Raw genomic sequence first — 44,905 nt, 5'->3', positions numbered from 1 at the left:
GTGGGGGTTGCTGCGGTAACTCTTTTTTTATTGTGCTAACGTAGCCGTTTAGTTTAACACTCTTTCAACTTACAATAATTGGTGTCAAAGGGGGATATGGAAGAATATGATTGAAGGTAACAACGTAAGAAAGAAGGGTAGAAAAAAATCTTAAAACAAAGGAGAGGTAAACATGAAAGAAAAACAACCAGAAACAAAAGAAATGAATTTAACATCGCTCATGAAAGACTATGCGAACTACAACCTCTGGGCAAATGCCCAATTGATAGATTGGCTGAAAACAAAGCCATCTGAAATAATAGAACAGAAAATACTTTCGAGTTTTCCGAGTATCAAATGGACACTCAAGCATGTTTCTGTTGGTGAGAAATTTTGGTTGGAAGTGTTAAAGCAGGAGTCAACACCGGATATAGGGGTTTTCAGTGAACGATCAAATAAGACTGTCGAAGAAGTGTTTAAAATGATTGTGGACAATTCCAAAGAACTGGCCCTATATGTGAATTCACTTACCGAAAGTTCAATAACAAAAGATTGCCATGTGGAAACTCCATGGTTTAATGAAACCCGTCCAAGATTTGAATATATTCTCCATGTAATGAATCATAGTACCTATCATCGAGGGCAAATTATAACTATTGGACGAAATGTTGGTTTAACCGATGCTCCTATGACAGATTTTAATATTTACAATTTTTTTTGGAAAGTCCGCCACATGAATGCTTCTTAACATATTTAACTATTAACCTGCGGATAACTTATTTTTAAGCTAATGGTGGAGTTAGTTTAACTAAACAAATTAAGGAAGTCGATACTTTAACGTACACTAATCGGCTTTTTTAGGTTGAAAACTTGCTTTCATTGAAGATCCGGCTGCCCTCTGGCCGCTTTTTTTGTTTATGCAACTACCTGAAAATAAACTTTTTAAAAAGGAAAACTCTAAAGAATATAAGTGATTTAATGTAATGTACTTTTTTTAATTCGAAAGAGTATTATGATTGAAAATAGATTGACATTCATTGGTAATGTGTTAATATTTATAAAAATGGAACCGGTACCAAAATTCGCGAATGGATGAATGAAATGGTTAAACGAGAAAATTCAAAAGTTACAATTTACGACGTCGCTAGAGAAGCGGGTGTCTCAAAAACCTCGGTTTCCCGCTATTTAGGGGGGAGATATGATGAGCTCTCTGACAAAACCCGCAAGAAAATCGAGCTGGCAATCAACAAAATGGAGTACCGCCCCAGTACCATGGCCAGGGGGCTTAAAAGCAATAAGAGTTATTTGATTGGAATTATCGTTGCAGACATTAACAATCCATACACGACGGCTATCCTTCGTGGGGCTGAAGATATATGCAGCCAGAACGGTTATAATCTGATGATTTGCAACTCGGATAATAATCCGGTTAAGGAAAGAGGATATTTTGAAATGCTTCTATCCCATCGTATTGATGGGCTCATTATTCATACAACCGGCGGAAATCACGACATGTTAAAACAGATGCAAGACCAGAAGACGCCGATTATCTTGCTGGATCGGAAAGTACCTGATCTTGAAATTGATACTGTAGGATTGGATAATTTTCAGGCCACTTCGCAAGCGGTCAATTATTTGGTCAACCAAAACTATGAACGAATAGCGTTTTTCAGCGAACCAGCAAGCAAAGTAAGTACCCGGTATGAACGGCGGCTATCCTTTCAGCAAACGTTATTGAGCCACGGTCATCCGAGTTCAAAAGATGTTTATGAGGTAAATGTCGACGATTTAAATGATGTAGATTCCAAGCTTCAGCACTTTTTAGATGACTCGGAAGGCAAGGCACGAGTTATATTAACCGCAAATAGTGTGGTGCTATTAAAATTAATTTTGCTTTTACAAGAAAAGAAACTGTCGGTTCCAAAAGATTTAGCAATGATTGGCTTTGATAATCCAGAGTGGAGTACGATTGTTTATTCAGGAATTACAACAATTGAACAGCCTACGTATCAAATCGGGGTGGCTGCTATGGAAATGATATTGCGTCGTATTGACGGGAACGAGTCTCCAGCCCAAACAATGGCGTATCAAGCGAAACTGAACATAAGACAAACAACGCCATATATCCAGAAATAAGTCTTCTAAGAAAGGAAGTCTTATTTCATCACAAAATGGTACCGATACCATTTTGGTGAAAACGCATTCATTAGGAGGAGTAATATGAAAGTCTTTGTATGCATGAATTCAATACCATTAGAAATACTTCAAACACTCGGGCATCTTGAAATCATAAAATCAATCTCAGCCGCTGGAGCAGATGGAATCGAAATCAGAAGAGAGCTATTGGGCCAAGATGATTCATTGAAAGAATTAGGTGCCTTATGCAGAGAGCTTAACTTAGACATTTATTATTCTGCTCCTGAATGTCTGATCGGCCCTCACTATCAAATGGATGAGCAACGTTTTAAGCAACTGGCTAGGGAAGCGGATGAACTGGGAGCTGAATTGCTAAAGCTGCCTCTAGGACACTATCATTTCACGGAAACTGATATGACTCAAGTAAATAAGGTTTTAGTAGAAGAGATGCAAAGCCACAGTGGATTAAAGATTACCATCGAAAACGACCAAACGCTTGAAGGTGGAAATTTAAATCGAATCGCTCATTTTCTGAATCGTTCTGAGAAGTTGGGCATTCCGATTCGATTGACTTTTGATATGGGCAACTGGCTGTACACAGATGAGGTTCCAATGAAGGCTGCACAAGAGTTAGGGAGATATGTTGTCTATGTTCATTTGAAACAGGTGAAGAGGGAGAAAGAGGAATGGATAACTGAGCCGATTTCATTGCCACTGCTGTCTGATGTGAATGAGTTATTAGAAAGGTTTAGTGGTACCTATCCGAGAGCGATTGAATTCCCGGTAACCCTGGAAAATGTAGCAACCTATATTTCACATATGAAAATGGAACAGGGGGTTAACCAATGAGCGAGCTTAAAGTATTAACGATGGGAGAGGCAATGGCGATGTTCATAGCGGATGAGCCGGGGAGCCTTGAAGACTGCTTAAGTTATAAACGTTCTGTGGCGGGGGCGGAAACCAATGTAGCCATTGGCTTGTCAAGGTTAGGAATCAGGACTGCATGGATGAGCAAGGTCGGAAATGACTCATTCGGGCGAATGATTATGAAAACGCTCACAACTGAAGGAGTAGATGTCTCGAATATTTTAGTAGATGAGCTAAATCCAACAGGGTTCCAGCTGAAATCGAAAGTCGAAAAAGGAGATCCGGTCGTTGAATACTTTAGGAAGAATTCAAGCGCCAGTAAGATTTCCCTAGAGGATTTTCCATTAGAACAGCTCCCTTTAACTCAGCACCTGCATTTAACAGGGATACCGCCTGCCATTTCAGGTAGTTTCAGAGATTTGTCGTGGCAAGTGTTGAATCATCTGAAACTAAAGGATGTAACCATATCATTCGATCCAAATCTTCGTCCTACCCTCTGGTCGAATGAGAGGGAGATGATTAACGTCGTCAATCAGTTTGCAGAAAAGGCGGATTGGCTTCTTCCCGGAATTCAGGAGGGGGAAATTCTAACAGGATATAGCAACAAAGAGGATATCGCCAGTTATTATCTAGAACGAGGGGTTAAGCTTGTGGTGATTAAACTGGGGGAAGAAGGAGCCTATCTTGCTACAGAAAATGAAAGGAAACAGGTGCCCGGTTTTACTGTCACGAAAGTGGTTGATACAGTTGGGGCGGGAGACGGGTTTGCTGTTGGGGTAATCAGCGCATTATTGGAAGGGTTGTCATATGAAGAAGCTGTTGTACGAGGAAATGCGATAGGAGCAAAAGCCGTGATGTCTTCTGGAGATCATGAGGGGTTTCCTAATATGGTAGAGCTAGAACACTTTATGAAAAAAGGAGTGCTTCAATCATGAAATCTGCTCAATTACAGGTAGCTTCGAGGAAAAGGTGGATGAGATTAATCCCTTTGGTGTTCATCACATACAGTCTCGCCTATCTCGACCGTGCCAACTATGGATTTGGTGTAGCAGGAGGGATGGGGGAAGACCTCAATATTACAGCAGGAGTATCTTCCTTTCTGGCCGCCTTATTTTTCCTTGGTTATTTCTTTTTCCAAGTTCCTGGCGCACATTACGCGGAAAAGAAAAGTGCAAAGAAACTTATTTTCTGGAGTTTGATTCTCTGGGGAGGACTAGCCACATTAACGGGAATGGCGACAAGTGTGGAGTGGTTATATCCCATTCGCTTCATGCTGGGAGTAGTTGAAAGCGCTGTTATGCCTGCGATGCTCGTTTTCTTAAGCCACTGGTTTTTAAAAGAAGAACGCTCTCGTGCCAATACCTTTTTGATTTTAGGAAATCCAGTTACTGTATTATGGATGTCGATACTTTCCGGTTATTTATTGAAGGCATTTGACTGGAGATGGCTGTTCATAATTGAAGGACTTCCGGCCGTCCTGTGGGCGTTTATCTGGTATAAGCTTGTTAATGACCGCCCAAAAGATGCTAAATGGCTTACGGATCAAGAAAAGAAAAATATGGAGTCTGTCCTTCAAGAAGAACAGGCTGCATTAAAGCCTGTAAAAGATTATCGTGAAGCTTTTAAATCAAAACAGGTCATCGTACTCAGCATCCAATACTTTACGTGGAGCATTGGAGTATATGGGTTTGTTATGTGGCTGCCATCTATTATTAAAAAGGCCTCCCATATGGATATTGTAGCAACGGGCTGGTTATCATCTGGGCCTTACTTGTTAGCTGTTATTTCGATGCTGACATTATCCTATTTTTCAGATAAAACATTAAATCGAAAAACGTTTGTTTGGACATCTCTGCTTGTAGGGGCGGTCGCATTTTTCGGATCCTTCATGATCGGTACATCGAATTTCTGGCTTTCATATGCTCTGTTGGTCATTGCTGGCGGTGCTATGTATGCCCCTTATGGCCCTTTCTTTGCCATCATTCCTGAAATTCTTCCGCGGAATGTGGCTGGAGGAGCAATGGCCCTAATTAATAGTATGGGGGCGCTTGGTTCATTTGTAGGTGCCTATTTTGTTGGATATTTGAACGGCTTAACTGGAGGGCCAGGAGCATCCTATATTTTTATGGCCGGTTCCTTATTGATTTCAGCTCTGCTCACATTGACGGTTAAAAAGCCAGTGGTTGCATCAGTCGAGCAAAGGGAGGTAGTTTCGTCATGATCATTCAGCTAGCACTGGACCGCATGAACATGAAGGAAGCCATTGAAATGGCTCGAACCGTGGAATCCTCTATTGATTGGATAGAAGTAGGAACTTCTCTTATTAAAGAGTTTGGAGCGACTAGTATTAAAAAAATGAAAAATCAATTTCCGGATAAAAAAATCGTTGCAGACATGAAGACGATGGACAATGCGGCTTACGAAATGGATTTATGTTTTCAGGAGGGTGCAGATGTTGCTACGGTGATGGGAGCTRCACCCGATGTAACCATACAAAAATGCCTGGAAAAAGCGAGTGAATACAAAGGGCAGATCATGATTGATTTATTGAATGTATCTGATTCCCGGTTTGAACAATTACAGATATACAATCAGGCAGTGTTTTGTGAGCATGTAAGTAAGGATAGCCAGGAGATCGCTGATCATGCCGTCGCCAAAATGAGGAAGCAGGATGGATTAATAAGAGCAGTAGCAGGGGGGATTACACTTGCATCCTTGCCAGAAATGATCAGGCAGGGTCCAGATGTTATTATTATTGGCTCGGCGATTACAAAAGCAAAAGATCCTGCAGAAGCTGCCCGTCTGTTTAAGGAAACGATAAATATGGTGAAAGGTGTGAATGAAGTTTGAAAAAGGAAATCTCGATTATTTTAGAAGAAGTGAACGGTGTTTTTAACAAAATGGATGTAGGAGCAACGGAATTGCTCCTACAGCAGCTACAGCCTGCTACTAGAGTTTTTATTGTAGGTGAAGGACGATCGGGCTTTATGGCTAAAGCCTTTGCGATGCGACTGATGCATCTTGGCTTAAACGTTTTTGTAGTCGGGGAAACGATTACACCTTCTCTTGCGAAAGGAGATCTAATCATAGCCATTAGCGGGAGTGGTTCTACGAATAGTGTGATTTCCGTTGCTGCAAAAGGCAGAGACATCGGATGCAAGGTGTTTTCCATTACTACGAATAATCAATCGGATTTAGCGAATGTTTCTAATGAGGTTCTGGTGATTCCGGCTGCAACGAAAAATCGTTTAAACCATGAAACGAAAAGTGTCCAGCCTTTAAGTTCATTATTTGATCAGTGCGTACATGTTTTGTGTGATGCAGTATGTCTAAATTATTCATTAAGCCAGTCTATAAGCCATGAACTAACTTATTCCAAGCATAGTAATGTAGAGTAGAGTGTAATTTCAAGGCTGGCCCCTTCATTAGAAGGCCAGCCATCATACATAATTCTTCCATGTTTAGACATCCTATACATTGGAGGTGAAAAACTTGGATAATTCAGATTCTAAAAAAGTCGAACAGAATAATAAAAATAAGCAAAGTAGTAAAGTCGGAAGTCTTGAATATACCACAGAACAACTAATGAACGGGATGAATGGAATTCAAGAAGCATATCTCACTAATATGGATGATGATGATGAAAAAGAAACACCTAATAAATAATGATTGTAAGTAAGCATAGCTATATAGTTATGCTTACTTAATTTTGTTCTTCTTTGTATGGAATCCTCCGAAATCCAAAGCGAATACGTACACTAGCTTATTGGAAATAAGCTGATACTACCAAGCTAATAAAAAATTATTATGACTCGTTAATGAGAGGTTCCGATTAGATTCGGAACCTTTTTTTAGCTTTAAGGGGAACCTTCTAATTAAGAAGGATAAAACTTCGCCAATAGAGAATGTATTAGTAACAAAAATCACAGGGGAAATGTGCCAAAAAGGGAGTGGAGAATAGTGAGTTTTTCTTTAAATGAGGAAGATAAAATAATGGAATTCCTTGTGCAAAACAAAAGTGAGGTTGAGGATCAGCTTTTGTCGGAAGCAGTCAATGTCAGAGAGAAAATTGAAGAAATCTTGTTGATTGGAAATGTCGACCTTTTGAATAATGCACATAGGCTGATCCGTTATATCGTGGAGCAGAATGAGGATGATATGATTGCCTTTGCCGAAAAAGAAGGAGTAGTCTGGGCAACTTATTCCTTAACTCTCTCATTCAAATTGGAATGGATCCAAGCTATCCGAAGAACACTGTGGAATTTTCTTTATGAATTTGAGAAATTAAAAGATGTGTTTAACGATTCGAAAGTCTTTTTCGATTTAGAGAAAAAAGTGAACGAAAAGGTTGATATTTTCCTTAAATCTTTTTTTATCAGTTATTCTGATTATAAAGACAAATTGATTCTAGCTCAGCAAAACTTGGTAGAAAATCTATCTGTTCCTATCATCCCAATCACTCCCTCTACCTGCGTTCTTCCGTTAATTGGATCGATCGATGAATCGCGTATGCGTATAATCGAGGAAAAGGTATTGATGGAAATAGGTAAACTGAAGATTCAAATCTTGATCCTGGATTTATCTGGTATTATTGAAATGGAGGTTGAGATCATTAATCAATTAATGAAGATTCTCGATGGGACCTCAATGATGGGGTGTAAAGCTGTGATTACTGGATTACGCCCAGAAATTGTTACAAAAATGATTCGTGCAGGGCTTTGTTTCGATAATAAAGCAGAGATAAAGGGAACGCTACAGCAGGCCTTAAGGGATTATATGGTTGTGAGTTAAATCGTAACAGTTAAAGGTCGCCATGTAGTGGTGACTTTTTTTTGTGGGTAATATGGAATATAAAGGGAGGTTCTTTATTGCTTTTGTCGAACTGAAGTAAGTAGAAATAAATAGGAAGGAGGTATAACACATAATGTATTGCAATGTGTACTGCAAGGAAGGGAACAGTTTGGGTACTGAGCAAATCCAAGCTGTGAAAATTAACTATTGTTCAGTTGGCAGCTTTAGTTTATAAAGGAGAAACTACATCCGTTAACCTAATTCAAGAGTATATAATGAGAATTGTTAAATACAATAAAAATGGGCCAACGCTTAATTCTATTTTAGAATTAAGCCCCAGATATAATATACATAACCGAATGACTGGATTTAGAACAAAAAGCCTCGGCACTTTGTAGGAAATTATTGATAGAACCCGCCTAGGCTAAATAATTAATGAAAGGTATGGAAGATGATATTGTGACAGTCTTGCCGCGCAATAACCTGGATAGATTAGTAATTCTAGAACAAATGTGGGCCAATATTGTCACGCACGATGGCATGCCTGAGAAAGATAGCATGACCAGCTTACTATTGAAATGAAGAAAGGAAAATTAACAATGAATAGAAATGCATTATTCCAACTCTCTTTGGCCATGACCATATTTGGAACTGTCGGTTTTTTCTCTGAACTCACAGGCCTTCCGGCAATGGAACTGGTTTTTGTTCGTTGCATTTGTGCTGCAGTATTCTTATGTACTGCTTGGGTATTGACAGGGAATTATAAGAAAGAGATATGGAATTTCAAAGAGACACCTTTGATCATCCTCTGCGGGGGAACCAACTTATTAAACTGGATATTCCTCTTTAAATCGTTTGAATTGATATCCGTGACGATTGCTATTTCACTTTATCATTTAGCTCCTATGATTGTTCTTATTATAGGGAGCTTCATCTTTAGAGAGAAATTGACATTGTTCTCTATCGTAGCAATCTTTCTATGTTTCATAGGAACATTATTTATTATGGGAACAGATGGGTTCCGGTCATCATCTCCTGAATGGGAAGGAATTATATATGGAGTGCTTGCGGCGCTTTTCTATGCAGCTACAATGATTTTAGGAAAGAGCATTACAAAGACAAGTGTGTATGCCACCACTTCTCTTCAAATGTTTATAGGTATTCTATTACTAGTTCCGTTTATTGATTTTTCAACCTACACAGTCCTACATTCAGCGGAGTGGTTTTATGCCATTTTCACTGGTATCGTTCATACAGGAGTTGTGTACCTTTTGTTTTTTAATAGTATTCGTCACTTGCCTACAAACATAGTCTCTTTTATGATTTTTGTAGACCCGTTTGTTGCTATACTTTTAGATATCTTGATTACTGGATTTCATCCAGATTTGCTTCAATGCCTTGGAATTTTATTAATCTTCAGCGGATTGTTTTATGTACTTAAGGCTCCTAAAACCCTTACAGAATCCGAAAACAAGGTTATGTAGAAGAGTAGGGCAGACACTGTATGATTAGAGTGCAATTGAAGATAGTCACCACACAGTCATTATAGTGAGTTGCAAAAGCAGGTATTATTTAACGTAATTTCAAAAAATAAACAAATTATTCAATTGAATACAATAGGTGGTAAAAAATGTTTTACAAGAAATTGTTCTTAATTAGTTTGGCTGTGACTACTGTTGCAGCATTCGTGTTACCACAAATTGGCGATGGATACGGGATACCTTTGAATTGGATAAACTATAAAGGTGATGGAGAGGTCACAAATATTCTACAAATATTTCAGTATAAGATTTTTAAACACACACAGATTAAATTAGGTTTACTTGTACTAAATACTCTCATGCTATTTGCAGTTTTAAGTATAATATTTAAAATATATACGAAAATGGACAAAGCAAGGTAGGAAGTGTATAACATCGAATGCCGAAACTAATTTTAAAAGTCTAAATTGGAAACTTCCTTTAATAGAAAGGGGTTTTATAAGATGAAAGTAAAGTAGCAATATCACTTTTTCATACCATTTTTTGTGTACTGGATATTCTTCTTATTAAGGTTATACCTGCAATATTTATTCTATTTACTATGTAGTAAAACTTCACAGAAATGATAGTACTATAAAAGGTTAATCAAATCGTAAAATTAGTTTAATTAACCTTTTCATTTATAAAAAATCATGTAATTATATATACTTGATGATTAATCTTAGTATAAACACCAACTCAAAGTTCTAATTTCCAATCGACCTATCCTCACTTCTACAGCTGTGCTTAGTATGCTTCTTACGGTTAAGCACACATTCCCAATAAGGTACAAGTACTCTAATTTCGGTACTTTCTTATTGGGAATGAAGTTTTGGTTGGCGGTATGTAAAGTATGGATAGTTGATTAAGGAAAAGTCATCAATGTAAATAATTTATTAAAATTTAATCATTATCTAATCGTTAGGTATGATGATTGGTACTAAAGTAACTTATCTTAAATCTTGGAGGGGGAGTATGGTTAAATTTAGAATGGCCACAGCAAAAGACCTAAATGAAATTGTACAAATGCTTGCGGACGATGAATTGGGGAGGACGAGAGAACGTTACGAAAATCCCCTTCCAGAAAGCTATCTAAAAGCATTTGAATCAATTGATTCAGACCTGAATAATGAATTGATTGTTGCGTGCCTTGGTGAAGAAATTGTTGGTGTTCAACAGATTACTTTTACTCCATATATTACACATCAAGGTGGTTGGAGAGCTACTATCGAAGGGGTTCGAACGGCATCTACAGAACGGGGAAAAGGGATAGGAACCAAATTAATCCTATGGGCAATCGAGCGTGCAAAAGAGCGTGACTGTCATATTATTCAGCTAACAACTGATAAAAAGCGCGAAGAAGCGCTGCATTTTTATGAACGTTTAGGATTTAAAGCGACTCATGAGGGTCTAAAAATGAAGCTTTAATTTAACTAATGGGACAATTTTTCAATAAAGAAGGTACGAACGTTTACTCTTTGTTAAGATCAATTTAGTAGAGGACGCAAATAAAGTTATCGCAGCCTACGGCAACTAGTAGAACCTTTTATTTGAGGGAGATTTATGAAAAAATCATATTGTTCTTGAACTAACGGGTGCTTTACTTTAAAATCGGAGCTGTCATTGCGATAGCTTTTTTTGTTGTTTGAAGTGTTTTTTGAAGTTCCATTTGGATATGGAAGTCTCAAGTGAGTTTCTAAACCGTTCGTAAAAGTACATCTTAGCGAATTTTGGAAAAGAATTTTTACTCTAGAACAGATGAAGAATCTGATGGATCCGGATGATGTGGCAGATATCAATTGTAGAAAGGTCACAGCCTAGAAAATATTTAATTGTAGAAGAAGTAGTAATTAAAACTATATGGGTGAGGATATTCGTATAGACAGTTATCTGTCGATTACTAATTATATGGAGAGAATAATAAGTGTGGTAGAAAAGAACATTTGCTAATGTTATCTGCAATAGACTTGGCAAATCACAGCTTGGAAGGCATACAGAGGATTATCAAAGAAGCTTTTAAATAAAGCGGAATAGAAACAAGTTTTTCTAATGATACGTAATAATTTTGGAGGAAATACAAATGAAGACGATTTTTATTAACGGTACCTTTTTTACCATGGACAAGGAAAATCAAATCTTTGAAAACGGCATGATGATTGTGCAAGATCAACTCATATCCTACATCGGACCGCATTCTGAAGAGCAATTGGCAGATGCAGATCAAGTGGTCAACCTTGGCGGAAAATGGATTATGCCAGGCCTTGTGAATACTCATTCGCATATTGTGATGACCCTTTTACGAGGGATCGGAGACGACATGTTGCTGAAGCCCTGGTTGGAAACGAAAATATGGCCGATTGAGAGCCAGTTTACAACAGAAATCGCCTCTGTAAGTACTCAGCTTGGCATTTTGGAAATGTTAAAATCAGGAACAACTACATTTTCGGATATGTTTAATCCTAATGGAATAGATGCGGGTGCTGTTATGGAGACGATAGGCGAAACAGGAATGCGCGGAGCCTTTTCCTACACGATTTTTAGCTTAGGTACGGAAAAAGAACAAAAAGCGAATCTCGTGGGGGCTGAGCAGTTTTCTAAAAACTATAAAACGTTTGCCGATGGCCGCCTGACTACCATGGTCGCGCCACATAGCCCGTATGCTTGTACGCCTGAGGCGATTGTTGAGAGTGCACGGATTGCTAAAGAGAATGATTTGATGGTGCACATTCACGTTTCGGAAACGGATTTTGAGATTCTGGACATTGAAAAGCGATACGGATTTCGTCCTGTCGAGCACCTTCGCCGTTTAGGTCTCTTCGATCAACCAACCGTGATGGCCCATGGAGTGGTTCTCAACGATGAAGAGCGAGCGATATTAAAACAGCATGATGTAAGGGTTGCCCATAATCCAATTAGTAATTTGAAGCTGGGATCTGGGATTGCAGATATTGTCAGTCTTTTGGACGCCGGGATTAAAGTAGGGGTTGCAACAGATGGCGTAGCTTCCAATAACAACTTCGATATGTTCGAGGAAATGAGAACGGCTGCATTGCTTCAAAAAGGCATTTATAAAGATGCCACCAAATTCCCTGCTCAAACGGCACTGGCTATGGCAACAAGAATGGGAGCCGAAGCGATTGGCATGGGCCATACGGGTTCTTTGGAAGTAGATAAAAAAGCAGATTTCATTTCTATTTATCCTTATAATAAAGAGCATCTACAACCGCTTAGTGAAGCGTATTCGCATTTGCTTTATGCGGCACGCGGAAATGATGTATGTGATGTATACATTGATGGCAAGATGGTTGTGAAAGACGGCTGCAGCTTAACGATTGATGAAGAAAAAGTAATTGCCGAAGTGAATCGATTGCAGGGTACCCTTTCACGATAAACTAAAAAAAACCTGTAATTACCATGATGTTCAGTTTATTAAAAGTTTTATTTACCGGATATCTGATACCATATTGGAAGGGAAGTAAGATTTTAACGAACTTAAACTGATCAAAATGAACAAACGGTTGCTTTATTTCGGTAAAGGAGGTTGCTGAGGCAGCCTCTTTTCAAATGCAACTAAAGGGGTTCGCTTTAAAAAAACTATACCTCGAATAGATTGGTTGTTAGAATTTAACTAATGTTAAAGGAGGTAATGACTTGAATACCGAGCAAAAATTATTTGATGCAGTTACTAACTTAATAGAAAAAAGATACCCCGAAGGTTGGGGTGGAGCAGCAGCAATGGCTTTAGAAGACGGTTCAATACTTACAAGTGTCGCTCCTGATATAATAAACGATTCGACAAATCTGTGTATGGAAACAGGAGCTATTTTAGAGGCTCATAAATTGAATAAAAAGATTACGCATTCGATATGTGTAGTTCGTGATGATGAGAAGTCAGAGTTTAAAGTGCTTTCTCCTTGTGGAATTTGCCAAGAAAGACTATTTAATTGGGGTCCAACAGTTAAAGTAGCTGTTACTTTACCCGGACGAGACCTAACTTTTAAAACATTATCAGAAGTACAACCGTATCACTGGACAGCAGCTTATGAAGAATACAAAGAAAAATGGAATGGCAAATAAACACATATTCCCTCTAATGGAGCAATGGTTCTTTAAAGATCGTATGAAACAAAGGTAAGTTCAACGAGGATAATAAAATAACCTCAGTGTTAATAGACTAGTACTGCAGTGGTTATATACAATGCAATATGGTTAGAAATTCGTATCCAGATAGATCTGAAAAAGAGTGGCTTTCCGGCAGAATTCTTTGATACCTCGTTGTATATGCATTAAAATAGTTTAAAGTAGAGGAGAGGTGAAAGAAATGACCGAAAAGGTTTCAAGTATAATGTGGTTCAGTCTTGCATTACAAGCTCTACTTGTTCTTGCAGATCATGAGGGATTATGTAACAGTAGTAAGTTGGCAACAAAGCTTAACTCGGAGTCTGGTTTTCTTAGAAAAATATTAAGTAATTTAGTAAAAGCAGGGCTGATTCAAGCTAAGGAAGGTAGGGATGGTGGATATTCACTTGCCAAAGATCCTGATCAAATCATACTTGCCGATATTTACTCTGCAATAAAATCTGAACCTTTTGCAAAAGGCTTCCTTGATGTGAATGATAAAAAATGCTTTCAACCATCTTCTCGTGATGCTTTATGCGGCTTGAAAAATGAGATGGAGAGCTGGATTATACAAGGTCTTGAACAAAAGACGATTGCTGACTTACTATCAAAATCATAATGTAAAAAACGAAACTAATAGGGTTTCGTCTTTTATAAACTGTATTTGACATAAGAACAGTATTTGGTATATACTGTTCTTGTAATAAACGCAGTTAAATGGAGGTCATTATATATGACAAAAAATACAATGAGCAAAGAAGAGTACCTAACTAAATCAAATGAAATAAATACATCACTTGAAAAGCCAAAGGTACTTACTGATACAGACTTTATTACGATAGCGAAAGAACGGAGATCAGTTCGCCAATATGATGCAGAATACGTGATGACTGAAGAAGAAATTCGTGAAATCCTGGATATTGCGATTCAAGCACCGTCTTCTTCTAATTTACAACCATGGAGATTCCTTGTAATACAAGATAAGCAAACCCAACAAGAATTGCTACCCATCGCACATAACCAACAACAAATTGTTGATGCCTCTGCTGTCATTGCAGTTTTAGCTGATATTGAAGGTTACAAAAATGCTGAACGAATTTATGGTGAATTAGTTAATAAAGGAATTATGAAGAATGAAATCAAAGAGCCATATGTAGCTTCAATTATGCATAATTATGGTAACTTTTCTGCTGAAAAAGCTTTAAGTGTAGCAATGATTGACGGTGGCTTAGTTTCCATGCAGATCATGTTAGCTGCAAAAGCAAAAGGATACGATACAGTCCCTATGGGAGGGTTCGATGAAAACAAATTTGTGGATGCATTCAATGTACCGGAAAACTTCAAACCTGTCATGTTAATCTCCATTGGAAAAGGAATGAAAGCAGGATTTGAAAAAGTACGTTTACCACTTGATACTTTAATAACTTGGAATAAATACTAAGGTTTAATAATATACGGGTTCTGGAGCACAGATTGCATTCATTGTAATTTTTGCTTCAGAGCCCTTTTTGCGATGAACATCCAATTGGTTGCATGTTCATTATTTAATAGACTGATCAATTAAAATAAAATTTGAACGTTTGTAAATGAATTTTATTTTTCTTAGTTATTCTGGAGACTTTATTTAAAGCTGCTAACCATATTTCGTTTGAAATGTGGCTGAATGGTTTTTAAAAACAGATTTGAAAATACTATAAAACTTATTGTATAAAAAGGCAGGACTAAAATATTTCAGTTCTTAGTAAAATACTTCATTTTCTATCTCCATCTTGAAACATTCGTGAGATCGATTTAATCGCACCAAAATGCATTCCCTCATGGTATAAGCAAAAGGTTAGTAATTCTTCTACTGATGATAAAGTAAGACCTGTAGATGTTGTGTATGGTTGTTCTAACGTTGTGTTCAACCGAAATTCCAATGCTTGCTCAACCCGGTTGACTTGATTATCGAGCAATTGGATTAAGTCATAGATCGCGGGTGATTTTTGTTCTCCCCATTCACTTGGTTTAGTACCAGTAGAGAATAATTCCGTAAAGTGATTCGGCATTGTCATTTTTTCTCCAATAATATCAAAGGCGAACCTTTCTTGTACAACATATATATGTCCTAGGTTCCATTTGATATTATTATTGAATCCTACTGGAATGAAAAGTGATGTCTCATCATTCATATTTGCCACGTACCTAATAGTGTTTTCCCGAACAAACTTTAATTGTTTGAAGATGTAGTTTTTCATACTTTTTCCTCCCCAATAATAAAAGTCAAATCCAAAACGTTGGATATTCCCGGTTGCTGCGCAAATTATTGATGATTAGTGCAAAGAAAACGATCACGATAGAGCCAATTAAAACAGGCGTAATTAAATAACTCCAACTGTATGCGCCCAGCATAACAACGAGAGGGTCGGCTCCTGCTGGTGGATGCGTTGTTTTTGTTAGCATCATCACCGCAATTGCTAAGCCTACAGCTAAGCCAATTGCCCAAGGTTCATCACCAAAAAGATGATATATAGCTAAACCCACAAATGTAGAAACAAAATGGCCACCAATAATATTTCGTGGCTGTGATAATGGCGCGTTCCAAACACCAAATGCCAGTACACAGCTTGCACCAAATGGAGCCATTAACCACATGGCAGATGTCATATTTGTTAAATAAACTAGAACGAAAATGGTTAAAAATCCACCAATCAAACCTGTTACTGAGTCCTTTGCATTAACCTGTAATGGACTTCTCCCTTTTCCTTTCATTTTAGATAAATATCGTACATTAAATAAATGTTTTTCTTCTCGGCTTGCTATTTTTGTACTGTCCATCATTCACGCTCCTTTTATTCATATTTCACTTTACACGAAATAAACTAACCCGTCAAAGTATTTTTTAATGGTTAGTTAAAGTGTGTGAAAAAAAGAACCAACTCTGAAATAAGTTGGCTCTTCATTCATCATCAGACTTCCGGTGTTGAAAGCGGGCTACCTTTTTTCTGTTGCCACATATTTTCATTGAACACCATTTACGTCTTCCACTTTCATCAATATATAAAAGTACGCAGTCCGGATTAGAGCATCTCTTGAGGGAGGGAAGTTTGTTTGTTTCAATTAACGTTAAAGCGTCAAAGGCAATTAGAGACAAAAGAACATCCTCTATCTCTCCAATAGGTGAGGGTATCAGTTTTTGATTTATTAATTTATAGATGAATGGCGCTTTTTCAATCTTATTTTCTAAAAAAGAGATAAATTCATCTGGAATTGATTGTCCATCTGCTATTAATTCAAATCGCTCTCTTAAAACAGCACGCATTTCTAGAATACATAAAAATACTTGTCCGATTCTTTCTTCAATCTTTAAGAATAACCGATCATCCCAAAATGCGTTTTCCACTTTTATTACATGAAGCCACTCCAGCACATCTCTTTCCAAGAGCAATAAATCGTGCCGCTGTCCACGTTTTACTAGTTCTGTGTTCACTAAATCAAGAGAAAGATTTCCTGATATAAGTGGAAATTTATTTGTTTTAGTCATTACGTTTATCTCTCATTTCACCTTTTATTCTAACCATAAAAAAACTCATTAATAGGTTATATAATTATTATAACCTAATTTAACACAATAAAAGGTATGGTTTTCTTAAACTAAAGGATGTTTTACTTAAATAATGAGGGCTGTTGCAGCAGCCTTTTTTTGTTGTGTTCCATTAACTAGGAATGAAAGTTTTTAAAGGTAAAAATAACCTTTTGTGATAAAATAAGTATAATTAGATTTTTGGGAAAATAGAAAGGGATGAATAAATGAAAAAAAAATTAGGTATTTTAACTTCAATATTTATACTATTTGTCGGATATTTTTTATTCATAAAGCCCTATAAAAATAAAACGAAGCCTATAGAAGATTTTATTCAAGTGAATCCAACAGTGAAGGTAATTACGGATGAAATGATATTTATAATGGACAATAAGCAAGATAATTTACATGATATTGATTTAAATAATGAAGAAGAAATAAGTAAATTAGCAAGAAAAGAATACGAGCAAAATAATAATGAAGAAATAATTTTTAATATGGAAGAACATTAGAAAAATATGGAGTAGATTAGATAACAAATATTTATGGTCTATTAGATCGTTCAAATCGAAGGTATTTCCTTTTTTTTGAAATGTTCATTTTGCAGGTATTTTTGCGGGCTTTCGGACAAGCTATCATTAGCCTTTCCACAATAGGTTAAATATAAGTCGCAGAAGTTCAACCCAAATAATAAAGGGGAGATTAATGATGGGTAAAAAAAACCGTAACCGCGTCAATGCACCGAAAAAAAATAATCATATTCCTGAAGAAGCCATTATAGCCGAACAAGAAGCACATGGTGAAGAATTTTCTCCGAAAAAACGAAAAAATGGTCCTGGTTCCAATACTGAATGATAGAGGAGAGTTTCTCTCTATCCTTTCTTACATTTTCCAACAACCGTTATGCCTTTAGGGCATAGCGGTATTTTTTGTAATGATTAAAAAGGTACCATGTGGTTAGTCTAGTAAAAGAACTAATTGAAAAGTTCTCTTTCAAGGTAGTGACTTTCTTGCTATCAGAGGCTTCATTCGATATCGTAAAGAAGGAACAACGTTTGAAGGGAGAAATGAAAATGAAGGCACTTGTCTTTGATAATTTTGGTGGACCAGAAGTCCTATCTATAAGAGAAATTGAGGAACCTAAACATTCAAAATCAGAAGTAATTGTTCGAATGAAAGCAATCGGCTTGAATTTTGCTGATGTATATAGAAGGAAAGGGAATTATCACTTAGTGGGTAATCCGCCATTTATTCTAGGTTATGAAGGTGCAGGAGTCATTGAATATGTTGGAGAAGATGTTCATTGTGTGAAAGTTGGCGATCGTGTCGGGTTTGCTGATGTTCCCCATGCCAACGCTGAACTAGTTTCTGTTTCTGCTGATAAGCTGTTACCGCTTCCTGATGGCATTTCTTTTGAAACTGCCGCTTCAGTTTTACTTCAAGGATTAACTGCCCAATATTTGACTCAAGACAGTTATTCAGTTAAAGAAGGAGAGACCGTCCTTGTTCATGCTGCTGCAGGTGGAGTCGGGCAATTACTGACACAAATAATCAAGATGAAGGGTGGTCAAGTTATTGGCTTAACCTCATCAAATGACAAAGCAACTGTAGCAAAACAAGCTGGTGCGGATCATGTTTTTCTTTATGAGTCAGAATGGGTAAAATCCATTAAGGATGTAACGAATGGACAAGGTGTTGATCTTGTTTATGAATCAGTTGGGAAAACTTTGCTAGACAGTTTCGAAGCAACTAAGATTAGAGGGACTGTCGTATTCTTTGGAATGGCAGGTGGGGATCCAGAGAAAATCGATCCTAGAATGTTAATGGATACTTCAAAAGCATTAATAGGAGGAGATCTCTGGAATGTATTAACTTCTCATGATGAACGGAAAAAAAGAGCAGCAGAGTTGTTTGAATGGATCATGTCTAAGAAGATCCTAATCGAAGAACCGACTCTCTTTTCCTTAGAAGACGGGGCAGACGCACATAGACTTCTAGAAAGCCGTAAAAGTACTGGGAAAATATTATTAATACCATAAAGTATTCGAGGGCTAGCTTATTTATAGGTAGTCCTCGAATACTTCTTTTTAGGCTGCTTCCATTCATTCTTTATTAATTCGTAAAGGGTTCGGCGATTCATCTCCTTATTAATAATGATATTCAGAATCTTTTTCAGTTCCTTTTTACAGACCATTTCTTTAGACCCTTAGATAAATTATTAATGGAAACCCTTACTATCACAGGGCTGGGCCCCTACTTTAAAAACAAACTGCCGACTATAACCGCTATTAACAAGGCGAACTTGCAACCTACATATTGAAAGGTAAAACCCACAGTAAGTTATTCACAATCTACAAATGGAAATCTGCAATTCACAGACTGCATTTATTATCCACAGAACCCGATGAGGGCAAAAAAAAGAGAACTGGTCAGCTCTCATGATGATTTTAAAAAAGTGATAGAACCATTAATAAAAAAGGGCAGGGGAAAACACACTGAACGAATACATTCAGTGTGAATGTTAGGAAGATGATATAGAGAGTACGTCGAGACGCTCCTTTTGAATAGCAAAGTAGGATTGAATGGTTGCCTTTTTCATTGTGAGGGAAGAATTTTGACTGGATGGAGGAACCGCATGATTGCCGAACTTGCGGATTAGTGTCATCAGCTTGTCCAACTTATCATATGTATCGTTTCTAAGGTCCGTTATAAATTCGGATGCGGTACGTTTATTATCTCTGGTCTTTTTCCTTATCCCTTCTTCGCCTTCTTCTGTCACTGTCTTCACGCGGGAGATGAGCCACTCCTCGCACCAGTTGTTCAGCACATTGTGGATGAAATCGGCTTGCTTGAGCTTGACGCGAATGGGTTCGATATGTTGATCTACTTCCAGATAATTCACTTCCCGGCCTAGAGCCTTCTCGGAGATGCTTTTATGAAAGTGGTCACGGTCAAGAAGGCTTTTGATCGATTCTGCTTGGTGAGAATACTTTGCCATCTGTTCTAACGTTTCATGGTAAATAATTGTACTTAAATAAGCGGATGCCTGTTTAGGAGCCGCAAGTAGGTGTTTATTGGCAGGAAGAGCCAGACCGAGTTTTTTAAGAGAATAGGTATAGACGAACCGTGCTAGCTTCAGCAGTTCATGTTGTATATCCATAGAAATGCCTGATTTTTTCACATCTTGAAGAAACGAACGGAAAATGTATCTGCCGACTCGTTCCAATTCCATACATACAGAATCACTGATATGTCCAAGAAAGCCCGTGTTAAAAATCGTTCTGCGTAAAAATGCTCGTTCTGCCCGATTTTCCATATACTGCTCCAGCATTCCTTCATTGAAGGTAAACACAACAGCCTCTTTTTTTGAAAAAGCCTTGCTTGCGAAAGAAATTGTCACTAAATTACCTAAAGTCTTATGGACTGTATCTATTGCATCTAATAAACGCTGCCTCGTGAAAAGTGAGCTGGAATCGGGAACGATTTCACTATAATCAAATAATACTTCTTCGGACTTCGTAACCGACATTCGAAAAGCACCCATCAGCAACAGCCGCTTTGCATGTATTGTTAAGTTTTTGAAAGCCTCACTGTAAAAGAAACGGTATTTCTTGCAATAACGGTCGGTCTTACTGTTAAAGCCAAGATTACTTGTAGGTCCAAGATTGAACTTATATAAAACATCTCCGTCTTGACCAACAGGTACGAAAACTTTTTGGAGACATCCTTGAGGTGACGTGAATTTCTTGATGATCTGCTTTAAGTATTTTTCTGTCGTACCCACACCGCTCGCCATCATATGAAGCGGGCTCTGAATAACACCATCCCAATCACTATGAAGTAAGGAGTACAAACACGTATCAAATTCAGTAGAAGATACATTTCTCAATAAATAGTGGTAGGTTTCTTCATAAATCATACGGTTTCGTCTCCTTTATTATCCGCCTTTTTCTATGAGGCAGGGGGCATTTTATTCTTAGTAATCAAGCAAAAATCCGTCTGGGTCTTCACGCATGTCGATGTACTTTTCATAACAGATGCTGTACCATTTCGTTTTGTCCATTTTCGAATTGTTATAGTTGCAGGAAACCATAAAGCCTTCCTTTTCGAGACTAAGGATTATCCGCTTGATGGTCCCTTTTGACCAAAACGGCAGCTGCGTGTGCAATTGATCATATGTAGAGTAAATCCAGTCCCTTCCGTCTCTTTCCATTCCATACGCTTCTATTGTTGAGTGAAGATGTGCCAGCATCAGCGCCTTTGGTATGCCGATTGTTTCTGCTAAATAAGGGTTGAACCCCAAGCTGTAATCCTGATCCAATAACGTTTCCAATTCCATTTCTATTCCTCCTAAATGGTCTGGATTGAACCTTCCGAGTGTCTGGGATAGCTGTATCGAAAGGAACAATCTTCACTGTCTATATAAACTTTACATATGAAAAAGTAGCATCGTAGAAAAAAAAATTTAGGAATCTTATATTTTAGGAGAAAATGCTATATCGATATATTTAGACGAGATGAAGAAGATAGTAAATTAGTTGGTCAAAAAATGATAAAATTAGTAAATAAATAGAAACATATACTACAAGGGGAGATTTTTAAAACCATGATACTTTCACTAATAGCTTTTATCTTAAAAGGGGTTTTAACGAAAATACCATTTGCTGTATTGGGACTTTCCCTAATTCCACAAAGATGGACTAACGCAATCAAGGAAAAGGATATACTCTTTTTCATTGAGCAAGTGCTGAGACTTTTACTTTCTGCTATCGTATTATTTTTTGTTATTGATATTATGTTACTAGATCTTACTGCGACTGCATTCTTTTCGAATTTTGCCGTTATTTTTGGACTTATTCTTATTTTTGATTCAAGAATGTACATGTACAGTGCAAAAGAGTCTTCAATACCCCGCCGCAATCGGAAAAATGAGGGGTCAAAACATTCAACAAGAACACCTTGGAATGTACATTTCAACAGTTTGCTGGGAATCGCTTTGATCGCAGCTTGGGTTATCATGTTGTTTTATCCACTAACATTTGCCGAGAAACTTCATGATTTAGCAAAAGTTGAAAAGAAAAATAAGCTAGAAGAAGTTCAAGACATAAAAACAATGCCGCTTGTAACAGTAAAAATGGCAGACGCAAAAGGCGATGCAGCTATTAATAAAATAGCAAACGCATCGTATTTCACTGAAGGCGAGTACCGTCTAACCAATATAAACGGTGAATTAACATATACTTCACCAATTGAAATGGACGGATTTTTGAAAGCTGGGAAAGCTGAATACACGCCCGGTTATAATCTTATTTCTGCCGTTTCGACAGATAAAGGCGCAAGCACTGTAAAAGGAAAATTGTTGTATGCTCCATCACAATATCTTGATTATGATTTAGAAAGAACGATTCGTAAGGCATATCCGAATAAAATCATACATGATTCATACCTAGAACCAAACGAAGATGGAAAGCCCTTCTTTGTAGCTTCAGTGGGGCATTACCTGAAATACCGCAGTGGGTCCGTTGTGGACGGAGTGGTATTAGTGAATCCGGAAACGGGCGACACAAAATACTATCTGTTAGGAAAAGAACCTAAATGGGTTGATAGAACATTTACATTAGAAACAGCCTTGGAATATTGGACCTACTGGGGGAAATATGTTCACGGGTGGAAAAATCAGTCCTTAATTGGAGCGAAGAAAGATGTTTTGATTCCTAATGAGGATAATATGCAAGTTACTTTTAACGAAAAAGGCGAATTAATATATGTAGTTGATTTTACAAGAGCAAAATCAAAAGGAAACTCCAAAACTCTAGTAGGTTACGGTGTTTTCAATGCTAAAACCGGTGAAATGACGTACTACAAAGGCGTCACCTCCGTTCTAACTGGAAAAGAAGCAAAATCCAACGCAAATGCGAGTGAGTTCTTGTCTAAATATCCAGGGTGGAAAGCCACTAATGGAATTTTCTATACGATATACGGTGCACCCACTTATGTAATTCCCGTTACAAAGGGCAGTAAGTTTCAAGGGGTAGCGATCGTGTATGCCAATAGCGATAATCCCCAAGTAGTTTTTGGAAAAACAAAAGATGAAGCATTCCGGAACTATAAAAAGCTAATTGCTTCTTTAGGGAAAGTCAGCGGTGTAACGCCTCAAAAAGGATTTGAACTGAAAGAAATCAAAGGGAAAGTAACAAGGATCAACGATGCTAATCTCTCAAATGGCTACGTGTTCTATTTAATTGTAGAAGGCAATGCCAAAAGATTCTCAGTTGACCCTGGAGTCAGCGCACTCTCTGATATTGTATTGACGAATGTAGGAGACCGGGTTGTGCTGAAAGTGATGGATATGGACGAGGACATCGTCCCGGTCGATCAATTCACTAACCTGGACTTACCAAAGCAATAAAAGCATGAAAAAAAGCATTGCTATCCGCAATGCTTTTTTTCATGAAATCGAATCATTGTTCATTACAGGTCCGATAGGTTGATTGAAAGGGTGGATTCCATATAATATCCCTTTTGAACAACAGCTTTTATTGCGAAATGGCCATTTACCCGTTTTCGTACCCGGTACAGAAGTGAAGCGATTTCTTCCGCCGACACAATTTGCTGGGGATCCCCAATTCTCTCGGGCCATACATGTCGGACAATCTCTTCCTTTGAAATAAGGTTCTCCAAATTCTCATAAAGCAACTTAAAGCAAGTAAATTCCTTTAAAGGCATTTTAATGGGAGCTTTTTCATTGATGATCACAGTCTGAAGATGCTCTTTAATAACCACGTTTTGGTGAAAAGTGATGTTCAACGGAGTGAAATCCTGTGTTAAATCGTTGTCGATGGAAATCATGAATTCAATCATTCCATTAATCAAAGTAATGGTATCCCCCGGTTCAATTAGGCAAGGCTGCCCCGGCACAAGTGGCATCTGGTTCACTGAGGTGCCATGTTTGCTCGACAAATCCTCAATAAGAAGCTTTCCTTCCTTCATATAAATCTGGCAATGTTCCCTGGAAACGAAATCATTGTAAAGCTTGAAATCAGCTTTGGAATGTTGGCTGGCACGGCCAATCAGTAGGCTTTTTCCTTCAAAGACATAGGCGAATTCTTCAGGTTGGCCTTTGTTCATGGTTCTCAATACAACCTTAAAAGTTTTGATGCTCATTCACTTCTTATCTCCTTAATAGTCTAAATATTTAGATTATTTTCATGGATTTATCATTTTCATTACATGGCTGTTTAGTAGATTCAATCTTATAATTATAAATTATCTGACGCTGACATACTAACGAAAAATGAAAAAAATACAAATTAGGTACAAAACCATTTTTGAATATGAATATACAAAAAGAGTTTCTGAATCTTTAAATAGAAAAGCAATAGAAAAGGAGTTGACCAAAGATGAGTATGTGGAGAGATAAGATAAATGCCTTTAGCATCCTGATGGTGATTGTAAGCATGATTGTATACATTATTATTCCTCAGCCCCTTACCCTCGGCCTGTACTGCATATTTGGCATTGCCTTTATCAGCCTGACTATACTGAATTGAGCATAGCTTAGATTTGAGAGAGGACGTGGGAGATAAAGTAGGAGGACTGTAAAAAGGGTGGAGGCGGCATGGCTGAAAACATGAAGCCTCCACTCGAGTTGCATGTCTTTCTTTGGGAAGATAATAGAGAATATAAAAATCCATTCAAGGCCTGCCAAATCATAGGTAGGTTTTTTTGTTTAGAATGAAACGTATCACATGTGATGGTAAAAAGGAAGATGGAAATTACCATTAGTACAAATGAATTGAAAAAAAAATCAGAGTTTATAATATGGGGGGCGATGTATACTGTTGTGATAAAGCGTTGTAATTAAGATAGTAAAAGATCAACAAAGATAGACTTTAGAGAAGAAGCAGGAACCCATTAAGGGTACCTGCTTCAATTCAATTCTAGGAGCAGTGTGACGAGATAATGGTGGGAGTATGCCGATGTTTTCGTAAAATCCTAATCAGCGACAGGCAATCTCCCATACTTAAAGAGAGCCATTTTTATGTGGAAACGGTATAATAAATTGGCAGAAGTAGACATTAAAATGGACTGCACTTGATTTTAATGGCGTGTATATAACTGAATGATGAGAGAAGGAACCATTATACAAAAAGACAAAAGAAGAAAAGGAGAAACTATGACAAAAAGTAATGAAACAGGATGGAATTTAGACAATAGTTATTCCCGTCTTCCGGAAAAATTTTTCACCAGTACCAACCCGACTCCAGTAAGTTCACCGGAGTTGATCATTCTCAATGAACAGTTGGCAGCATCCCTTGGTTTGGACGTTCAGGCATTGCAAAGTGAAGATGGCGTAGCGGTGTTTGCTGGAAACCGAATTCCAGAAGGTGCTTCGCCTCTTGCTCAAGCATACGCGGGACATCAATTCGGGCATTTTAACATGTTAGGGGACGGTCGGGCGGTGCTGCTGGGCGAGCATGTCTTGCCCCAAGGTGTGAGGGTCGATATTCAGCTGAAGGGTCCAGGAAGAACTCCATACTCCCGCGGGGGTGATGGCCGGGCTGCACTTGGACCGATGCTACGTGAATACATCATCAGCGAAGCGATGCATGGACTAGGCATTCCTACCACCCGAAGTCTGGCAGTGGTGACAACAGGTGAATCGATAATCCGCGAAACCAGGCTGCCTGGGGCCATCATGACCCGTGTGGCTGCCAGTCATCTGCGCGTCGGAACCTTTCAATTCGCTGCAAAATGGGGCACGGTCGAAGAACTCAGGACCCTTACCGACTATACAATACAGCGCCATTATCCAGACGTTGAAGCAGATGAGAACCGCTATCTTTCGCTATTTCAGGAAGTGATCAAGCGCCAGGCTGAGCTTATTGCACAATGGCAGCTGGTCGGCTTCATTCATGGGGTAATGAATACTGATAACATGACGATTAGCGGAGAAACCATCGACTATGGTCCTTGCGCCTTCATGGATGCGTATGATCCGACAACGGTTTTCAGTTCCATTGATACCCAAGGCCGCTATGCTTATGGCAATCAGCCCTATATTGCCGGGTGGAATCTTGCACGATTTGCTGAAGCATTATTGCCGCTGTTGCATGATGATCAGGAGCAGGCTGTTAAACTGGCCCAGGATAAGATTTCTGTTTTTAATGAGTTGTATCAATCTAATTGGCTAGCGGGAATGAGAGCAAAACTGGGGCTATTTAACGAAGAGTCACAGGATGAAGCGCTTATTGATGACCTCCTCAATATGATGAAGAAGCATGGTGCCGACTATACCAATACCTTCCGTACATTAACTTTTGATACACCGAAGGACACTGTCCTATTTGGGACACCGGAATTCGCTCAGTGGCATGAGCTCTGGCAGGCGAGACTAGGCAGGCAGAAGGAATCGAAAGCATCCTCGAATCAGTTGATGCAAAACAGCAATCCTGCGGTTATCCCACGAAACCACCGGGTAGAAGAGGCACTGGAAGCAGCAGTGGAAAAAGGAGACTACAGCGTGATGGAACGGCTTTTAGATGTTCTTTCAAACCCTTACGCGCACTCCGCCGAACAGGCTGAATACTCCACACTGCCTGAGTCAACAACACCTTACCGGACCTTTTGCGGTACTTGATTATAGGATTAGAGAAGTCAATTTGTGAGGCTGAAAGACAAAAGAAGGATCCTAGAACATTCTCCTCATTAAGCGTGAATAAGGATGAAATGGATTTTGGATTAAAAACCCGCTAGTGTTTGGAGATAATAAAGGAGCTCCCTTGATTGAAAGATGATCAGTTGTAAACGATTATCTTTCAATCGAGGGAGCCATTTTTCTGTACTACATGTCCATTAGTAAAATAGTTTTGTTTGAAGAATATCCATGGCACGCTCAATATCCTCTAAATCTTCTTTCGAAGCATTTTGCATTCGACTTTGGAAACGAGATTCTACGACTGCAAAGGCTTCGTTCATCATGGTTTCCCCCTCTTTCGAGAGACGAATATATTGTTTTCGTCGATCTTCAGTATCACTTAATTTTTCGATTAAATTCTTTTCGCTTAATTTTTTCAGCTCACGACTCGTGTTTGGCATTGATATATGCTGACAGTCACTGATTTCACTTGGAGTGACAGGCTGACTGACAGTTATATATTCAAGAATGTTATATTGAACTGGCGTGATGGAATCAGATTTAGCATTTTGTGTTAATTCGTGTGTCACCTGATGAACAGAAGTTGTAAATGACACCCATTTATCAAAAAGAGCTTTTTTGTCCATAACTTTCACCTCTTACTGAGAAGATAACAAAAATATTATCATAATACAATTATCATTTGACAATAAAAATCTAAGAGTGTTATAGTTTTGTTATCAAATGATAAGTAAGTAGGGGGTACGTCATGAACATGCTAGTCATTTACACATATCCTAATCACAAAAGTTTAAGTTATGCGTTTTTACAAAAAATCATCAAAGGTAGTAATGAGAACCCTAACATAAAGGAGTTGCAGGTTTTAGATTTATATGAAGAGGGCTTTAATCCCCTCCTAGTGTTCAATGAGCATAAACGAAGGCGTGATATGCACCGTGATCCTCACCTTGAAAAATATAGAAATCAAATTACTTGGGCTGACAAGATTGTCTTTGTCTATCCAATCTGGTGGGGGAGACCTCCCGCAATGCTTATGGGATATATTGATCAATTATTTGCTGCAAATTTTGCCTACAGGGATAAGAAGGGACTTCTACCAGAAGGACTTTTAAAAGGAAAGTCAGTTGTATGTGTTTCCACTATGAAGGGACCTACAAAATATCCACTTCTCTGGTTGAATAATGCGCATAAAATATTGATGAAAAAAGCCTTATTTAATTTTGTGGGTATCAAAAAAGTGAAGTTTTTTGAATTTGGTAATATGGAAAGTTCAAATGGAAAACAAACAAAAAAACTAGATAAGGTATATCGGTATTTCAAAAAGGTGGAAAGCTAAGATAATCGTTTTCTTTACTTTTTACGAGATTAATAGAGAAACCCCATTCATGTACGGAACAGCGTAATGTACATGAATGGGGTTGGTAGTATTTAGACGTTCTTTAAATATTGCACCGAATCCGATAAATCTTACTTCGTAATTAGTTCAGTTTAGTTTTAAAAAATCTCCATTTAGTCTTAATGAACGTAAGAATCGTACAAATCACTATAATGGTAAATGAAGCTAACCCACTAAACCAAATGCTTTGAAAATCACTTACGTAAGGTTGAATAATGTATGAGGTAACTATAGCTAAGACGGCGCTTATTGGAATGAAATTCGCAACTTTCCCTTTACTAAATACTATTGCTAGAAATGGTGCTAGCAATGCTGAATATATATTTCCAGAATAAAATAAAAGCTCTAATAAGGTTGGAGAATTGAAGAGTGTAGCAACAAAAACCATTCCTCCAATCAAGATTGATAGAAGGTAGGCCATTCTTATTTTTTGCTGATCACTTTTTTTAGTTTGGAAAGGTTCTAAAATATTGGCTACAATTAAGCTTATTAATGAATGTAGACAGGCACCAAATGTGGAGGTGATTGCACTAAATGCACATAATATGAAAAGAATAAAAATGAAAGGTGTCGTAATCTTGTTAGCTAATCCAACTAAAATAGAATGTATATCAGTGAACCCACCTGTAAAGATAACCATAATAAAAAGAGATGAAAAGGATAATGGGAATGTAATCCATATAAGACCAGATAAGGAAAATGTTAAGGGGACTTTTTTTATTTCTATCATAAATAGACGATGCCATGATGTGAGGTCAAAGAAAAACTGACCGAATCCTACTAGAAGCCCTGCAAAAATAAAATTCCATAAATCATACTTATTGATTACTAGCATATATGGGTGATATAGACGGATCCCATCATAAACAGGTTGAATCCCTTCCTTGACGAAAAAGTATAATGGAATTAAGATAGCGGCGGCAAACATAGAAATGACTTGAAAAGATGCGACTCCGTGAATAAATTTTAACCCACCGAATCCAGCAAAAAGAACACAAAAACAGAAAAAGAAGAACAACCCTACATAAAGTGGCGTATCAAAAAGAAATTGACAAAGGGTAGACGCTGCCATTCCCTGAATGAATAAAGTGTGTAAACTAGTTAATACCAGAATCACTATCAATATCCAATATCCAAGGGGATGAAGTCTGGTTTTTAAATAGTCTCCCATAGTCAATCCCACAGGGAAATCCTGTCGAACTCTCCTCCCGATAAAACTGAACATAAATAGAGCAATCGCTCCCATTAAAGCATAGCCAATTCCTCCGAAAACTCCATACTTTACCATGGACTCAGGAGAGGATAATATCGTGGTTCCTGTCACCCAACGTGCCAGGAGGGAGATAATTCCTAAGCCCATCCCAATTTGAATTGGGCCTTGTACGTATTCTTGAAATGAACGAGGACGCAATGTTTATTTTCCTTTCTCACGGAACTCTTTTGGCGTTATTCCTTCTGTCTTACGGAATATAGTGCTGAAATAATGTTGACTATTAAAACCTGAGTTTTCAGCAACGTCTGATATGTTCCAACTCGTGTTATTGGTTAAAAATCGTTTAGCGGCTTGTATTCTATAATGTATTAAATATTCTGTAAAAGAAGCGCCGACTTCTTCGTGAAATTTCCTACTCAAATAGGTCGGGTTTGTATGTACTTCACGAGCAATGTCGGAAAGAGAGATTTTTTCAGCAAAATTGTCATGAATAAATGAAAGCGAATGATGAATTAGGCTTGAATAATCATGAGATGAGTCTTGTTTTTTATACTTAGATAGAACTTTATGCAAATCACTTTCAATTACAGGTTTCGTTAAATAATCAACCACTCCTATTCTTATGGATTGTTGGGCATAATCGAAACTTTGATGTGCTGTAACCATTATTATTTCTACTTCTTTGTTTACCGCCCTCAGGTCTTCACCAAATTCAAGACYGGATCGCCCAGGTAGATTAATATCTAAAAAAGCGAGGTTTATTTTGAAATTTTGGTTGATGGTAAGTGCTTGACAGGCATCAGCGGCTTTGTGAAACTTCCAAAAAGGGTATATAGACTGAATCATATATTCCATTTGTTCAAGTTCTAATGGTTCGTCATCAACTAATAAAACATTCATTCCGAAGCTCCCTCCTCAACTCTCTTATCATAAACCAGTGGCCAAACTACCTTTACCTTTGTTCCTGACTCATTAGAAGAAATAATTATTTGTGCACGGTTACTAAAGTACAAATCTAAACGTTTTTGGATATTGTCTAAGCCATGACCGACTTTCTCTGTAAAGGAAGTGGTTTTTACCATTAAACCATTATCTATTACTTCTAAATATATCGTCTGGGAATCCTGATAGAATCGGATACTAAGAAGTGCTTCTCCCACTTTTTTTTCTAAACCGTGTTTAAACGAATTCTCAACTAAAGTCTGCAGAATAAAGGGTGGAACTAGTGCTATTAATAATTGGTCGGGGCACTCCATATCTATCTTAAGCCGATCACCAAAGCGAAGACTTTGTATATCTAGATAATGCTGAGTATACTGAATTTCTTGAGCTAGGGGAATTAATGGTTCAGATGCTTTATACTTGAATTTTAAGAATTGCGAAAATGCCTCTAAGGCACGTATCAATTCTGTCGTTCTGTTTAAACGTGCCAAGCTTAAAATGACATTTAGTGTATTAAACAAAAAGTGAGGCTGAATTTGCTGGTTTAATTTATTATATTGGGCTTCTTGGAGTGCTTGTTCCAGCCGTATCTCTTTGTTTTTATTTTCAAGAAGATCAATTCTCTTCTCAAATACAAACAGAAATAAAAGAGCAATAGCTCCCATGATAGGAGCTAAAATAAAAAGCATGATTAGTAATGTAAATCCCTCGTAACTAAGCATTATGAACCTCTAATGATAATATTTTTATATAACTTTAATAATTCTGCTTATTAGTATCTTACTAAAGACTCCTTCGGAAATCTATTACAATTTATGACACGATGTGACAAGCGACTTGATGGTTTTGGGCAGAAATCTTTAATTCAGGTAACTGTGTTTTGCAGATATCTATAGCAAAAGGACACCGTGTATGAAAGCGGCAGCCGCTTGGAGGATCAATAGGTGAGGGGACATCACCCGTTAATAGAATTCGTTCTCTTTCTTGCACTGGATTTGGAACTGGGATAGCAGATAGTAATGCCCGTGTATATGGGTGCTGCGGCTGTTCAAAAATGGACTTTTTGTCAGCAATTTCGACTATCTTTCCTAGGTACATGACCATTACACGATCCGAGATATGTCTAACCACACCTAAATCATGTGAAATAAAAAGAAAGGTAAGATCGAATTGTCGTTGTAATGATTTTAATAAATTTAGTACTTGCGCTTGAATAGAGACATCAAGTGCAGATACAGCTTCGTCACAAATGATCAATTTTGGATCTACTGCAAGCGCCCGTGCAATACCGATTCTCTGCCGCTGGCCCCCGCTAAATTCGTGTGGGTATCTTTCCATGGATTCTGGTCTCAAGCCGACATGGCCTAATAATTCTTCAATTCTGCTCTTTCGGTTTTCTTTAGGCACTACATTTTGTATGGATAAGGCTTCTCCGAGAATTTGTCCTATAGTCTGTCTAGGATTAAGGGAGGCAAATGGATCCTGAAAAATAACTTGCAAATCCTTCCTTGTACTCCTCATTTCTTTTTTTCCTAAACTTAGTAAATCCTTATCCTGAAAGTGTATACTCCCACTTGTAGGTTCATCTAATCGAAGAATGGCCCGTCCAGTTGTGGATTTACCACAGCCAGATTCACCAACTATACTCAAGGTTTCTCCCTGATAGATATTAAAGCTAATGTCGTCAACAGCTTTTACATGATTAATAGTTCTCCCGAAAAACCCACCCTTAATTGGGAAATATTGTTTCAATTGATTTACTTTTAGAAGAACCTTTTTCTCTACAACTGGTAATACCATTATTAAACCCCTACTTTCTCTTGAGCGTCATATTCTTTCTCCCATTGGGGGGTAAACATCCAACAGCTGACCTGGGTACTTGGGCCGGTTGTTTGAAGATCCGGTACAGCCTGTTCACAAATTTTCTTCGCATGTGCACAACGGGGTGCAAAGCTGCAGCCTTTGGGCATATTGTATGGACTTGGAACAGTCCCGGGTATGGTAGTTAATTCTTCCTGGTCCATGTCGAGACGTGGTAGGGAGTTCAATAAACCAATCGTGTATGGATGTTTAGGATTTGTGAATATCTCTTTTGCCAGTGTGTATTCAACAATTTTCCCTGCGTACATGACAGCTACTCGGTCACATGTTTCATATACGACCCCTAAATCATGAGTAATCAAAATGACAGCCGTACCGAAATCCTTTTGCAGGGTTTTTATTAGCTCTAAAATTTGGGCTTGAATCGTCACATCAAGGGCTGTTGTAGGTTCATCCGCTATTAGTACCTCAGGGTGGCATGCAAGTGCCATTGCAATCATGACCCTTTGTCTCATTCCGCCGCTTAGTTCATGCGGCTCCTGTTTTGCCCTTTTTTCAGGAGAGGGGATTCCGACAAGCCGAAGCATGTCAACTGCTTTGTTCCAAGCTTCTTTTTTTCCTAGCTTTTGATGAAGTCTTATAGCTTCTGCAATTTGCTCACCCGCTGAATAAACGGGATTTAATGATGTCATTGGTTCCTGAAAAATCATAGAAATCTCATTACCACGTATGGATCTCATCTGTTTTTCGGTCTTTGTAAGTAGATCCTCACCTTTAAAAAGGATGCTGCCCCCGGTAATTTTTCCGGGAGGGGATTGGATTAACCTTAATAGTGATAAGGAAGTAATACTTTTACCACTCCCAGATTCCCCTACAATTCCAAGCGTTTCCCCTTTGTTTAGGGTGAAACTAATTCCATTAACTGCTTTACTCGTTCCTTCATCAGTAAAAAAGTAGGTCTGCAGATTTTTAACTTCCAGTATTTTTTCTTCAAACTGTTTCATCTTAGTACCTCCCTAATTTAAGTCTATTCGCTTGTTAAAGTATCGATAGAGGACATCTACAGCTAGATTCATAAATACAAAGATAACAGATGCAATAAGGACCCCGCCTTGTACCATTGGTAAATCTCTCGTTCTAATGGCATCAACTATTAACCTACCAAGTCCATTGATGGCAAATACGGACTCTGTTAATACGGTACCGCCAAGGAGCGCACCGAACTGAAGACCAACGACTGTAATAACAGGGATAAGCGCATTTTTTAGACCGTGCTTATATATAATGACATGCTCTTTTAATCCCTTGGCTTTTGCTGTACGAATATAGTCTTGACGAACAACTTCGAGCATACTTGACCTGGTCATTCTGGCTACAATTGCAGCTCCTCCCGCCCCGAGGGTAATAGCTGGGAGAATCATGTGATTAATAGTTCCCCAACCTGAAACAGGAAACCACTGAAGATTAACGGAAAAAAAGTAGATAAGCATCAGACCTAACCAAAAACTAGGTAAAGAGATTCCTAATAAAGCAACGATCATGATAGAAATGTCAGCTGCTGAGTATTGCTTAGTTGCTGAGATAATTCCCGCCACCATTCCAAGGACAACGGTTATAAAAATACTTGCAAGGGCAAGTTCTAGGGTGATTGGCAAGCGGACCAAAATCTCGTCCAAAACAGGGCGGCTACTACGAAGTGATTCTCCAAAATCACCTTGTACAGCATGGATTACATAGTCGAAGTACTGATAGAGGATTGGACGATCCAAGCCAAGCTGATGTCGAATCATTTCTATCGTTTCTTTAGTTGCTCCTTCACCTGCAAGCAGGGTTGCCGGGTCTCCGGGAACCATCTGCATGATGAGAAAAACCACAAGACTTACTCCTAGTAATACCGGTATGGTTTGCAAAATTCGCCGGACAATAAATACAAACATTTTCTCTCCTCCTTATTTTTTCATTCTTGGGTCTAGGGCATCTCTTAGTCCATCACCGAATACGTTGAATCCGAGTACAAGTGTCGATATGGCGATTCCTGGAAACAAAGCGATGTGAGGGGCACTGAACAAATAATCTCGTCCGCTGCTTAACATGGCTCCCCATTCTGGAGAAGGAGGCTGAGCTCCTAGCCCTAAAAATGACAAGCCGGCTGCTGATAGAATGGCTGTAGCTAAACGTAATGTAGCTTGAACGATGACAGGTGAAAGAATATTAGGGAAAATGTGTTTGAAAATAATCGTGAAGTCAGTGGCACCTAATGCACGAATGGCATCAATATATTCAAGCTTCCTGACTGAAAGTGTGGAACCCCGTACAATACGTGCAAACATAGGAATTGAAAAGACCCCAACTGCTACCATTACGTTAATTAAACTTGGCCCTAGAGCACTTATAATTGCAAGGGCAAGCAATATTCCTGGGAAAGCAAGTAGAACATCAACAATCCTCATAATGACGGTATCAATCCATTTTCCATAATAGCCTGCTGTTAATCCTAAGAGTATGCCAATAAACGCCCCGAAGAACACAGAGACAAATCCAACAGCTAATGAAAGACGGGTTCCATATAATAATCTGCTTAAAATATCTCTTCCCTTATCATCTGTTCCCATCCAATGATCTGTTGTGGGGGGCTGGAGTTTGTTGACTAAATCAATTTCATAGGGATCCTGTGGTGAAATTAAAGGTGCAAAAATGGCCAATAAAATATAAAAAAGTACGATGTAACCGCCTATCAATGCCAATTTATTTCTCTTAAACTTTTTATAAAAGGCTTTCCAGTGTTGTAGTTTTGAAGATTTTTTTTTGTTTACATTCAATTCGGTATTATTCATAACGACCTCTGGCTTCATGGCACTTCCTCCTTTTCTTTTATTAAATTTATTCAAAATAGGTATTGAAGTAAATATGATGCAGAAAAGCAGTAAAGATAATAAAAAAATGAGTAAAGATTCTGAAAATATAAAATTTTGTTTTTTTTTATAATTTGATTATRCCCAATGTACTATAGTTAAAAGTTACTTGGAAAACAAAGGGAAGTATGAAAGGGAGGAAAAATAATGAGAAAAGGCATGGTTGGATTACTATTTGCATCGTTATTAGGTATCTCATCGGTTTTATCTGGATGTACATCAGATCAAACAAGCAGCAAGAAACCAGAAAGAGAAGCGAAAGAAGGGGGAACACTAGTCGTCGCCCGGCTATCTGACGCGACTACCCTAGACCCTCATTTCATTACAGATATTCCTTCAGCAAATGTTGTATATGAAAAGGTTTATGAAACATTGGTCGTTCCCGACAAAAACATGGAACCACAACCTCTGCTCGCAAAAGAATGGAAACAGCTCGATGATGTAACGTGGGAGTTTAAACTGCGTGAAGGAGTGAAATTCCATGATGGAGCACCATTCAATGCTGAAGCGGTAAAAACTAATTTTGACAGATTACTAGATCCAAAAACATCCTCTCCTCAGGCGGGTAAATTGGAAATGATCAAAGAAATCAAAGTAGTTGATGAAACGACTGTACAATTTAAACTGAAATACCCTTATGCTCCCCTATTATCCATATTAGTAAGTAATGAAGGTAGCATTTTAAGTCCAAAAGCCATTACAGAAAATAGTGACAAGCTAGGCCAAAATCCTGTTGGAACAGGACCATTTGTTTTTAAATCTTGGAAGTCAGGAGAAGAGATTGCACTATCAAAAAATAAGGACTATTGGGGAGATAAACCTAAGATTGATGGGGTAGTATTCAAGGTTGTTCCTGAAGATGCTACGAGAATTGCGATGGTTGAAACAGGTGAAGCACATGTGACTGATCAAGTACCCGTGACTGAGATTGATAGGATTGAAGCATCAGACACGATGGATTTATATCGCACAGATGGACTTGCTGTTGAATACCTAAGCTTTAATGTTAAGAATAAGCCATTCGATGATGTACGTGTTCGTAAAGCGGTCGCGCATGCGATTGAGGTTGACTCTATTATTAAAGGCGTTTATAACGATGTTGGTACGAAGGCAAATTCCACAATGAGCCCGAAGGTTTTTGGCTATGATCCAGATATAAAAGGATACGACTATGATATAAATGAATCGAAAAAGCTGTTGAAGGAAGCCGGAATTAAGGATGGCTTGGAGATTACATTAACAACGAGTGATCGTAAGGAAAGAATAAATATGGCAGAGGTAATTCAATCCCAGTTAAAAGGAATTGGAATTAAGGTCAAAATTCAAGTTCTTGAATATGGGGCTTATATTGACGCGACTGCTAAAGGTGAACATCAGGTTTCAATAGGTGGTTGGGGCAATGCTACGGGAGATGGAGATTATAATCAATTCAATCTTTTTGATAGCAAATCCCAAGGTGCTGCTGGAAATAGTTCATTCTACAGTAATCCTGAAGTGGATAAATTGATTGAAACAGCACGTAAAGAATCAGATGGAGATAAACGTAAGGAACTATATTCGAAAGCACAAGAAATTGAAAGAGAAGAAGTACCATATGTTCCAATCCGTAACTATGAACATCTAGCCGTTTATGGAGAAACTGTTAAAGGACTTTGGCTGAATCCAGCAAATTATTTAATGCTTGATGACATAACTGTGCAGTAGAGAATTTATCAAAAAGGGCAGACAGCATACGGCCGTTATGCTGTCTTCTCAATTAGGAGGGGAAATATGATTGATTTGCTGCTCATTCATGGGACTGTGATAACCATGGATCAAAATAGACGAATTCTTCAAGATGGTGCCATCGCCATAAACCAAGGAAGAATTTTAGACGTTGATTTAACAGAAAAACTGAAATTGAAGTATGAGGCAAAAAAAGTTATTGATTGTAGCCATCAATGTATATTGCCTGGATTAATAGATGTTCATGGTCATGGTGGACATTCTATGTTTAAAACAATTGCTATGGAGAATATTGATTTTTGGATGCCTATTATGACAAACACGTATAAACATTTTGTAACAGATGACTTTTGGTACTACGAAGGAAAACTCTCCTCTCTAGAGAGATTAAAGGCTGGCGTGACAACAGGTGTAAGTGTTTTAGGCTCCATGCCACGATCCGATGATCCAATTTTCGCAATAAATCATGCGAAAGCGTACGCTGAAGTAGGTGTTAGAGAGGTTGTCTGCACGGGTCCTTGCAACCCTCCATGGCCTCATTCATTCAGCCGATGGATTGACGGAAAAAGAATTGTAAAGGAAGTTTCCTATGAAGAAGTATTAATGGGGGCAGAAGCTGTAATTGAAGCGTTGAATCATGCAAATGAAGACCGCACGAGAGCCTTTATTACACCATTTGTCATTGTTACGTCCGTTGATCCCTCCAATCCCACATCTCCTGACAGGCTTTATGGGTTAAATAATCATGATCTTTATCAAGCGAAAAAAATTAGAGAAATTGCCAGGAAATATGACACAAGGATACACTCTGATGCCTTTGGTGGGATGATTCATTTAGCGATACAGGATAAGGAAAATGCCTTGTTGGGTCCCGATGTCCATTTACAGCATTGTCGCGGTATTTCCTTTGATGAGGCAAGGATACTTGCAGAAACAGGTACTAATGTTAGTGCATCTCCTGGATTTGGGCAGGTTCATGCACGTACCCCCATAACTGAATTATTAGAAATGGGTGCAACTGTAGCAATCTCTACAGATGGGACTTCCCCTTCTACTAGTTTTGATATGTTTCAGGCAATGAGAAAAACACAGTTCGTTCACCAAGCAGCACTTAGAGACTATTATTATTTACCCCCTGGCAAGCTATTAGAAATGATTACGATAGATGCAGCGAAATGCATTGGCTGGGATGATGAAATAGGCTCCCTCGAGATTGGGAAAAAAGCGGATGTCATCACAGTCAATCTGCATCAGCCGCATCTGACTCCAGAATTCATGCATGTTCATAGACTTGTATTTCAAGCAGTGGCGAATGATGTGGAGCATGTCATTGTCGACGGCAAATTAATTATGGAAGGGCGAAATGTACGAACAGTTCATGAAAGTACAGTACTAAATGAGGCAAATGAAGAGGCGTTTTTAACGATAAAACGTGCTGGACTCGAAAAATATATGCAGCCGACGAAATATTTCTGGGGACATGCCCGTGCATATGTAGATGAAAAGAGATATGACGAAAGAGAAAACACTGCTGCTATGTGGAAAGGAGAATAAGATGAAAATCAAACTTAAAGGAAGATACGTAATTGGTTATGATGGGTGCGACCATGTCATTTTGGAAAATGCGGAGATTGTTTATGAAAAAGACACGATTGTGTATGTTGGAAAAAATTATACTGAAGAAGTAGATGAGGTGATAGACGCTGGTAATGCTATCATTAGTCCTGGGTTTATAGATTTAAATGCATTAGGGGACATTGACCATGATATTTTACATTTAGAAGCTGGTTCTAATAGACAGAAAAACCTTCTCTGGTCAGAGCAATATATAGAAAGGGGACATCATGAATTAATGACCGAGGAAGAAGAGTCCTTTAAATCTTTATATGCTTATTCACAGCTCATTCTTCATGGGGTAACAACAGCCATGCCTATAACTTCTGTTTTTTATAAAGGCTGGGCTGAAACCTATGAAGAATTAGCATCTGCAGCGAAACATGCGGCTAGCTTAGGGTTAAGAATTTACCTAGGGCCCAGTTATCAATCCGGGATTAGAGTCGTCCAGCCTGATGGAAATATAAAACTGCACTGGGATGAAAAAGCGGGGGAAGCTGGATTACAGAGAGCTGTAGAGTTTGTAGAAAAATTTGATGGAGCCTTTGAAGGATTGGTTAGAGGGATGCTTGCCCCAGAACGTATCGAGTCTCAAACTGAAGATAATTTGCTTCAGACAAAATATTACAGTGAAAAATTAGGGGTTCCCATAAAGCTTCATGCTGCACAAGGAAGTTTTGAGTTCAACACCATATTGGAAGAACATGGTGTAACACCTATTAGGTATTTGTACGATCTTGGTTTTCTGGGTCCAAGAACAGGGATACCGCATGCCCATTTTGTGTCAGGATATAGTGAAGCGAGATACGGCAAGGGTGATGACTTAGCGCTTCTAAAAGAAACAAATACAACAGTGATTCATTGCCCTCTAATTATCGGGAGGCATGGTTCAGCTTTAGAATCCTTTGTAAAATATAAAAGGTCAGGAATAAATATAGCGCTTGGAACGGATACCTTCCCTCCAGATATGTTTCAGAATGTTAGGACAGGGAGCATGCTCTCACGGCTGGTGGAAAAAGAGGTTGAAGGCTCTACGTATGCCGATCTCTTTCGGTCAGCCACTCTTGGTGCGGCTGCTTTCCTTGGGAGGAACGACCTCGGCCGTATTGCTGTAGGTGCAAAAGCAGATATTATTGCGATTGACTTAGACAGTTTTCATATGGGTGTAATAGATGATCCTATTCGAACCATGTTCGTTAGTGGATCTGGAAGAGACGTTAAATTATCTATCATTAATGGCAGGATAGTCATGGAAAATCAAAATATTCCTAATCTTGATATGGAAGTAATCAAAGACAAGGGACAAAAATATTTTAACAAGATGAGAAGAGGATATATGGAAAGAGATTATCAGCAGCTTTCAGAGAAGGAATTGTTTCAGCCGTCGTTTAAGGTTGTAGAATCGATAGATCATACAGAAGCATGAACATTATTTTATTAAAAACAAGTAAAGAAAATGAAAAATATAGTAAAGATTTTCAAAATAAATTTTCTGAATATTTCCTATAATTAGATAAATGGTCACGGAAACAAAATAAAAGCAGGAGGTCGAAGTCCATGGGGTTAAAACGAGGTATAAGGAATTTTTTTCTGGTCATAATTGTGGCTATCGTAATTACTGGCTGTTCTTCTAATCATGACGTAAGCACAAAAGCAAGTGATCCGAACAAAGCATCAAAGGAAGGTGGAACCTTAGTTATTGCTCGTTTATCAGATGCTGAGAATTTGGATCAGCAATTTATGTCCACGATTAATGCCGCTAGTGTTACTCACCATAAAATCTATGAAGGGCTTGTGCAACGAGATAAAAATAGTGAGATACAGCCTATGCTAGCAGAAAAATGGAACCAGATAAATGACACAACCTGGGAATTTAAGCTTAGACATGATGTGAAGTTTCATGATGGCACACCATTTAATGCGGATGCAGTAAAAAAGACGTTTGACAGACTATTAGATCCGAATGTTGCTTCTCCTAGAGCCGTAGTATTCGATATGGTTAAAGAAGTGAAACCAGTTGATGAATATACCGTGCAATTCATTCTAAAGGAACCTTTTTCCCCACTGCTTTCTATCTTAGCGAATCATGAAGGAGGGATTATAAGTCCAAAAACTATTGAAAAGTATGGAAAAAAAATTATCCAAGAACCGAATGGAACCGGTCCTTTTGTTTTCGATTCATGGTCACCAGGCCAAGAAATTACATTGATGAAAAACAAAAATTATTGGGGAGACAAGCCAAAGGTAGACAAAGTTATCTTCAAGGTTGTCCCAGAAGACTCTACAAGAATATCTATGATAGAAACGGGAGAAGCGCATATTGCAGAACCTCTTCCTGTAGCTGTCATGGACCAGGTAGAATCCTCAGCGGCTATGGATGTTTACCGCAATGAAGGGTATGGTACCGAATATATAGGATTTAATGTCAATAAAGAACCGTTTAATGATGTCCGTGTCCGTAAAGCTATAGCCCATGCCATTGAAATGGATTCCATTATTAAGGGTGTCTTTAATAATGTGGGTGTAAAGGCAAATTCCTTAATGGGATCTAAGGTATTCGGGTACGACGCTGATCTAAAAACCTATGATTACAATCTTAAAGAAGCCAAGAAATTGATGGCTGATGCTGGTTATTCTAAAGGTCTTGATGCAACTATTCTAACAATGGATAGTAAAGAAAGAGTTAATTTGGCAGAAGTACTTCAATCCCAGTTAAAAGGTATCGGGATTCATTTGAAGGTTCAGGTCATGGAGTACGGTTCGTTCGTTGAACAAGTAAATAAAGGGCAATCGGAAATGTTTATAATCAGTTGGAGAAATGCAACGGGAGATGCTGATTATAATCAATATAATCTTTTTCATACGGATTCACAGGGCGCGGCTGGAAATACCTTCTTTTACAGCAATCCAAAGGTTGATAATTTAATAGATGCTGCCCGTAAAGAAAAAGAGGAGGAAAAACGCAAAGATCTATACGCAGAGGCACAAGAGATTGAGCTGAGTGATACCCCATATATTCCTGTAAGGGTCATTGAAAATGTTGCCGCAGTCTCGAAAGAAGTAAAAGGGTTTTCAATCAGTCCTTCAGGCTATCTAGAGATTAATGACATAACATTAAAGTGATAATAATATATGAAGAAAGAGTTCATCCAGTCCAGGATGAACTTTTTCGTTGGAGATGAAAAAGTAAAAATAACATAAAAATGAGTAAAAATCCTGAATTTATAAAATGTCCTTTAGAATTATAATGAAATAGATGCATGTTCAATCTGGAGTGGAAGGGTGAGTTTAATGTCACAATCGTATTGGTTAACGAATGTACGTTTGGAAAATGGATTTACTTATAATGAAAATGAAACGATTACTGGTACCGCAACCGGAAATTACCACGTTAGGATTGAAAGCGGAAAAATTTCTTCTATTATTTTAGCAGAGGAATCTATAACAGATCAAAACCCACAATATGATGTTCGTGGCCTTCTGATGGTCCCTTCGTTTAAAGAAATGCATATTCATATTGATAAAACGTACTATGGTGGTCCTTGGAAGGCTTGTATGCCAGCAATTAATGGTGTGAAAACCCGGATAGAAGAAGAACAGGTATTACTTCCTAAATTATTACCTACTGCCAAAGAAAGAGCAGAAAAAATGTTGGATTTATTATTGGACTTCGGATCTACTCATATACGCACCCATTGTAATGTAGACCCCGTTATAGGCTTGAAAAATTTAGAGGCTACATTACAAGCGCTAGAAGGATATAAAGATAAATTAACTCATGAAATAGTCGCATTTCCACAGCATGGACTATTACGCAGCAACTCCGTAGGGCTAATTAGGGAGGCCATGAAGAATGGGGCGAATCTTGTAGGGGGAGTGGACCCTGCCTCCATTGATGAAAATATAGAACGGTCTCTTGAAACAATCATGGATATTGCCGTTGAATCGAATTCCGATATTGATGTTCATTTACATGATCCAGATCAACTTGGACTCTTTACTATGCAACGCCTTGCTTCCATAACGGAAGACGCAGGATGGCAAGGAAGAGTAACTGTGAGCCACGCCAGCGGCTTGGCCGATCTTTCAGTTCCAGAAGCAACGAGTATAGCCGAAAGATTTTCGGAATTAGGAATATCCATTACATCGACAGTGCCTATTTTCAGAACGATCCCAATCCCTCTGTTACATGAAAAAGGCGTAAAAGTTGAATTGGGTAATGATAGCATTACTGATCATTGGACACCTTTTGGTATCGGGGACAATCTTGAAAAGGTCGGTCGCCTTGCAGAGAGATTTCGCATGATTGACGAAAGATCTTTAGCTAGTAGCCTACAATTCATTACAGGAGGAAAGACTCCATTAAACCAAGAAGGAGTCAAGACATGGCCTAATATTGGGGATGAAGCGAATATAGTTCTGGTTGAAGCCAGCTGTTCAGCAGAAGCGGTGGCTAGAAGGTCAAAACGTGCCGCTGTCATCTTTAGAGGGAATGTTGTAAGTGGATCTATTTCATCTTTTGAGACGACAGGTGTCTAATCTTCTATTAAAGAGAGTGATTTAATGTATAAAGCGTACTGGCTTACTAACGTTACACTTGATAGCGGATATGTATTTGAGAATGAAAGAATTGATGGAACAAAGACTGCCCTATACAATATCTTTATAAATGACGGGATCATTAAGGAAATTCAATTGGCTAATGTTCCTTTGCAAACTCATTTACCAGTTCAAGACGCAAGAAATTTACTTGCTCTTCCTGCTTTTAAAGAAATGCATAACCATCTTGACAAGACCTACTTAGGACTGCCATGGAAATCATGCACTCCGGTTCCGAATTTAATGGAGCGCTTAAACTTAGAAGCGGTGGAGCTCGCTGAACTCGCTGAAACAGGACAACACCGAGCTGAGCAGATGCTTCATCTTCTGTTAAAAGGTGGCGCCACACATGTCAGAACTCATGTTAATATTGACCCATACATTGGTTTGAAGAATTTAGAAGAAATTCAGAAAGCACTAGAGAGTTTTAAAGGGAAAATGACACACGAGATAGTGGCTTTTCCCCAACATGGACTGCTAAGAACAAATTCAACTGCATTAATGAGACAGGCGATGAAAGAAGGAGCGTCCTTAGTGGGAGGCTTAGATCCTGGTGGAGTAGATAATAATATAGAGGCTTCACTATATGAAATGGTGGATTTAGCTGTTGAGTTTGATGCAGATATTGATATCCATATACATGATCCAGGTCATCTTGGATTTTATACAATCAAGAAACTGGCTTCTTTAATCGAAGAAGCAGGGTGGAAAAACAGAGTGGCTGTTAGTCATGCATTTGCAATTGGGGATGTCCCAATTGAAGAATCAAATGATCTGGCTAGTATTTTATCAAACTTAGGAATAGCCATCATGTCTACTGTTCCGATAAACCGGGTAATTCCCCCCATTGATTTACTTCATGAAAAGGGTGTACACGTAGCTCTTGGATGTGATGGTTTTTATGACTCCTGGTCTCCATTCGGTACAGGAGATATGCTTGAAAAGGCAGGTAGATTAGCTGAGAGGTACAACTGGAAGGATGAGTATGCACTGACTCAATCCCTCCAATTCATTACGGGCGGGGTTAAGACACTAGACGATGAAGGAAATCGTTTATGGCCGAATGTTGGAGATGATGCAAGTATGGTATTAGTAGATGCATCATGCTCTGCCGAGGCAGTTGCTAGAAGATCAAGGCGTGCTGCGGTTATCGTCAATGGAAATTTGGTTTACGGTGGACTCAACTGTGAATCTGCTTTGAAGGCAAATTGAATGTCTATTACAAGAAGGGATGAATGGCATGAATACAATCTTTTGGTTAAAGAATGCACGTTTAGAATGTGGTTACCAAAAAGAGAATGAAAGAGTTACAGGCACAATAACTGGGCTATTTCATCTGTTAATAGAGGATGGGAGGATCACGAAGATTGTCAAAGATGGGGAGCCCATTTCTAATGATGTACCGGTGGAAGATGCAAAAGGATTGCTAGTGCTTCCTTCCTTTATTGAAAAGCATGTACATCTTGATAAGACCCTGATGGGGGATGTATGGAGAGCATGTACCCCTTCTTCAAGTGTCACTGAACGCTTCGAAAATGAAAAAAAAGTGCTTCCTACTATTGCAGCCAGCACACGTAATCGTGCTGAATCTTTACTGGAAATACTTTTAGCTTCTGGCTCTACTCATGTACGGACTCATGTTGATATTTACCCAGAAGTAAGATTGCAAAACCTAGAGCAAGTGCAACAGGCGCTAGAAACCTATTCTAATAGACTCAGTTCAGAAATAGTCGCATTTGCGCAGCACGGATTGTTGCGATCAGGTTCTACAAAGCTTGTCAGAGAGGCATTGCGAAATGGAGCAGGAATAGTAGGGGCAGTCGACCCAGCCACAATCGATAACAATATTGAAGCCTCATTAGTACAATTAATAGATTTAGCAGTGGAAGCAAATGCTGATGTTGATCTGCATTTACATGACCCTGGTCACCTGGGAACGTTTACTATGAAACGGCTAGCGGCTCTTACTAAGGAAGCGGGCTGGGAAGGCAGAGTAGCTGTAAGCCATGCATTCGGTATAGGAGATGTTTCGAAAGAAGAAGCCTATGAGC

42 protein-coding genes are annotated in these 44,905 nt (G+C 38.4%); 28 read left to right on the top strand and 14 right to left on the bottom strand.

Translation table 11 applies throughout. The features are described from left to right. Window positions 1–172: 172 nt before the first annotated feature. The 15 genes from AC1DUW_RS04695 (at window position 173) to AC1DUW_RS04625 (ending at window position 14,853) form a co-directional block, all read left to right on the top strand. Window positions 173–727 (top strand): DinB family protein, encoded by a 555-nt coding sequence (locus AC1DUW_RS04695; protein WP_477642065.1) that lies wholly within the window; start codon window positions 173–175, stop codon window positions 725–727. Window positions 728–1,071: 344 nt separating this feature from the next. Next, window positions 1,072–2,115 (top strand): LacI family DNA-binding transcriptional regulator, encoded by a 1,044-nt coding sequence (locus tag AC1DUW_RS04690; RefSeq protein ID WP_387830141.1) that lies wholly within the window; start codon window positions 1,072–1,074, stop codon window positions 2,113–2,115. Window positions 2,116–2,199: 84 nt separating this feature from the next. Continuing rightward, the gene (locus AC1DUW_RS04685; RefSeq protein WP_477642064.1) at window positions 2,200–2,964 is read left to right on the top strand and encodes a sugar phosphate isomerase/epimerase family protein; all 765 of its coding nucleotides are present in this window, start codon (window positions 2,200–2,202) and stop codon (window positions 2,962–2,964) included. After that, window positions 2,961–3,917 carry a sugar kinase gene (locus tag AC1DUW_RS04680; RefSeq protein WP_056520157.1) on the top strand — a complete coding sequence of 319 codons (957 nt, stop codon included), beginning with the start codon at window positions 2,961–2,963 and terminating at the stop codon, window positions 3,915–3,917. The genes AC1DUW_RS04685 and AC1DUW_RS04680 overlap by 4 nt, the downstream gene beginning before the upstream one ends. After that, on the top strand, window positions 3,914–5,203 hold the full coding sequence (locus tag AC1DUW_RS04675; protein ID WP_053347753.1) for an MFS transporter: 1,290 nt from the start codon (window positions 3,914–3,916) through the stop codon (window positions 5,201–5,203). The genes AC1DUW_RS04680 and AC1DUW_RS04675 overlap by 4 nt, the downstream gene beginning before the upstream one ends. After that, window positions 5,200–5,832 carry a 3-hexulose-6-phosphate synthase gene (gene hxlA, locus AC1DUW_RS04670; protein ID WP_477642063.1) on the top strand — a complete coding sequence of 211 codons (633 nt, stop codon included), beginning with the start codon at window positions 5,200–5,202 and terminating at the stop codon, window positions 5,830–5,832. The genes AC1DUW_RS04675 and hxlA overlap by 4 nt, the downstream gene beginning before the upstream one ends. Continuing rightward, on the top strand, window positions 5,829–6,380 hold the full coding sequence (gene hxlB, locus AC1DUW_RS04665) for a 6-phospho-3-hexuloisomerase (protein ID WP_082612602.1): 552 nt from the start codon (window positions 5,829–5,831) through the stop codon (window positions 6,378–6,380). Before hxlA ends, hxlB begins: the two co-directional genes overlap by 4 nt. Window positions 6,381–6,474: 94 nt before the next feature. Beyond that, complete coding sequence (locus AC1DUW_RS04660) at window positions 6,475–6,648, top strand: hypothetical protein (RefSeq protein WP_157444338.1); 174 nt, start codon at window positions 6,475–6,477, stop codon at window positions 6,646–6,648. A 294-nt stretch (window positions 6,649–6,942) separates the two neighbouring features. Then, the gene (locus AC1DUW_RS04655) at window positions 6,943–7,773 is read left to right on the top strand and encodes an STAS domain-containing protein (protein WP_477642062.1); all 831 of its coding nucleotides are present in this window, start codon (window positions 6,943–6,945) and stop codon (window positions 7,771–7,773) included. A gap of 599 nt (window positions 7,774–8,372) precedes the next feature. Continuing rightward, window positions 8,373–9,257, top strand: coding sequence for a DMT family transporter (locus tag AC1DUW_RS04650; RefSeq protein ID WP_053347749.1), 885 nt, complete (start codon window positions 8,373–8,375; stop codon window positions 9,255–9,257). Window positions 9,258–10,268: 1,011 nt separating this feature from the next. Next, on the top strand, window positions 10,269–10,721 hold the full coding sequence (locus AC1DUW_RS04645) for a GNAT family N-acetyltransferase (protein WP_057214254.1): 453 nt from the start codon (window positions 10,269–10,271) through the stop codon (window positions 10,719–10,721). Between the two features lie 634 nt (window positions 10,722–11,355). Next, on the top strand, window positions 11,356–12,684 hold the full coding sequence (locus AC1DUW_RS04640; RefSeq protein ID WP_477642068.1) for an amidohydrolase family protein: 1,329 nt from the start codon (window positions 11,356–11,358) through the stop codon (window positions 12,682–12,684). Between the two features lie 260 nt (window positions 12,685–12,944). Further along, window positions 12,945–13,370, top strand: coding sequence for a cytidine deaminase (locus AC1DUW_RS04635; protein WP_053347745.1), 426 nt, complete (start codon window positions 12,945–12,947; stop codon window positions 13,368–13,370). 244 nt (window positions 13,371–13,614) lie between these two features. Beyond that, on the top strand, window positions 13,615–14,031 hold the full coding sequence (locus AC1DUW_RS04630) for an RrF2 family transcriptional regulator (protein ID WP_053347744.1): 417 nt from the start codon (window positions 13,615–13,617) through the stop codon (window positions 14,029–14,031). Between the two features lie 114 nt (window positions 14,032–14,145). Next, a complete protein-coding gene (locus tag AC1DUW_RS04625; RefSeq protein ID WP_201186749.1) occupies window positions 14,146–14,853 on the top strand; it encodes a nitroreductase family protein in 708 nt (235 codons plus the stop codon). A gap of 310 nt (window positions 14,854–15,163) precedes the next feature. On the opposite strand, the gene AC1DUW_RS04620 is transcribed toward AC1DUW_RS04625, so the two are convergent. The 3 genes from AC1DUW_RS04620 to AC1DUW_RS04610 form a co-directional block, all read right to left on the bottom strand. Further along, on the bottom strand, window positions 15,164–15,649 hold the full coding sequence (locus AC1DUW_RS04620) for a DinB family protein (RefSeq protein WP_053347742.1): 486 nt from the start codon (window positions 15,647–15,649) through the stop codon (window positions 15,164–15,166). Window positions 15,650–15,674: 25 nt separating this feature from the next. Then, entirely contained in the window at window positions 15,675–16,229 is a 555-nt protein-coding gene (locus tag AC1DUW_RS04615; protein WP_053347741.1) for an HPP family protein, read from the bottom strand. 121 nt (window positions 16,230–16,350) lie between these two features. Next, the gene (locus tag AC1DUW_RS04610; RefSeq protein ID WP_053347740.1) at window positions 16,351–16,935 is read right to left on the bottom strand and encodes a CGNR zinc finger domain-containing protein; all 585 of its coding nucleotides are present in this window, start codon (window positions 16,933–16,935) and stop codon (window positions 16,351–16,353) included. 266 nt (window positions 16,936–17,201) lie between these two features. Between AC1DUW_RS04610 and AC1DUW_RS04605 the strand changes: the two genes are divergently transcribed. The 3 genes from AC1DUW_RS04605 to AC1DUW_RS04595 all read left to right on the top strand — a co-directional run bounded on the left by AC1DUW_RS04605 (window position 17,202) and on the right by AC1DUW_RS04595 (window position 19,013). After that, window positions 17,202–17,486 (top strand): hypothetical protein, encoded by a 285-nt coding sequence (locus AC1DUW_RS04605; protein WP_053347739.1) that lies wholly within the window; start codon window positions 17,202–17,204, stop codon window positions 17,484–17,486. 193 nt (window positions 17,487–17,679) lie between these two features. Further along, the gene (locus AC1DUW_RS04600) at window positions 17,680–17,829 is read left to right on the top strand and encodes a hypothetical protein (RefSeq protein ID WP_162245296.1); all 150 of its coding nucleotides are present in this window, start codon (window positions 17,680–17,682) and stop codon (window positions 17,827–17,829) included. Window positions 17,830–18,047: 218 nt separating this feature from the next. Beyond that, on the top strand, window positions 18,048–19,013 hold the full coding sequence (locus AC1DUW_RS04595; protein ID WP_053348176.1) for a quinone oxidoreductase family protein: 966 nt from the start codon (window positions 18,048–18,050) through the stop codon (window positions 19,011–19,013). A 482-nt stretch (window positions 19,014–19,495) separates the two neighbouring features. Here the strand turns inward: AC1DUW_RS04595 and AC1DUW_RS04590 are convergent, their stop codons facing one another. Together AC1DUW_RS04590 and AC1DUW_RS04585 are read right to left on the bottom strand one after the other, a co-directional pair. Beyond that, the gene (locus AC1DUW_RS04590) at window positions 19,496–20,893 is read right to left on the bottom strand and encodes a hypothetical protein (RefSeq protein WP_056520132.1); all 1,398 of its coding nucleotides are present in this window, start codon (window positions 20,891–20,893) and stop codon (window positions 19,496–19,498) included. 57 nt (window positions 20,894–20,950) lie between these two features. After that, window positions 20,951–21,313 carry a hypothetical protein gene (locus AC1DUW_RS04585; RefSeq protein ID WP_377375305.1) on the bottom strand — a complete coding sequence of 121 codons (363 nt, stop codon included), beginning with the start codon at window positions 21,311–21,313 and terminating at the stop codon, window positions 20,951–20,953. A 267-nt stretch (window positions 21,314–21,580) separates the two neighbouring features. On the opposite strand from AC1DUW_RS04585, the gene AC1DUW_RS04580 reads away from it, so the two are divergent. Further along, window positions 21,581–23,383, top strand: coding sequence for a hypothetical protein (locus AC1DUW_RS04580; RefSeq protein WP_477642061.1), 1,803 nt, complete (start codon window positions 21,581–21,583; stop codon window positions 23,381–23,383). Window positions 23,384–23,445: 62 nt separating this feature from the next. Here AC1DUW_RS04580 and AC1DUW_RS04575 read toward each other — a convergent pair whose 3' ends face one another. Next, window positions 23,446–24,138, bottom strand: a complete 693-nt coding sequence (locus AC1DUW_RS04575) for an FHA domain-containing protein (RefSeq protein ID WP_053347735.1) — start codon at window positions 24,136–24,138, stop codon at window positions 23,446–23,448. A 1,012-nt stretch (window positions 24,139–25,150) separates the two neighbouring features. On the opposite strand from AC1DUW_RS04575, the gene AC1DUW_RS04570 reads away from it, so the two are divergent. After that, window positions 25,151–26,614, top strand: a complete 1,464-nt coding sequence (locus AC1DUW_RS04570; RefSeq protein ID WP_477642067.1) for a protein adenylyltransferase SelO — start codon at window positions 25,151–25,153, stop codon at window positions 26,612–26,614. Window positions 26,615–26,829: 215 nt separating this feature from the next. On the opposite strand, the gene AC1DUW_RS04565 is transcribed toward AC1DUW_RS04570, so the two are convergent. Further along, complete coding sequence (locus AC1DUW_RS04565; protein ID WP_377429030.1) at window positions 26,830–27,258, bottom strand: MarR family winged helix-turn-helix transcriptional regulator; 429 nt, start codon at window positions 27,256–27,258, stop codon at window positions 26,830–26,832. A gap of 122 nt (window positions 27,259–27,380) precedes the next feature. Between AC1DUW_RS04565 and AC1DUW_RS04560 the strand changes: the two genes are divergently transcribed. Further along, window positions 27,381–27,968 (top strand): NAD(P)H-dependent oxidoreductase, encoded by a 588-nt coding sequence (locus tag AC1DUW_RS04560; RefSeq protein ID WP_190270831.1) that lies wholly within the window; start codon window positions 27,381–27,383, stop codon window positions 27,966–27,968. Between the two features lie 142 nt (window positions 27,969–28,110). On the opposite strand, the gene AC1DUW_RS04555 is transcribed toward AC1DUW_RS04560, so the two are convergent. From AC1DUW_RS04555 to nikC, 7 genes are all read right to left on the bottom strand, one after another. After that, complete coding sequence (locus AC1DUW_RS04555) at window positions 28,111–29,439, bottom strand: SLC5/6 family protein (RefSeq protein ID WP_152952321.1); 1,329 nt, start codon at window positions 29,437–29,439, stop codon at window positions 28,111–28,113. A 3-nt stretch (window positions 29,440–29,442) separates the two neighbouring features. Next, window positions 29,443–30,141, bottom strand: a complete 699-nt coding sequence (locus AC1DUW_RS04550; protein ID WP_477642060.1) for a response regulator transcription factor — start codon at window positions 30,139–30,141, stop codon at window positions 29,443–29,445. Beyond that, window positions 30,138–30,872, bottom strand: coding sequence for a sensor histidine kinase (locus tag AC1DUW_RS04545; protein WP_477642059.1), 735 nt, complete (start codon window positions 30,870–30,872; stop codon window positions 30,138–30,140). Before AC1DUW_RS04545 ends, AC1DUW_RS04550 begins: the two co-directional genes overlap by 4 nt. A 124-nt stretch (window positions 30,873–30,996) precedes the next feature. Next, on the bottom strand, window positions 30,997–31,983 hold the full coding sequence (locus AC1DUW_RS04540) for an ABC transporter ATP-binding protein (RefSeq protein WP_477642058.1): 987 nt from the start codon (window positions 31,981–31,983) through the stop codon (window positions 30,997–30,999). A 2-nt stretch (window positions 31,984–31,985) separates the two neighbouring features. Next, a complete protein-coding gene (locus AC1DUW_RS04535; protein ID WP_053347727.1) occupies window positions 31,986–33,008 on the bottom strand; it encodes an ABC transporter ATP-binding protein in 1,023 nt (340 codons plus the stop codon). A gap of 12 nt (window positions 33,009–33,020) precedes the next feature. Next, window positions 33,021–33,941 carry a nickel ABC transporter permease gene (gene nikB / locus AC1DUW_RS04530; RefSeq protein ID WP_053347726.1) on the bottom strand — a complete coding sequence of 307 codons (921 nt, stop codon included), beginning with the start codon at window positions 33,939–33,941 and terminating at the stop codon, window positions 33,021–33,023. A gap of 12 nt (window positions 33,942–33,953) precedes the next feature. Next, window positions 33,954–34,838 (bottom strand): nickel transporter permease, encoded by an 885-nt coding sequence (gene nikC / locus AC1DUW_RS04525; protein ID WP_477642066.1) that lies wholly within the window; start codon window positions 34,836–34,838, stop codon window positions 33,954–33,956. Between the two features lie 225 nt (window positions 34,839–35,063). Here nikC and AC1DUW_RS04520 point away from each other — a divergent pair, with 225 nt between their 5' ends. The 7 genes from AC1DUW_RS04520 to AC1DUW_RS04490 form a co-directional block, all read left to right on the top strand. After that, window positions 35,064–36,620, top strand: a complete 1,557-nt coding sequence (locus AC1DUW_RS04520; protein ID WP_053347724.1) for a glutathione ABC transporter substrate-binding protein — start codon at window positions 35,064–35,066, stop codon at window positions 36,618–36,620. Window positions 36,621–36,686: 66 nt separating this feature from the next. Further along, the gene (locus tag AC1DUW_RS04515) at window positions 36,687–38,195 is read left to right on the top strand and encodes an amidohydrolase family protein (RefSeq protein ID WP_477642057.1); all 1,509 of its coding nucleotides are present in this window, start codon (window positions 36,687–36,689) and stop codon (window positions 38,193–38,195) included. Window position 38,196: 1 nt separating this feature from the next. Next, complete coding sequence (locus tag AC1DUW_RS04510; protein ID WP_477642056.1) at window positions 38,197–39,681, top strand: amidohydrolase family protein; 1,485 nt, start codon at window positions 38,197–38,199, stop codon at window positions 39,679–39,681. Between the two features lie 131 nt (window positions 39,682–39,812). Then, entirely contained in the window at window positions 39,813–41,378 is a 1,566-nt protein-coding gene (locus AC1DUW_RS04505) for a glutathione ABC transporter substrate-binding protein (protein WP_056520103.1), read from the top strand. A gap of 168 nt (window positions 41,379–41,546) precedes the next feature. Then, window positions 41,547–42,794 carry an amidohydrolase family protein gene (locus AC1DUW_RS04500; protein ID WP_477642055.1) on the top strand — a complete coding sequence of 416 codons (1,248 nt, stop codon included), beginning with the start codon at window positions 41,547–41,549 and terminating at the stop codon, window positions 42,792–42,794. Between the two features lie 24 nt (window positions 42,795–42,818). Next, complete coding sequence (locus AC1DUW_RS04495) at window positions 42,819–44,066, top strand: amidohydrolase family protein (protein WP_098176032.1); 1,248 nt, start codon at window positions 42,819–42,821, stop codon at window positions 44,064–44,066. Between the two features lie 28 nt (window positions 44,067–44,094). After that, window positions 44,095–44,905: amidohydrolase family protein (locus AC1DUW_RS04490; RefSeq protein WP_477642054.1), on the top strand; the 811-nt coding region annotated here is incomplete at its 3' end.

Source organism: Peribacillus sp. P4_C12 (assembly GCF_056402095.1).
The sequence above is the reverse complement of the archived record's forward strand: the minus strand, read 5'-3'. Positions and strand labels throughout refer to the sequence as shown.

Coding starts and splice junctions, on each gene's coding strand:
- AC1DUW_RS04535 (WP_053347727.1), bottom strand. CDS start 33,008: ATGAAACAGTTTGAAGAAAAAATACTGGAAGTTAAAAATCTGCAGACC.
- AC1DUW_RS04510 (WP_477642056.1), top strand. CDS start 38,197: ATGAAAATCAAACTTAAAGGAAGATACGTAATTGGTTATGATGGGTGC.
- AC1DUW_RS04520 (WP_053347724.1), top strand. CDS start 35,064: ATGAGAAAAGGCATGGTTGGATTACTATTTGCATCGTTATTAGGTATC.
- AC1DUW_RS04590 (WP_056520132.1), bottom strand. CDS start 20,893: ATGATTTATGAAGAAACCTACCACTATTTATTGAGAAATGTATCTTCT.
- AC1DUW_RS04610 (WP_053347740.1), bottom strand. CDS start 16,935: ATGACTAAAACAAATAAATTTCCACTTATATCAGGAAATCTTTCTCTT.
- AC1DUW_RS04570 (WP_477642067.1), top strand. CDS start 25,151: ATGACAAAAAGTAATGAAACAGGATGGAATTTAGACAATAGTTATTCC.
- AC1DUW_RS04685 (WP_477642064.1), top strand. CDS start 2,200: ATGAAAGTCTTTGTATGCATGAATTCAATACCATTAGAAATACTTCAA.
- AC1DUW_RS04545 (WP_477642059.1), bottom strand. CDS start 30,872: ATGCTTTTTATTTTAGCTCCTATCATGGGAGCTATTGCTCTTTTATTT.
- AC1DUW_RS04680 (WP_056520157.1), top strand. CDS start 2,961: ATGAGCGAGCTTAAAGTATTAACGATGGGAGAGGCAATGGCGATGTTC.
- AC1DUW_RS04515 (WP_477642057.1), top strand. CDS start 36,687: ATGATTGATTTGCTGCTCATTCATGGGACTGTGATAACCATGGATCAA.
- AC1DUW_RS04575 (WP_053347735.1), bottom strand. CDS start 24,138: ATGAGCATCAAAACTTTTAAGGTTGTATTGAGAACCATGAACAAAGGC.
- AC1DUW_RS04690 (WP_387830141.1), top strand. CDS start 1,072: ATGAATGAAATGGTTAAACGAGAAAATTCAAAAGTTACAATTTACGAC.
- AC1DUW_RS04580 (WP_477642061.1), top strand. CDS start 21,581: ATGATACTTTCACTAATAGCTTTTATCTTAAAAGGGGTTTTAACGAAA.
- AC1DUW_RS04615 (WP_053347741.1), bottom strand. CDS start 16,229: ATGGACAGTACAAAAATAGCAAGCCGAGAAGAAAAACATTTATTTAAT.
- AC1DUW_RS04630 (WP_053347744.1), top strand. CDS start 13,615: ATGACCGAAAAGGTTTCAAGTATAATGTGGTTCAGTCTTGCATTACAA.
- AC1DUW_RS04585 (WP_377375305.1), bottom strand. CDS start 21,313: ATGGAATTGGAAACGTTATTGGATCAGGATTACAGCTTGGGGTTCAAC.
- AC1DUW_RS04540 (WP_477642058.1), bottom strand. CDS start 31,983: ATGGTATTACCAGTTGTAGAGAAAAAGGTTCTTCTAAAAGTAAATCAA.
- AC1DUW_RS04625 (WP_201186749.1), top strand. CDS start 14,146: ATGACAAAAAATACAATGAGCAAAGAAGAGTACCTAACTAAATCAAAT.
- AC1DUW_RS04595 (WP_053348176.1), top strand. CDS start 18,048: ATGAAGGCACTTGTCTTTGATAATTTTGGTGGACCAGAAGTCCTATCT.
- AC1DUW_RS04605 (WP_053347739.1), top strand. CDS start 17,202: ATGAAAAAAAAATTAGGTATTTTAACTTCAATATTTATACTATTTGTC.
- AC1DUW_RS04560 (WP_190270831.1), top strand. CDS start 27,381: ATGAACATGCTAGTCATTTACACATATCCTAATCACAAAAGTTTAAGT.
- AC1DUW_RS04500 (WP_477642055.1), top strand. CDS start 41,547: ATGTCACAATCGTATTGGTTAACGAATGTACGTTTGGAAAATGGATTT.
- AC1DUW_RS04645 (WP_057214254.1), top strand. CDS start 10,269: ATGGTTAAATTTAGAATGGCCACAGCAAAAGACCTAAATGAAATTGTA.
- AC1DUW_RS04695 (WP_477642065.1), top strand. CDS start 173: ATGAAAGAAAAACAACCAGAAACAAAAGAAATGAATTTAACATCGCTC.
- nikC (WP_477642066.1), bottom strand. CDS start 34,838: ATGAATAATACCGAATTGAATGTAAACAAAAAAAAATCTTCAAAACTA.
- nikB (WP_053347726.1), bottom strand. CDS start 33,941: ATGTTTGTATTTATTGTCCGGCGAATTTTGCAAACCATACCGGTATTA.
- AC1DUW_RS04495 (WP_098176032.1), top strand. CDS start 42,819: ATGTATAAAGCGTACTGGCTTACTAACGTTACACTTGATAGCGGATAT.
- AC1DUW_RS04505 (WP_056520103.1), top strand. CDS start 39,813: ATGGGGTTAAAACGAGGTATAAGGAATTTTTTTCTGGTCATAATTGTG.
- AC1DUW_RS04600 (WP_162245296.1), top strand. CDS start 17,680: ATGATGGGTAAAAAAAACCGTAACCGCGTCAATGCACCGAAAAAAAAT.
- AC1DUW_RS04675 (WP_053347753.1), top strand. CDS start 3,914: ATGAAATCTGCTCAATTACAGGTAGCTTCGAGGAAAAGGTGGATGAGA.
- AC1DUW_RS04565 (WP_377429030.1), bottom strand. CDS start 27,258: ATGGACAAAAAAGCTCTTTTTGATAAATGGGTGTCATTTACAACTTCT.
- AC1DUW_RS04620 (WP_053347742.1), bottom strand. CDS start 15,649: ATGAAAAACTACATCTTCAAACAATTAAAGTTTGTTCGGGAAAACACT.
- AC1DUW_RS04650 (WP_053347749.1), top strand. CDS start 8,373: ATGAATAGAAATGCATTATTCCAACTCTCTTTGGCCATGACCATATTT.